General features: G+C 75.4%; 44 protein-coding genes and 1 pseudogene. 30 read left to right on the forward strand and 15 right to left on the reverse strand.

Annotation, left to right across the window (positions count from 1 at the left end; translation table 11 throughout):
* Window positions 1–65 precede the first annotated feature (65 nt).
* From pth to ACFU9A_RS19620, 4 genes are all read left to right on the forward strand, one after another.
* Window positions 66–668 (forward strand): aminoacyl-tRNA hydrolase, encoded by a 603-nt coding sequence (gene pth / locus ACFU9A_RS19605; RefSeq protein ID WP_430576983.1) that lies wholly within the window; start codon window positions 66–68, stop codon window positions 666–668.
* A gap of 114 nt (window positions 669–782) precedes the next feature.
* Complete coding sequence (locus tag ACFU9A_RS19610) at window positions 783–1982, forward strand: glycosyltransferase (protein WP_430576984.1); 1200 nt, start codon at window positions 783–785, stop codon at window positions 1980–1982.
* Window positions 1979–3787: a hypothetical protein gene (locus ACFU9A_RS19615; RefSeq protein ID WP_430576985.1), complete on the forward strand. Its 1809-nt coding sequence runs from the start codon at window positions 1979–1981 to the stop codon at window positions 3785–3787. The genes ACFU9A_RS19610 and ACFU9A_RS19615 overlap by 4 nt, the downstream gene beginning before the upstream one ends.
* Window positions 3784–5004, forward strand: coding sequence for a glycosyltransferase (locus tag ACFU9A_RS19620; RefSeq protein ID WP_430576986.1), 1221 nt, complete (start codon window positions 3784–3786; stop codon window positions 5002–5004). Before ACFU9A_RS19615 ends, ACFU9A_RS19620 begins: the two co-directional genes overlap by 4 nt.
* Here ACFU9A_RS19620 and ACFU9A_RS19625 read toward each other — a convergent pair.
* Genes ACFU9A_RS19625 through ACFU9A_RS19640 form a run of 4 tightly spaced genes read right to left on the reverse strand, consistent with a single transcriptional unit; the run spans window position 4943 to window position 10570 of the window.
* Window positions 4943–6136, reverse strand: a complete 1194-nt coding sequence (locus tag ACFU9A_RS19625; protein ID WP_430576987.1) for a glycosyltransferase — start codon at window positions 6134–6136, stop codon at window positions 4943–4945. The two genes, ACFU9A_RS19620 and ACFU9A_RS19625, sit on opposite strands and share 62 nt — an antisense overlap.
* A complete protein-coding gene (locus ACFU9A_RS19630; RefSeq protein ID WP_430576988.1) occupies window positions 6133–7158 on the reverse strand; it encodes a glycosyltransferase family 4 protein in 1026 nt (341 codons plus the stop codon). The genes ACFU9A_RS19625 and ACFU9A_RS19630 overlap by 4 nt, the downstream gene beginning before the upstream one ends.
* Window positions 7155–8525 (reverse strand): O-antigen ligase family protein, encoded by a 1371-nt coding sequence (locus tag ACFU9A_RS19635; RefSeq protein ID WP_430576989.1) that lies wholly within the window; start codon window positions 8523–8525, stop codon window positions 7155–7157. The genes ACFU9A_RS19630 and ACFU9A_RS19635 overlap by 4 nt, the downstream gene beginning before the upstream one ends.
* On the reverse strand, window positions 8522–10570 hold the full coding sequence (locus ACFU9A_RS19640; RefSeq protein ID WP_430576990.1) for a glycosyltransferase: 2049 nt from the start codon (window positions 10568–10570) through the stop codon (window positions 8522–8524). The genes ACFU9A_RS19635 and ACFU9A_RS19640 overlap by 4 nt, the downstream gene beginning before the upstream one ends.
* A 197-nt stretch (window positions 10571–10767) precedes the next feature.
* On the opposite strand from ACFU9A_RS19640, the gene ACFU9A_RS19645 reads away from it, so the two are divergent.
* The 3 genes from ACFU9A_RS19645 to ACFU9A_RS19655 are packed head-to-tail and all read left to right on the forward strand — an operon-like array spanning window position 10768 to window position 14299.
* Entirely contained in the window at window positions 10768–11802 is a 1035-nt protein-coding gene (locus ACFU9A_RS19645; RefSeq protein ID WP_430576991.1) for an NAD-dependent epimerase/dehydratase family protein, read from the forward strand.
* Window positions 11799–13103 (forward strand): methyltransferase domain-containing protein, encoded by a 1305-nt coding sequence (locus ACFU9A_RS19650; protein WP_430576992.1) that lies wholly within the window; start codon window positions 11799–11801, stop codon window positions 13101–13103. The genes ACFU9A_RS19645 and ACFU9A_RS19650 overlap by 4 nt, the downstream gene beginning before the upstream one ends.
* Entirely contained in the window at window positions 13100–14299 is a 1200-nt protein-coding gene (locus tag ACFU9A_RS19655; protein ID WP_430576993.1) for a class I SAM-dependent methyltransferase, read from the forward strand. Before ACFU9A_RS19650 ends, ACFU9A_RS19655 begins: the two co-directional genes overlap by 4 nt.
* Here the strand turns inward: ACFU9A_RS19655 and ACFU9A_RS19660 are convergent.
* On the reverse strand, window positions 14271–14837 hold the full coding sequence (locus ACFU9A_RS19660) for a dTDP-4-dehydrorhamnose 3,5-epimerase family protein (RefSeq protein ID WP_430576994.1): 567 nt from the start codon (window positions 14835–14837) through the stop codon (window positions 14271–14273). The genes ACFU9A_RS19655 and ACFU9A_RS19660 overlap by 29 nt on opposite strands.
* Before the next feature lie 182 nt (window positions 14838–15019).
* Between ACFU9A_RS19660 and ACFU9A_RS19665 the strand changes: the two genes are divergently transcribed.
* Genes ACFU9A_RS19665 through ACFU9A_RS19690 form a run of 6 tightly spaced genes read left to right on the forward strand, consistent with a single transcriptional unit; the run spans window position 15020 to window position 21492 of the window.
* Window positions 15020–16441 carry a glutamate-1-semialdehyde 2,1-aminomutase gene (locus ACFU9A_RS19665; protein WP_430576995.1) on the forward strand — a complete coding sequence of 474 codons (1422 nt, stop codon included), beginning with the start codon at window positions 15020–15022 and terminating at the stop codon, window positions 16439–16441.
* Window positions 16438–17289: a sugar phosphate nucleotidyltransferase gene (locus ACFU9A_RS19670; RefSeq protein WP_430576996.1), complete on the forward strand. Its 852-nt coding sequence runs from the start codon at window positions 16438–16440 to the stop codon at window positions 17287–17289. Before ACFU9A_RS19665 ends, ACFU9A_RS19670 begins: the two co-directional genes overlap by 4 nt.
* 7 nt (window positions 17290–17296) lie before the next feature.
* Window positions 17297–18508: a polysaccharide pyruvyl transferase family protein gene (locus ACFU9A_RS19675; RefSeq protein WP_430576997.1), complete on the forward strand. Its 1212-nt coding sequence runs from the start codon at window positions 17297–17299 to the stop codon at window positions 18506–18508.
* Window positions 18505–19140, forward strand: a complete 636-nt coding sequence (locus ACFU9A_RS19680; RefSeq protein WP_430576998.1) for a PIG-L deacetylase family protein — start codon at window positions 18505–18507, stop codon at window positions 19138–19140. The genes ACFU9A_RS19675 and ACFU9A_RS19680 overlap by 4 nt, the downstream gene beginning before the upstream one ends.
* An 11-nt stretch (window positions 19141–19151) precedes the next feature.
* A complete protein-coding gene (locus ACFU9A_RS19685) occupies window positions 19152–20057 on the forward strand; it encodes a glycosyltransferase family 2 protein (protein WP_430576999.1) in 906 nt (301 codons plus the stop codon).
* Entirely contained in the window at window positions 20041–21492 is a 1452-nt protein-coding gene (locus tag ACFU9A_RS19690; RefSeq protein ID WP_430577000.1) for a DUF4038 domain-containing protein, read from the forward strand. The genes ACFU9A_RS19685 and ACFU9A_RS19690 overlap by 17 nt, the downstream gene beginning before the upstream one ends.
* A 290-nt stretch (window positions 21493–21782) precedes the next feature.
* On the opposite strand, the pseudogene ACFU9A_RS19695 reads toward ACFU9A_RS19690, so the two are convergent.
* Window positions 21783–22382: pseudogene (locus ACFU9A_RS19695) on the reverse strand (glycosyltransferase family 2 protein); the annotation flags it as partial.
* Complete coding sequence (locus tag ACFU9A_RS19700; protein ID WP_430577001.1) at window positions 22379–23575, reverse strand: glycosyltransferase family 4 protein; 1197 nt, start codon at window positions 23573–23575, stop codon at window positions 22379–22381. The gene ACFU9A_RS19700 and the pseudogene ACFU9A_RS19695, both read right to left, overlap by 4 nt.
* A 115-nt stretch (window positions 23576–23690) precedes the next feature.
* On the opposite strand from ACFU9A_RS19700, the gene ACFU9A_RS19705 reads away from it, so the two are divergent.
* The 3 genes from ACFU9A_RS19705 to ACFU9A_RS19715 are packed head-to-tail and all read left to right on the forward strand — an operon-like array spanning window position 23691 to window position 27453.
* A complete protein-coding gene (locus tag ACFU9A_RS19705) occupies window positions 23691–25325 on the forward strand; it encodes an oligosaccharide flippase family protein (protein ID WP_430577002.1) in 1635 nt (544 codons plus the stop codon).
* 23 nt (window positions 25326–25348) lie between these two features.
* The gene (locus ACFU9A_RS19710) at window positions 25349–26407 is read left to right on the forward strand and encodes a glycoside hydrolase family 99-like domain-containing protein (protein WP_430577003.1); all 1059 of its coding nucleotides are present in this window, start codon (window positions 25349–25351) and stop codon (window positions 26405–26407) included.
* Window positions 26404–27453, forward strand: coding sequence for a glycosyltransferase family 4 protein (locus tag ACFU9A_RS19715; RefSeq protein WP_430577004.1), 1050 nt, complete (start codon window positions 26404–26406; stop codon window positions 27451–27453). Before ACFU9A_RS19710 ends, ACFU9A_RS19715 begins: the two co-directional genes overlap by 4 nt.
* Window positions 27454–27496: 43 nt before the next feature.
* Here the strand turns inward: ACFU9A_RS19715 and ACFU9A_RS19720 are convergent, their stop codons facing one another.
* The gene (locus ACFU9A_RS19720; protein ID WP_430577005.1) at window positions 27497–29344 is read right to left on the reverse strand and encodes a hypothetical protein; all 1848 of its coding nucleotides are present in this window, start codon (window positions 29342–29344) and stop codon (window positions 27497–27499) included.
* A gap of 9 nt (window positions 29345–29353) precedes the next feature.
* On the reverse strand, window positions 29354–30028 hold the full coding sequence (locus ACFU9A_RS19725) for a phosphatase PAP2 family protein (RefSeq protein ID WP_430577006.1): 675 nt from the start codon (window positions 30026–30028) through the stop codon (window positions 29354–29356).
* Window positions 30029–30250: 222 nt separating this feature from the next.
* On the opposite strand from ACFU9A_RS19725, the gene ACFU9A_RS19730 reads away from it, so the two are divergent.
* Both ACFU9A_RS19730 and ACFU9A_RS19735 read left to right on the forward strand, forming a co-directional pair.
* Window positions 30251–31243 (forward strand): GDP-mannose 4,6-dehydratase, encoded by a 993-nt coding sequence (locus ACFU9A_RS19730; RefSeq protein ID WP_430577007.1) that lies wholly within the window; start codon window positions 30251–30253, stop codon window positions 31241–31243.
* Complete coding sequence (locus tag ACFU9A_RS19735) at window positions 31240–32199, forward strand: GDP-mannose 4,6-dehydratase (RefSeq protein WP_430577008.1); 960 nt, start codon at window positions 31240–31242, stop codon at window positions 32197–32199. The genes ACFU9A_RS19730 and ACFU9A_RS19735 overlap by 4 nt, the downstream gene beginning before the upstream one ends.
* Window positions 32200–32218: 19 nt before the next feature.
* Here the strand turns inward: ACFU9A_RS19735 and ACFU9A_RS19740 are convergent, their stop codons facing one another.
* Complete coding sequence (locus tag ACFU9A_RS19740; RefSeq protein WP_430577009.1) at window positions 32219–32476, reverse strand: PqqD family protein; 258 nt, start codon at window positions 32474–32476, stop codon at window positions 32219–32221.
* Window positions 32477–32719: 243 nt separating this feature from the next.
* Here ACFU9A_RS19740 and ACFU9A_RS19745 point away from each other — a divergent pair, with 243 nt between their 5' ends.
* The 4 genes from ACFU9A_RS19745 to ACFU9A_RS19760 all read left to right on the forward strand — a co-directional run bounded on the left by ACFU9A_RS19745 (window position 32720) and on the right by ACFU9A_RS19760 (window position 35490).
* On the forward strand, window positions 32720–32833 hold the full coding sequence (locus ACFU9A_RS19745) for a lasso RiPP family leader peptide-containing protein (RefSeq protein WP_430577010.1): 114 nt from the start codon (window positions 32720–32722) through the stop codon (window positions 32831–32833).
* 83 nt (window positions 32834–32916) lie between these two features.
* A complete protein-coding gene (locus tag ACFU9A_RS19750; protein WP_430577011.1) occupies window positions 32917–34071 on the forward strand; it encodes an asparagine synthase-related protein in 1155 nt (384 codons plus the stop codon).
* The gene (locus ACFU9A_RS19755; RefSeq protein ID WP_430577012.1) at window positions 34068–34508 is read left to right on the forward strand and encodes a lasso peptide biosynthesis B2 protein; all 441 of its coding nucleotides are present in this window, start codon (window positions 34068–34070) and stop codon (window positions 34506–34508) included. Before ACFU9A_RS19750 ends, ACFU9A_RS19755 begins: the two co-directional genes overlap by 4 nt.
* 4 nt (window positions 34509–34512) lie before the next feature.
* Window positions 34513–35490, forward strand: coding sequence for a hypothetical protein (locus tag ACFU9A_RS19760; RefSeq protein WP_430577013.1), 978 nt, complete (start codon window positions 34513–34515; stop codon window positions 35488–35490).
* On the opposite strand, the gene ACFU9A_RS19765 is transcribed toward ACFU9A_RS19760, so the two are convergent.
* Entirely contained in the window at window positions 35421–37310 is a 1890-nt protein-coding gene (locus ACFU9A_RS19765) for an ABC transporter ATP-binding protein (protein WP_430577014.1), read from the reverse strand. The two genes, ACFU9A_RS19760 and ACFU9A_RS19765, sit on opposite strands and share 70 nt — an antisense overlap.
* Before the next feature lie 138 nt (window positions 37311–37448).
* Here ACFU9A_RS19765 and ACFU9A_RS19770 point away from each other — a divergent pair, with 138 nt between their 5' ends.
* Entirely contained in the window at window positions 37449–38597 is a 1149-nt protein-coding gene (locus ACFU9A_RS19770) for a nucleotidyltransferase family protein (protein ID WP_430577015.1), read from the forward strand.
* On the opposite strand, the gene ACFU9A_RS19775 is transcribed toward ACFU9A_RS19770, so the two are convergent.
* Together ACFU9A_RS19775 and lhgO are read right to left on the reverse strand one after the other, a co-directional pair.
* Window positions 38564–39226: a phosphatase PAP2 family protein gene (locus ACFU9A_RS19775; RefSeq protein ID WP_430577016.1), complete on the reverse strand. Its 663-nt coding sequence runs from the start codon at window positions 39224–39226 to the stop codon at window positions 38564–38566. The genes ACFU9A_RS19770 and ACFU9A_RS19775 overlap by 34 nt on opposite strands.
* 28 nt (window positions 39227–39254) lie before the next feature.
* Window positions 39255–40466 (reverse strand): L-2-hydroxyglutarate oxidase, encoded by a 1212-nt coding sequence (gene lhgO / locus ACFU9A_RS19780; protein ID WP_430577017.1) that lies wholly within the window; start codon window positions 40464–40466, stop codon window positions 39255–39257.
* A gap of 246 nt (window positions 40467–40712) precedes the next feature.
* Here lhgO and ACFU9A_RS19785 point away from each other — a divergent pair, with 246 nt between their 5' ends.
* The 3 genes from ACFU9A_RS19785 (at window position 40713) to mfd (ending at window position 46620) form a co-directional block, all read left to right on the forward strand.
* Complete coding sequence (locus ACFU9A_RS19785) at window positions 40713–41354, forward strand: DUF4190 domain-containing protein (protein WP_430577018.1); 642 nt, start codon at window positions 40713–40715, stop codon at window positions 41352–41354.
* A 177-nt stretch (window positions 41355–41531) separates the two neighbouring features.
* Window positions 41532–42650, forward strand: a complete 1119-nt coding sequence (locus ACFU9A_RS19790) for a DUF4190 domain-containing protein (protein WP_430577019.1) — start codon at window positions 41532–41534, stop codon at window positions 42648–42650.
* Between the two features lie 331 nt (window positions 42651–42981).
* The gene (gene mfd, locus ACFU9A_RS19795; protein ID WP_430577020.1) at window positions 42982–46620 is read left to right on the forward strand and encodes a transcription-repair coupling factor; all 3639 of its coding nucleotides are present in this window, start codon (window positions 42982–42984) and stop codon (window positions 46618–46620) included.
* Window positions 46621–46663: 43 nt separating this feature from the next.
* Here mfd and ACFU9A_RS19800 read toward each other — a convergent pair whose 3' ends face one another.
* The gene (locus ACFU9A_RS19800; protein WP_430577021.1) at window positions 46664–47098 is read right to left on the reverse strand and encodes a TIGR03618 family F420-dependent PPOX class oxidoreductase; all 435 of its coding nucleotides are present in this window, start codon (window positions 47096–47098) and stop codon (window positions 46664–46666) included.
* Between the two features lie 174 nt (window positions 47099–47272).
* Between ACFU9A_RS19800 and ACFU9A_RS19805 the strand changes: the two genes are divergently transcribed.
* The 3 genes from ACFU9A_RS19805 (at window position 47273) to ACFU9A_RS19815 (ending at window position 50440) form a co-directional block, all read left to right on the forward strand.
* Window positions 47273–48700 carry a hypothetical protein gene (locus tag ACFU9A_RS19805; protein ID WP_430577022.1) on the forward strand — a complete coding sequence of 476 codons (1428 nt, stop codon included), beginning with the start codon at window positions 47273–47275 and terminating at the stop codon, window positions 48698–48700.
* Between the two features lie 105 nt (window positions 48701–48805).
* Window positions 48806–49714, forward strand: coding sequence for a phosphotransferase (locus tag ACFU9A_RS19810; protein WP_430577023.1), 909 nt, complete (start codon window positions 48806–48808; stop codon window positions 49712–49714).
* Between the two features lie 57 nt (window positions 49715–49771).
* Window positions 49772–50440 carry a DNA alkylation repair protein gene (locus ACFU9A_RS19815; RefSeq protein WP_430577024.1) on the forward strand — a complete coding sequence of 223 codons (669 nt, stop codon included), beginning with the start codon at window positions 49772–49774 and terminating at the stop codon, window positions 50438–50440.
* A 7-nt stretch (window positions 50441–50447) separates the two neighbouring features.
* On the opposite strand, the gene ACFU9A_RS19820 is transcribed toward ACFU9A_RS19815, so the two are convergent.
* A complete protein-coding gene (locus ACFU9A_RS19820; protein ID WP_430577378.1) occupies window positions 50448–51131 on the reverse strand; it encodes a hypothetical protein in 684 nt (227 codons plus the stop codon).
* Window positions 51132–51311: 180 nt separating this feature from the next.
* Here ACFU9A_RS19820 and eno point away from each other — a divergent pair, with 180 nt between their 5' ends.
* Entirely contained in the window at window positions 51312–52595 is a 1284-nt protein-coding gene (eno, locus tag ACFU9A_RS19825; protein WP_430577025.1) for a phosphopyruvate hydratase, read from the forward strand.
* Window positions 52596–52784: the final 189 nt, after the last annotated feature.

Genomic DNA, 52784 nt, shown 5'->3' on the forward strand with positions numbered 1-52784 from the left:
AGCTCGGCGCCGTCCCTCGAGGGACGGCGCCGAGCTCGCGCCCACAGCGCGTTGAGAGGACTGGCATGACCGACACCCCCTGGCTCGTCGTCGGGCTCGGCAACCCCGGCCCGAAGTACGCCGGCAACCGGCACAACGTCGGGCAGATGGTGCTCGACCTGCTCGCCGAGCGCACCGGTGCCCGGTTCTCGCGGCACGCCCGCGCGCAGGCCGTCGTCGCCGAGACCCGCCTCGGCGTGCTGCCCGGCGGGCGCCCCGGCCCGCGCGTCGTGCTCGCCAAGCCCACGACGTACATGAACACGTCCGGCGGCCCCGTCGCCGGGCTGGCCAAGTACTACGGCGTGGACCCCGCGCAGGTGGTCGTCGTGCACGACGAGGTCGACATCCCGTTCGACACCATCAAGCTCAAGTCCGGCGGCGGCGAGGGCGGCCACAACGGGCTGCGCGACATCACCAAGGCGCTCGGCACCAAGGACTACGTGCGCGTGCGCGTCGGCGTCGGCCGCCCCCCGGGCCGCATGGACACCGCCGACCACGTCCTCAAGGACTTCTCCGGCACCGAGCGCAAGGACCTCCCCATCCTCGTCGACGACGCCGCCGACGCCGTGGAGATGGTGCTGGCCGAGGGGCTGCTCGCGGCCCAGGGGAAGTTCCACACGAAGGTCTGAGGGGGTCCTGACCGGCCAGTTCACCCGGGTGGAATGGCCCCGCCCGGGCCCATTCCGTGCTCCGGTCTCCTTACGCTCGACGGGCGGTCTCGACCGTCCGCACGAGGAGGAACCATGGGCCCGACGGTGGCACTGGCGCACGACTACCTGACGCAGCGCGGGGGCGCCGAGCGGGTGGCGCTGACGATGGCCCAGGCCTTCCCGTCGTCGCCGCTCTACACGACGCTGTACCACCCCGACGGGACGTATCCCGAGTTCGCGGACTTGGACGTGCGACCCTCGCGGCTCGACCGGGTCGGGCTGCTGCGGCGCAACCACCGGTTGGCCCTGCCGCTGCTCCGCGGCGCGGTCGAGAGCCAGGCCGTGGACGCCGACGTGCTCCTCGCCAGCTCCAGCGGCTGGGCGCACCGCTACCGCGGCGCCCGCCGCACGGTGGTGTACTGCTATGCCCCCGCCCGCTGGCTCTACCAGCGCGACCGCTACCTCTCCGGGGCCTCCGGCCGTGCCTGGAAGGACCGGTGGCGCACGGGGCTCGCCGGGGCGGCGCTCGACCTCCTCGGCCCCGGGCTGCGGGCCTCGGACACGGCCGCCGCCGCACGGGCCGACGTCTACCTGGCCGTCTCGACGGTCGCCCGGGACGCCGTCCGCGAGGCCTACGGCATCGACGCCGAGGTCGTGCCGCCCCCGCCGGCGATGGAGCCGGAGGGCCCCGCGTCCCCGGTGCCCGGCGTGGCTCCCGGCTACCTGCTCTGCGTCGCCCGGCTGCTGCCGTACAAGAACGTCGACGTCGTCGTCGCGGCCGCACGCCGGCTGCGGCTGCCCCTCGTCGTGGTCGGGGTCGGCCCGGACCGCGAGCGGCTCGAGCGGCTGGCCGGCGACGCCCTCGTCGCGCCCGGGACGCCCGCCGCCGGGCGGGAGGACGGCGTGCGGCTCGTCGGCAAGGTCGACGACGCGCAGCTGCGCTGGCTCTACGGCAACGCCTCGCTGCTGGTGGCCACGTCGTACGAGGACTACGGCCTCACGCCCCTGGAGGCGGCGGCGTTCGGCGTCCCGGCGGTGACGCTCGGCAGGGGCGGCTATCTCGACACGGTGGTCGACGGCGTGACGGGGCTGTACGTGGAGCGCCCGGAGGCCGCGCAGGTCGCCGAGGGGATCGAGGCGGCGCTGAGGCGCTCCTGGGACCAGGAGGCCATCGGAGTTCACGTCAAGGGGTTCTCCCGCGACGCGTTCGTCGCCCGGCTCCAGGCCGTGGTGGCGCAGGAGGTCGCGGTGGCCCGGGCGCCGGGCACGCGCGGAGAGGTCGGGGTCCGATGACCGTCCGGGAGTTCCTGCGGGTGATGTGGGCGGGCAAGTACCTCGTCGTCGCCTCCGTCGTGCTCGCCCTCGCCGCCGCGGTGGTGTACGCCGACCGGAAGCCGGAACTGTACGAGGCGACCGCCTCGGTCCAGATCAACGCGGTCGACCTGGGCGGGGACACCGCCTCCACCGCCACCACCACCACGGTCGACACCGACCCCCGGCTGGTCGAGGCGCCGGGCGTCCTCAGGTCGGTCGCCAAGGCGGTGGGTGGCGGCGCCGACCCCAAGGCCCTCGCGGGACAGGTGTCCGGCCAGTACGACGCGGGCAGCCAGATCATGACCGTCACCACCACGGCCAGCACGCCGGAGAGCGCGGTCGAGCTGGCGAACGCGGTCGCCTCCGCGTACGTCGGGAGCCTGCCGGGCGTCATCGACGACCAGATCGCGGAGCTCGACGCCCGGCGCGACGCGCTGCGCGACCAGCTCGGCGCCGTCGACAAGCAGGTGGCGGACTCGCCGAAGGACCCCCTGGCCGGTGCGGAGCGCTCCACGATCATCGACCAGTACCAGACGCTCTCCGCGAGCCGGAGCACGCTCGAGTCGATCGTGACGCCCGCGCAGGTGCTGACGCCCGCGACCGGGTCGTCGGCGGTGGTCGTCGGGCTGCCGCGGGCGAGCATCGTCCTCCTGGGGGCGCTCGCGGGGCTCGCGGTCGGCGTGGGCCTCGCCCTGGCGCGGCGTGCCCTCGACTCGCGGGTCCGGGCCCGGCCCGACGCTGCGGCGGCGGCCGGGGTCCCGGTGATCGCGGAGCTGTACGGGGTGACGCGCGCCGCCAAGTCCTACCGGCGCACGCCCGTCCTGCCGATCTCGAGCAGGGTCGCGTCCCCGTTCACCGAGTCGATCCGGGAGCTGCGCACCGCGCTGCACGTGGCGATGCAGGACGTGGAGCACGCCGTCGTCGTGGTGACGGCCACGGACCCGCACGCCCCCCGCTCGTTCATCGCGGCGAACCTCGCGGCGTCCTGGGCCATGAGCGGGCGCAGCACGGTCGCGGTGTCGGGCGACCTGCGCAGGCCGGACATGGAGAACCTGCTGCCGCGGCCGAACGGGCCGGGCACCGACCCCGACGGGATGCGACCCACCCAGGTGCCGAACCTCCGGTTCCTCGCGCTCCACGACCCGACGATGGACCCCGCCGACTTCCTGGCGACCGACCGGGTCCGGGCGACGATCGAGGCGGCGCGCGACGCCGGCGAGGTGCTCGTCATCGACGCGCCGCCCGTGCTGGCCGCCGCCGACGCGACGATCCTCGGTGCCTTCGCGGACTGCGTCGTGCTCGTCGCGACGGCGGGCCGCACCGCCCGGAGCGTCCTGGCCGAGGCCGCCGAGCGCCTGCGGATCAACGGGGTGCCGCTGACCGGCGTCGCGCTCGCCGGGGTGAAGGGCGACAGCAGGATGGTCTACGCCTCGACGTACGGCGACCCCGTCGACGCGGAGGCTGCCGCCGTGGCGCCCGAGCCCGAGGAGACGTCGTCCGATCAGTCGTCGCCGACGGGCGCGCCGCCCGTACAGGCGCCCGTACAGGCGCCCGATGACGACGCAGCGGCGCCGGAGGCGGGCGGGCCGCCCCGACCAGCCGCGACGCACCGGCCGGCCGGGCACGGGGGGCACGCGGGACACTCCCGCCGGCCCCCGACCTTCCCGCCCACCGGCGCCGGCCCGGGCAAGACGACGGCGGACGCGGACACCGGGTCCGACCCGACGCCGGCGGACGTGGCCCCCACGATCGGTCGGCTCCTGCGGACCGCGCGCCGGTCGTGACCGGCCGTCGCCGCCGCGGCGCACGACCCGGGCCGCTGCGGGTGGTGGTCGTCGACCACACGGCGTCGCTGGGCGGCGGCGAGCTGGCCCTGCTGCGGCTCGCGACGGAGCTCGACCCGGGGCGCGTGGAGCTCCGGGCGGTCCTGCTCGACGACGGCCCGCTCGTGGCCCGGCTGCGGGCGGCCGGCGTGCCGACCGTGGTCGTGCCGGCCGGCCCTCGCACCCGGGGGATGGACCGGCACGCGCTCGCGGGCTCGTGGCGCGCGCTCCTCGCGGCGGGCGACGCCGCCCGCCTCGTGGTCCGGGTGGCGGGCCTGCTCCGAGGGTCCGGCGCGGACGTGGTGCACACCAACTCGCTGCGGGCCGACGTCGTCGGGCTGCTGGCCGCGCGGTGGTGCCGGGTCCCGGTGGTGTGGAGCGTGCACGACCGGATCGCCACGGACTACCTGCCCGCGGCGGCCGTCCGCGTGCTGCGCGCGCTCGCGCGGCGCGGCCCGCGGGCGGTGGTCGCGAACTCGCGCGCCACGGCACGGACGCTCCCCGGGGTGCGGGACCTCACCGTGGTGCACCCCGGATTCGCACCGGACCAGGCGCTGCCGTCCTTCGAGGCACGCGTCGTCCCCGACCGCAAGGTCGTCGGGCTGGTGGGCCGGCTCAGCCCCACCAAGGGCCAGCTGGAGCTGGTCCGGGCCGCGCCGGCGGTGCTGGACCGGCATCCCGACGCCCGCTTCCGCCTCGTCGGGGGCGCCCTCTTCGGCGCCGACGGCTACGCGGACGCCGTCGCGAACGAGATCGGCCGCCTCGGGCTGCGCGGCGTCGTGGAGGTCGTCGGGTTCAGCGACGCCCCGGCCGCGGAGATCGACCGCCTCTCCGTGTGCGTCCACGCCTCGCCCGTCCCCGAGCCGTTCGGCCAGGTGGTCGTGGAGGCGGCGGTGCGCGGCGTCCCCGTGGTGGCGACGGACGCGGGCGGCGTCCCGGAGATCCTGCGCCCGCAGGGCCGGGACCTGGGCGTGCTCGTCGCGCCGGGCGACGCGGCCGCGCTCGCGGCGGGGGTCCTGGCCGTGCTCGACGACCCGGGTGCCGCCCAGCAGCGGGCGCGGGCGGCGTACGACGACACGACCCGACGATTCCCGGCGCGCGAGACCGCCCGCGCGGTCACGGCGGTGTGGGAGCGGGCCGCCGCCCCGCGCCGACGGCGTCGACCACGTCCCGCATGAGCGCGACCTGACGCTCCCAGGTGGGGATCGGCTCGGCCGGCCCGTCGGGCGCGGTGGGCGCGTCGGACTCGGCGGAGCGCGACAGGACGGCGTCACGCACGGCGCCGGCGAACCGCTCCGCCGGCGCGACCACGACGTGCGGGTCGGCCGTGTCGCGGAAGCCTGCGACGGGGGTCGAGACGACCGGCCGCCCCACCGCGCGGTACTCGTACAGCTTGAGCGGGTCGAGGCTGTCCGTGAACTCGTCGACGACGTGGGGCACGACGAGGGCGTCCGCGTGCCGCAGGTAGGCCGGCACGGTGTCGAAGGCCCGGGCGCCGAGGAGCACGACGCCCGCGCGGCGGAGGCGGTCGGCGGCGGGCCGCTCGAGCGCGACGGGGCCGACCAGCACCAGGGTGCCGTCGCCGCCGAGCGCGCGGGCGGTGGCCTCGCACAGCGCGACGTCGAGGCGGTCGGTGTGCAGCGTGCCGACGTAGACCGCCGTCGGGCCGTCCGGGAGGTCGTGCGGCCGGGCCGCGGGGCGCCGGTAGCGCTCGAGGTCGACGCCGTTGGTGACGAGCACCAGCGAGCGGGCGTCGGCCTTGCGCGCGGCGAGGGCGGGCGAGCAGACGGTGACGGCCGCGGCGTGCTCCACGAGGTAGCGGTCGCCGTCGGCGACCCGGCGCGACTCCGCGGCGCCGCGGGTCGCGGCCGTCCAGTCGTCGGTCACGTCGTAGAGGGCGGGCCAGCGGCTGCGTCGGGCGAGGGTGGCGCCGTAGGGGTCGTTGACCCACAGCACCGGGCGGGCGAGTCCCAGGCGGCGGGCGGCGCGGACGACGCCGGCGGCCCGCCGGGCGTCGCCGCCCCCGTCGACGCGGCGCGGCAGGAGCTTGGTGGGCTGGAGCAGCCACAGCCGCCGCGGCCCGACGCCGTCCACCGGCGGCGCGGGCCGCAGCCCGCGGCCGCGCCGCGGCCACCCGCCCCGCGAGAGGGCGTGCAGCGGGTCGCTCACCGGTTCGACGAAGAGGACGCGCAGGGTGGGCCGCTCCCGCAGGAGCCCGGCGACGAGGTGCTGGTTGCGGCGCCAGACCTCGTCCCACGGCTCCAGCGACATGACGACCAGGTCGGGCCCGTCGCCCGGCGCGGGGCTCATGACAGCACGCTCCGGTACACCCGCTCGGTGGCCTCGGCCTGGTGCGCGAGGGAGAACTCCGCCTGCTGCCGGGACTGCAGCGCGGCGCCGTACCGGTCGCGCAGGCGAGGGTCGGCGGCGAGACGCGCGAGGCGCTCCCCGGCGTCGACGACGTCGCCGGTGGCGTACAGGCCCGGCCCGCCCGCGGGCCCCAGGGACTCGACGTGGCCGCCCGACCCGTCGGCGACGACCGGGGTGCCGCTCGCCATCGCCTCCAGCACGCTGAGCCCGAAGCCGTCCCCCGGTGTGGGGGCCAGGAAGACCGAGGCGTCGGCGAGGAGCGCCGGGACGTCGTCGCGGTGCCCGAGGAGGTCCACGGCGCCGTCCAGCCCGAGCTCCCCGACGAGCTCCTTGGTCGCGACCTCGAGGGAGCCACCGCCCGCGACCTGCAGACGCCAGCCGCGGCCCGCGAGGCCCGAGGCGGCGAAGGCACGCACACCGGCGTCCACGTGCTTCTCCGGCTCCAGCCGCGACGCGACGAGCACCACGGGCGACCGCAGCGCCGCGCCGCGCGGCGGCGGCCGCCGGTCCACGCCGGCGACGACGACCTCGCTCGGCCCGTCGATCCGGTCCTGCACGTAGCGGCTGATCGCGATCTGGGCCGCCACGGTGCGCCGGACGAGGTGCGCGGCGGCCCGGCCGCCCAGGCTGCGCCCGCGCGCCAGGGCGAAGTGCCGGGTCACGACCAGCGGGACCCGGCGCGTGAGCACCCGGGCGTCGAGGCAGGCGGCGACCTCGGCCGCCGTCATGTGCGCGTGGACGACGTCGGGGCGGGGGACGGCGCCGACGGACCGGCGGGCCCGGGCCACGGTCGACCCGGGCAGCAGCCGGACCGCGTCGCCGACGACGGCGCGCATCGGGCCGGCGGCGCCGCCCACCACGGTGACGTCGTGGCCCGCCCGGGCCTGCGCGAGCGCGAGGCGCGCGACGTGCGCCTCGACCCCGGCGTACGCGTCGGTGACGACGACGTGGGCGATCCTCACGGCGTCCCCACCGGGGCCGGGGTGCGCGGCTCCGTGCCGCGGCCGGACGCACGGGCGGCACGGCGCAGCGCCGTGGGCGGCGGCGCGCCCGGAGCCTTGTCGAACCCCTCCGCGCCCAGGCAGACGCCGACGAGCACGAACGGCAGCGACACGATGATCGCCACCCAGAACTGGTCGAACTGGCTGGCCACGAGGCGGGACGCGAGCAGGGCCACGGCGAGGGTCCCGTACCGCCGGTCCATCCGCCAGGCCACCCCGAGGGTGCCGAGCATGAGGACGGCGAACCCTGCCAGCCCGACGACCCCGACGGACGAGAGCACCTCGGCCACCGCGTTCGGCGGCTGGAAGCCGGGCTCGGGGCCCACCGTCCACCAGCGCAGGCCGGCCCCGAACCACGGGTGCTCCCGCCAGACGGCGAAGCCGCCCTCGATGCCCGCGGCGCGGAACGCGGTCGAGTTGAACGGGTCGGTGCCGGAGAGGTCGTCCTGGACGCGCCCGGCCACGAAGACTGCGGCGGGGACCATCGTCAGCAGCATGAGGACCGGTGCGATCCTGCGGCCGTGGCCCGGGCGCAGGGCGAGCACGATGAGCCCGACGCCGAGGCCGACGATCGCCTGCCGGGACTGGACGGCCATCATGCCGAGGACCAGCACGTAGAACGCGGGGATGCGGAACCACGCGGGCCAGTGCAGCCACGGCTGGCGGACGAAGGCGAGCAGAGCGACGGACATGAACAGCGGCCCGGCGAGGTTCTTGTGCAGCGCGAAGGGCCAGCTCGGGTAGACGGGGGACAGGTTGCCCTGCGCGAGCTGGACCGCCCCGACGGCGCACGCGTTCAGCGCGATGACGAGCACCAGGAGCGTGAGGAGCGTCAGCCCGAGCGTCGCCCGACCGGACCGGCCCACCGCCCAGCCGACCACCAGGGCACCGCCCACGAGGAGCCACGCGTGGAACCACTCCACGCCGTTCTGCAGGAACGGCGTCGCGACCACGGCGAAGAGCGTGGCGAGCTGGTAGACGGCCGAGAGCCACAGCATGGAGCGCAGCGCCGGTGTGAAGGGGCGCGGGGAGAACAGGACGGCGACCCAGAACGTGGCGAACAGCGTCACGTCGCCCAGCGACATGTTGAGGGCGTCGCCGCCCACCCGTGCGGCGACCACGAAGGTCGGCATCGCGACGACCGGGACCAGCGACGGGTCGTAGACGGTCACGCCCACGACGAGCACGACGGCGGCCGCGGCCGCGCCGAGGGTGACGTCGTGCGCGATGACGTAGGTGACGGCCAGGACGGCGACGGCGGCGACGGCCGTCCAGGTGACCGAGCCTGTCGCCGCGCGCAGGTCGACGCGGGGGCCGACGCCGCTCACGGGGCCGTCACCTCGGCGTCCTCCAGCAGGGCGGGGCCGGCGAGATAGGCGCGCAGCCGGCGCTGCGCACCCGCGCGGCGGGTGCCGCGCAGCGCCGCCGACCGCACCGCGGCTCCGGCGACGAGCGCGGCGCGGGCGGCCGCCCAGCCGGCGGTGCCGTAGTGCTTGCGGAGGTAGCGCTCCTGCGAGGCGTGGAAGTGCAGCTCGCGGACCCGGTCGTCGCCCCCGGTCCCCGCGCCCTCGTGGACGACCTCCGCCGTCGGGACGACGGCGTGCCGCCATCCCTGCCGGTCCGCGCGGTACGCCCAGTCGGTCTCCTCGGCGTAGAGGAAGAAGCGCTCGTCGAGCACGCCCACGCTGCGCAGCGCCGACGCCCGCACCAGCAGGGCCGAGCCGATGACGAAGGTGCGCTCCCGCGGGAGTCGGAGCCGCCCGAGCCCCGCGGCCTCCAGCCACGCCCGGGCGGGGGAGGGGAACGGCCACGCGACGCGGCCGGGGGTCCCGGCGGAGTCGACCTGCGCCGGGCCGACACTCGCCAGGCCCGGGTCCGCGTGCAGGGCGGTGTGGAGCGCGGTCACGGTGTCCGGGCCGACGACGGCGTCCGGGTTGAGCAGGAACAGGTCGGCGCCCGGGTCCTGGCGGTGCGCGAGGGCGAGGTTGACGGCGGCCGCGAACCCGAGGTTCCGCCCCGGGTCGTGGTACGCGCCCTCGCAGGCCTCGGTGATCGCGCGGTGCCGCGGGTCGGACGAGTTGTCCACGACCGTCAGGGGGTAGGCCCCGGCCAGGGGCTCGAGCGCGGTCCGCAGCAGCTCCGGCCGGCCGTAGGCGACCACGACCACCTCGACCCGGGGCCGGTGGGTCGTCCCCCCGGACGCGACCGGCGCGACCGGCGCGGCCGGGACGACCGCCGCGGCCGCGGCGGGCTCGCCGCGCACCGCTTCGTAGACCGCGCGGTACTGCCGGGCGACCTCCGGCCACGAGCACTCGCGGGCGCGGTCGAGCCCCGCCTGGCGGAGCACGCGCGCCGTTCCCGGCCGCGTCGCCTGGTGGATGCCGTCCCGCAGCGCGTCCGGGTCGCCGGGCGCCACGAGCACACCGGCACCCGCGACGAGGTCGGGGACCGAGCCGACCCGGGTCGCCACGACCGGGGTGCCGCACGCCATCGCCTCGACGACGACCCGCCCGAACTGCTCGGCGAGCCCGGGGGTGTCCCGCGACGGCACGACGAGGACGTCGAGCCCGCGGTAGAACGCCGGCAGCTCCTCGGTGTCGAGCGGGCCGAGGAAGACGGCGCGGCCGGCGAGCGGCGCGCCCAGGCGCCGCAGGCGGGCCTCCTCCGGCCCCGCCCCGGCGACGACCAGCTCCAGGCCGGGGTCGTCCGCCACGGCGGCCAGCAGGACGTCGACCCCCTTCTGCGCGGTCAGCCGCCCGGCGTACCCGACGCGCACCCGGCCGCCGGGACGTCGCTCGGCGGGGGCGGCCGACGGGCTGAAGAGCCGGGTGTCCACCCCCAGCGGGATCCGGGTGACGAGGCCCTGCGCGCCCTTGTAGCGCACGATGCGCGCGGCGTCGTGGTTGCACGTGACCACCGCGGCCGCGCGGCGGAGGGCGGCGCTCTCGAGGGCCCGGAACGGCAGGGGGTAGCGCTTGAGCAGGTTCTGCGCCGAGTAGAGCAGGAAGGGCGCGAGGCGGCCCGGGCGGCGGCCGCGGAGCGTGTCGACGAGGCGGCGCACGGCACGGACCGCCAGGACCTCCGCGGTGGCGAGGGCGACGGGCTCCTCGTGGATGTCGAGCACGTCCCACCGCTCGCCGAACAGCCGCCACAGCACGCGCGGGTCGTAGAGGAACAGGGCGGGGTGGCGGCCCAGCGTGGCCGCGGTCTCGAGCTCCTCGCCCGCCCGCGGCGCGGGCCGGACGTCGCGCCCGCCCTCGTCCCACACGGCCGCGGTGAGCACCCGGACGGTGTCGCCGCTGCGGCGCAGCTCGCGCTCCCGCTCGCGCCAGGCGTCCACGACGGCGCTGTGGGAGACACGCAGGACCTTCATGGCTCCCGATCCTCGCCGCCGGACCACGAGCGCGGAACGCCAGGGGCCCGGAATCACCCGGGTCACGGGCCATTTCACCCCGGGCAACCCTCACGCGGGACGCGCGGTGCTGGTTAGCGTCGAGGCGGCTGAGATGCCACCGGTCCGGGGCCACCCTGCCCCGACGACCGGCCGGACGACGACGACGGGGGACGACGATGCGAGTGCTCGTCGATGGTGACCGGGGCTATGTCGGTGCGGTCCTCGTGCCGTTCCTGCAGGCGGCGGGCCACGAGGTGGTCGGGCTCGACGCCGGCTGGTACGACGGCTGCGACTTCGGCCCACCCGTGACGGGGTACGAGCAGCGCACCGGGGACGTCCGCGACGCGCGGCCCGAGGACCTCGTCGGCTTCGACGCCGTCGTCCACCTCGCCGCCATCTCCAACGACCCGCTCGGGCACCTCAACCCGCAGGCCACGTTCTCCGTCAACACCGACGGGGCCGTGCGCATGGCGCGGGCGGCGCGCGCGGCGGGCGTGCCGCGGTTCCTGTTCTCCTCCTCGTGCTCCCTGTACGGGGCGGCGGGCGACGCACCCGTCGACGAGGGCGCCGAGTTCCACCCGGTGACGCCCTACGGGGAGTCGAAGATCCAGGCCGAGCGCGCCCTCTCGGGCCTCGCGGACGACGACTTCTCGCCCACGTTCCTGCGGAACGCGACCGCGTACGGCTCGTCGCCCCGGCTGCGCGCCGACATCGTCGTCAACAACCTCACCGGCACCGCGTACACCCGCGGCGAGGTGCGGCTCGCGTCCGACGGGACGCCGTGGCGGCCCCTCGTGCACGTCGAGGACATCGCGCGGGCCTTCCTCGCCGCGATGGAGGCGCCCCGCGAGGTCGTGCACGACCGGGCCTTCAACGTCGGCCGGGACGAGGACGTCGTCCAGATCCGGACCGTCGCCGAGCAGGTCAGTGAGATCACCGGGGCGCCCGTGACCTTCGCCGCCGGCGCGGGCGCCGACGCCCGCAACTACAAGGTGGACTTCACCCGCATCCGCACCGAGCTGCCCGCCGCCGCGCCCCGCTGGACGGTGCCCGACGGGATCCGGCAGATCTGGGAGGACGCGCACCGGTTCGGCCTCACGGCCGACGACTTCGAGGGCCCGCGCTTCGTCCGCCTGCACCGGGTGAGCGAGCTCGCCGCCAGCGGCGCCCTCGACCTCGAGAACCTGCGGACCACGGCGGTGCCGGCATGACCGCCGTGTCGGCGGCGCGGCACGCCGCCCCGGCGCCGGACGGGTCCACCCCGCCCGCGCCGTCGTGCCGCCTGTGCGGCGCGCCCCTGACGCGCACGTTCGTGGACCTCGGGATGTCCCCGCCGTGCGAGAGCTACCCGACCGCCGAGCAGGTCGACGGGCCCGAGGTGTTCTACCCCCTGCACGTGCGGGTCTGCGAGCAGTGCCTGCTGGTCCAGCTGCCCGCCTACGTGCCGGCCGAGGACATCTTCGACGACTACGCCTACTTCTCCTCCTACTCCGCGTCGTGGGTGGAGCACGCACGCCGCTACGTCGACGGCGCCGTCGAACGGCTCGGGCTCACCCCCGACCGGTCGTTCGTCGTCGAGGTCGCGAGCAACGACGGCTACCTGCTGCAGCACGTCGTCGACCGCGGGATCCGCTGCCTCGGGATCGAACCGTCGGGCAACGTGGCCGCCGCCGCCGTCGAGCGCGGCGTCCCCACCGTGGTCGAGTTCCTCGGCGACGAGACCGGGCGCCGCGTGCGCGACGAGCACGGCCCCGCCGACCTCGTCGTCGCCAACAACGTGTTCGCGCACGTGCCCGACATCCTCGACTTCTCCCGCGGGCTGCGGCAGCTCGTCGCCGACGACGGCCTGGTGAGCATCGAGATCCCGCACCTGCTCCGGCTGGTCGAGGGCAACGAGTACGACACCATCTACCACGAGCACTACAGCTACCTGTCGCTGCTGACCACGCAGCGCGTCCTCGCCGCCGCGGGGCTCACCGTGGTGGACGTCGACGAGCTGCCCAGCCACGGCGGGTCGCTGCGCACGTGGTCGACGCCGACGCCCGCAGGGGCGCCTCCGGAGCCGTCGGACGCCGTCGCACGCGTGCTCGCCGCCGAGGCCGCGGCGGGGCTGCACACCGTGGACGGGCACGCCGGGTTCGCCGAGCAGGTCGCCGCCGTCCGCGACGACGTGCTGCGCTTCCTGCTCACCGCGCGCCGTGAGGGCAAGCGGGTGGTCGCGTACGGGGCGCCCGGCAAGGGGAACACGCTGCTCAACCACTGCGGTATCCGGTCGGACCTCGTCGAGTTCGCCGTCGACCGCAACCCGTACAAGCACGGGCGGTTCACACCGGGCATGCACATCCCCATCCACGCGCCCGAGGCGCTCGACGCCGCCCGCCCGGACTACGTCGTCGTCATGCCGTGGAACCTGCGCCGGGAGATCTCCGCCCAGCTCGCCCACGTCGCCGACTGGGGCGGCAGGCTGGTGACGTTCCTGCCGCGCCTCGAGGTCTTCGAGCCGGGCACGTGAGCACCGTCGTGCCCGAGTGGCGCTGCCGGTGGTGCCGGTCCGACCGCGCCACGGTCGTGCTCGACCTGGGCGCCCAGCCGGCAGCCGACCTGTTCCCGGAGCCCGAGGACCCGTCGCCCGACCCGGTGCACCCGCTGCGCATGGTGATGTGCGACCGGTGCCGGCTCGCCCAGCTCGAGCACGACCCGACCGGACCCGAGGAGCCGCGGGGCGTGGAGCCCGCCGCGCTGGTCGCGCAGGCACGCTCGGGCGTCGCGGACCTCCTCGCCGCCGGCCTGCTCCACCCCGGCGCGTGGGTGGGCGAGATGCGCAGCCCGCACGGCGGCTCGTGGCTGGAGCACCTGCCGGAGATCGTGCCCGACGCCGTCCTGCTGGACGGGCCCGGCACGGTGCCGGGGATCGCCGCCGACCTCGTCATCGACTCGCTGGGCCTCATGCACGAGCCCGACCAGCGCGCCGCGTGGGACCTGCGGGTCGACGCGCTCGCCCCCGACGGAGTGCTGGCGCTGCACGTGCACCCGCTGTCGGTCATCGTGCGCGACGGCATGTGGAACGCCCTGCGCCACGGCCACTTCGCCTACTACTCCCTGACCGTCCTCGTGGAGGCGGCTCGCGCCGTGGGCCTCGTCCCCGTGGGGCTCTGGCGGTACCCGCTGTACGGCGGCACCCGGCTGGTCGCGCTGGCGCGCGAGGGGTCGCGCCCGGCGCTCGCGGGGGCGGAGTCGGCCGCCGGGCTCGTCGCCGCGGAGCTGGTCGTGGAGGCCGCCGCCGGCACCACCGAGCCGTCCTCGGTGCAGGAGCTCCAGCGCCAGGTGGCCCGCTCGGCGTCCGAGCTGCGGCACTGGCTCGACGTGCGCACCGGGAGCGTCGTGGCGTACGGCGCGGCGTCGCGCGCCGTCGCGCTGTTCGCGCTCGCGGGCGTGACCGCCGACGACGTGCTGGCGGTCGTGGACGCGTCGCCGGCGAAGCAGGGCCGGGCGATGCCGGGCGGTCCCGGCCCGCGCGTGCCGGTGCTCGGGCCGGACCTCTTCGCCGAGGTCCGGCCGGACCGGGTGCTGCTGCTGGTGCCGGACCTCCTCGACGAGGTCCGCTCGGCGCACCCGGAGGTGGAGGCGTTCGGCGGGCGCTGGGTCGTCGCCGAGCCGGAGCTCGTCGAGGTCGAGCCGCTCAGCCGGGACGGTGGTCGCCTGCGGTGAGCCGCGCAACGAGCGCGGTCCAGGACCCGGCGGCGGCGTCGCGGTCGCTGACGAGGGTGACGGGCACGGGCCACTCGACGCCGAGGGCGGGGTCGAGGTGGTGCACGGCGACGTCCTCGGAGGGGTCGTGCTCGGCGTCGATGCGGTAGCAGACGTCGGCGGTCTCGGTGAGGGTCTGGTGGCCGTGCAGGCACCCGCGGGGCACGAACAGGACCCGGAAGTCGACGTCGTCGAGGAGGAAGGCCTCGGACCGCCCGAAGGTGGGAGAGCCCGGCCGCGCGTCGACGACCACGTCGTGCACGGCACCGTGCGCCACCCGGACCAGCTTGGCCTCGCCGCCCCCGACGCGGCCGTGCAGCCCGCGCACGACGCCGCGTCGCGACCGCGACTGGCTGTCCTGCACGAACGCCGCCGGGTCGAGGCCCGCCCGGGCGGCGACGTCGGCGTCGAAGGTCCGGGTGAACAGGCCGCGGTCGTCCCGGTGCGGGGTGGGCGCGAGCAGCAGCACGCCGTCGAGAGTGGTGGTCAGCACCTGCATGGCACCACCGTACGAATCGGGCGCCCGGCAGGTCGGGTGAACTCGGTACGGGCACCGGATGAAAAGGCCCGCGGCCCCTTCAACCGTCTGGTACGGCGCCGCAGACTGGCGGCGGGGCCGGCCCCTGCCGGCCCCACCAGGCTCCACGACCCACCGCCCGATCCGCCTCGCTGGGGGACACCATGACGCAGCTGGCGCAGCACACGCCGCGGCCTCGCGGCGCGGCCGTCGCGGGCCCGTCGTTCGACCGCTCGACGGCGGCCCAGGCGCGCCTGCACCGGCTGGTGCCCGGCGGCGCGCACACGTACGCGCGCGGCGCGGACCAGTACCCGGAGGGCATGGCGCCCGTGCTGGCGCGGGGTGCGGGCGCGCACGTCTGGGACGTGGACGGGAACGAGTACGTCGAGTACGGCATGGGGCTGCGCTCCGTCACCCTCGGCCACGGGTTCCGGCCGGTGGTCGACGCCGTCGCGGGGGCGATCGCGGACGGCGTGAGCTTCTCGCGGCCCAGCACGTGGGAGCTCGACGCCGCCGAGGCGTTCTGCGCCCAGGTGTCCGGCGCCGACATGGTGAAGTTCGCGAAGAACGGCTCCGACGTCACCACCGCGGCGGTGCGGCTGGCCCGCGCGGCCACGGGCCGCGACCTGGTGGCCGTGTGCGCCGACCACCCCTTCTTCTCCACGGACGACTGGTTCATCGGCACGACGCCGATGGACGCGGGCATCCCGACGGCCGTCGCCGACCTCACCGTGAGCTTCCCGTACGGGGACCTGGCCGCGGCCGAGGCGCTGCTGGCCCTGCACCCGGGCCGCGTGGCCGCGCTCGTGCTGGAGGCCGCCACCGCGCACGCGAGCCCGCCGCCCGGCTACCTGGAGGGGCTGCGCGCCCTGTGCGACCGCGAGGGCGTGCTGCTGGTCTTCGACGAGATCATCACCGGGATGCGCTGGTCGGCCGGCGGTGCGCAGTCGGTGTTCGGCGTGGTGCCGGACCTGTCGACGTGGGGCAAGGCGCTCGGCAACGGGTTCGCCGTCTCGGCGCTCGCGGGCCGGCGCGAGCTCATGGAGCTCGGCGGCCTCGCGACCGACCAGCGCCGCGTCTTCCTGCTGTCCACGACCCACGGCGCGGAGACGGCGGGGCTGGCCGCGTGGCTGGCCGTGCACCAGGAGTACGCCGCGCGGGACGTCCCCGCCGTCCTCGCCACGCAGGGCGAGCGGCTGCGCGCGGGCGTGCAGGAGGTGGTCGACGCCGCGGGGCTCACGGGCCAGGTCACGGTCTCGGGCCACCCGGCGTGCCTGGTCTTCGGCACGCGCGACCCCGGCGGGAGGCCGTCGCAGGCGTACCGCACGCTGTTCCTCGCCGAGCTGCTGCGCCGCGGCGTGCTCGCGCAGTCGTTCGTCATCTCCGCCGCGCACACCGACGTGGACGTCGACCGCACGGTCGAGGCGGTCGCGGGGGCGCTGCCGGTCTACGCCGCCGCGCTCGACGCGGGCTCCACGGACGGGTTCGTCGCCGGGCGCCCGGTGGCGCCCGCGCTGCGGGACAGGGCCGCGCCGCGCCGGGTGCGCCACGAGGACGAAGGTTCGACGCCGGGAGGTGCGTCATGAAGGTCGTGCTGTTCTGCGGCGGGCTGGGGATGCGGATGCGCTCCGGCCCGGACTCGCTGCCCAAGCCGATGATGCCGATCGGGTCGCGGCCCGTCCTGTGGCACATCATGAAGTACTACGCGCACTTCGGGCACACGGAGTTCGTCCTCGCTCTCGGGTACGGCGCGAACGCCGTGAAGGACTACTTCCTGACCTACCAGGAGACGCACTCCAACGACTTCGTCCTCACCAAGGGCGGCGAGCAGGTCGAGCTGCTGAGCAGCGACATCAGCGAGTGGCGCATCACCTTCGTCGACACCGGCATGGACACCGCGATCGGCGAGCGCCTGCGCCGGGTGCGCCGCTACCTCGACGACGACGAGGTCTTCCTCGCCAACTACGGGGACGTGCTCACCGACGCGCCGATGGACAGGATCGTCGACGACTTCCTGGCCACGGACGCCGTCGGCTCGCTGATGGCCGTGCCGCCGCAGGACTCGTTCCACGTGGTGCGCTACGACCCGGACGGCACCATGCGCGACCTGGAGCCCGTGGCCGACATGACCATGTGCATCAACGGCGGCTACTTCGTGCTGCGCCAGGGCATCTTCGACTACCTGAACGAGGGCGAGGACCTCGTCATGGACGCCTGCGTCCGCGCCGCCCGCGACGGCCGGTTCCGCGTGCACCCGCACACCGGGTTCTGGGCCCCGATGGACACGCTCAAGGAGCGGTCCGCGCTGGAGGAGATGAACCGCGTGGGCGACCGGCCGTGGGCGGTGTGGGACCGCGCCGGCCGTCCCGGCGTGCGTCGCGTGCCGGAGGTCGAGGTTGGCGACGTGGTGGGGCGGGCCCGTGCGACGGCGTGAGAGCGCAGTGCGCGTCGGCCTGGTCGGGCAGTTCGGCTACCGGAACTTCGGCAACGAGGCGTCGCTGGACGCCGCGCTCAGCCTCCTTCGTGACCACGGCGGCACTGACCCCGTCGTCCTCACCGATGCGCCCGACGTCGCCCGGAGGGAGCGCGGTCTCCCGGCGTGGCCGCTGTCGTCACCGTCCGCGCCCCGCGGCGGCTGGCGCGGCGCCCTCGGCAAGTTCGCCGACCTGCGCCAGGCGTGGCGGGTCGTGGGGCGCCTCGACGCCGTCCTGGTTCCTGGTACCGGGATCCTGGAGGGGCACGCGGTGCACCCGTGGGGGCCGCCATTCACGCTCGCCTGCTACGGGATCGTGGCCCGCCTCCGACGGCGACCCTTCGTGCTGCTGTCCGTGGGCGCCGACGGGCTGGGCGGGCCGGTCACGCGGGCCCTGCTCCGGGTCGTGCTCCGGACCGCGACATCGGTGACGACCCGCGACGAGGGGTCGGCGGACGTCGTCGCCGACAGCGGTGCGCCGCGACCCCGGGTCGTGCCGGACCTCGCGTTCGCGTTGCCTCTACCCTCGCCGGACGAGGCTGTCTCCGAGCGGCCGCGCGTGGCCGTGGGAGTCGTGCGTTTCGACTGGTGCGCCCCCGCCGAGGGCCAGGACGAGTACCTGTCCCGGACGGCGCGGCTGGTCCGTTCCGTCGTCGCCCAGGGGATGGACGTCGTGCTTGTCGGTGGGGACGCCGCCGACGCGCCGACGGCGCGAGCGGTCGAGGAGGTCGTCGCCGACCCCACTCACGTTGTGCTCGCCTCGGCGGAGTCCTTCGCCGGCCTGGAGCGGGTGCTACGGGGAAGCCGGGCCATGGTCGCGGTGCGCTATCACAACCTGGTGGCCGCGGTCCGCTGCGGGATCCCGGCGGTGTCCCTCGGTTACGGACCCAAGCAGCGATGGCTGCTGCAGCGGTTCGGGGATCCTCTCCGTGCACACGCCGTCGACGACTTCGACCCGGAGCTCGTCGCTCGTCAGGTGGTCGCTGCGGCGGCCGCGACCGACGCTCCCGACGAAAGCTCGGGTCGTGCGCTTCAGGAGGCACGGTCCGAGCTCGCCACCCAGGCACGCCAGGTGGCACGACTGCTGGGGCTGAGCCCTGTCCTTCCGGCGACGACGGCGCATTCGGCGACGACAGCGGAGCCGCTGGGTGGGCGTGTCCTGGGGGAGGTCGTCCCATGATGCCGTTGCTGGCCGGCGACGACGAGCTGCGCGTGGTCGCCCTGGCCGCGCATCCCGACGACGTCGAGATCGCCTGCGGGGGGACGCTGCTCGCCCTCGACGCGCGCGGTGGGGCCAAGGTCTCGTTCCTCACGCTCACGGGGGACGACGAGCGCGAGGCGGAGGCGGTGAGGTCGGCCGAGGCCTTCGTCCCCGGGGTCTCCTCGGAATTCGCACGGCTGCCCGACGGCCGGCTGCCGGAGCACTGGGGCGCCGTGAAGCGTGCACTCCACGAGCACGCCGAGCGCCTGCCGGACCCCCACGTGGTGATGGCGCCGCGCCCCGACGACGCCCACCAGGACCACCGGCTGGTCGGAGAGCTCGCTCCGACCGTGTGGCGCGACGCCCTCGTCCTCCACTACGAGATCCCGAAGTGGGACGGGGACATGGGACGGCCCACGACGTACGTCCCCGTCCCCGAGGCGGACGCCCGCCGCAAGGTCGAGCTGCTCCACCGGCACTACGCGTCCCAGCGCGGCCACGACTGGTGGGACGACGAGGTGTTCCTCGGGCTGATGCGGCTGCGCGGTATGGAGTGCCGGGAGCGATACGCCGAGGCGTTCGTCGTGCGGAAGGCGGTGGTGCGCTGGTGAGCGGCCCTCGGGTGACGATCGGGGTGCCGGTGCGCAACGGGGAAGCCTTCCTCGAGCGCACCCTCCGAGCGCTGCAGGAGCAGGATCTGGACGACGTGGAGGTCCTCGTCGCCGACAACGCGTCGGCGGACGGTACGCGGGCGATCGCCGAGCGCTTCACGGCCGACGACCCGCGTTTCACCTACCTGGGCGCGACCACGAACCGGGGTATCCCGTGGAACTGGAACCGTCTCCTCGACCGGGCCCGTGCGCCGTACTTCATGTGGAATTCGGCGGACGACGTGGTCCGCCCGAACCATCTGGTCGCGTGCGTGGAGGCTCTCGATTCCCACCCCGAGGCCACGATCGCCTTCTCCCGGGTGGAGCTCTCCGACCCGGACGACCGCGTCGTCGGGACGCTGGACGACGAGGGCCTCGACTTCCTCTCACCGGGACCGGCGGACCGGGTGAGCCTCTTCTTCGAGCGACAGGTGTGGCAGGCGATCGGCTTCGGTGGTGTCTTCCGGACCACCGCACTGCGCGACCGCGGTGGCCTCCCGGATTTCTGGGGCGGCGACTTCGCCCTTGCAGTGGCGATGGCCATGCGGTCCCCGTGGGTCCAGGTGCCCGACGTCGGTTTCGTGGCGCGGCGGCACCCGGGACAGATGTCGAACCTGCAGACCTCGGACCCGGTGCTCCAGACGCAGACCTATCGTCCGGACTTCCGCCGTCCGCTGGCGTTCCCCCAGTGGTACCTGCACGGCCGGGTCCTCGCGGAGGCCCTGCTCGCCCCGGTCCCGGTGGCCGAGCGGGTGCGGGCCGTGGGGGCGGTAGCCCGCCGGTGGACCGCGCCAGGCCTGCGCTCGCTGGGGTACGACGTGAAGCGGAACCTGCTCCGTGCCGCACCGGCCAGGGACGCCGATGCGTCGCGCACCTGAGTCGCGGCGGCGTGGCCGTGCGCGCGTGCTCGGGGTCGTCGGTGGCGTGCTGGTGCTCGTGCTGGGCGCGATGGCTGCCCTCCGCGTGCTCGACCTCGGGCCGTTCTCGTCCCCGGACTGGCACGAGCAGCCCCCGGCGGCGGACGCGCCTGTGCGTGCTGTGACGCCCTCGTCGCGGGAGCCGGCCCTCGACGGCGACCCCCGGTGGATCACCGGGATCTCCGCCGACGGGCGCACCTTCGTGGACCAGGACGGCGCGCCCGTGCTGGTGCGGGGCGACGCACCGTGGTCGCTGCTCACGGACCTGCGACCCCCGGAGGCGGAGGAATACCTGACCGCCCGCTCGGAGCAGGGCTTCAACGCCGTCCTGGTGTCTCTCGTCGGGGCGGTCGCCAACGGGGCGCCGTCCGACGACGGGACGACGGTCGACGGGCTGCGACCCTTCGTCGGCGGCGACGTGCTGCGGTGGGACGACGCGTACTTCGACCGCGCGCACGAGGTGCTGCGCCGCGCCGGGGAGCTGGGCATCACCACGCTGCTGTACCCGGTGGACTCGTGGACGCTGGAGCACGAGTTCGCCGGGGTGCCGCCGGCGACGTGCCGCGCCTTCGGTGCGCGGGTCGCGCGGTGGGCGAAGGACCTGCCGGTGCTGTGGATGTCGGGCGGCGACTACTCTCCCTCCGCCGCGACCGACGCCTGCCTCGGGGCGCTCCGGGACGGCATCCGCTCGACCGGCGACGGTCGGCCGTTCTCCGTGCAGCTCTGGTCGGCACCGTCGGCCGCCGACGACCAGCGCTGGAAGGGCGAGGTCGACTGGAACTTCGTCTACACCTACGGGCCGACGTCGCTCGCGGTGCGCGCCGCCTACGACACGCGCCCGCACCGTCCGGCGCTGCTGGGCGAGGCGAACTACGAGGGGGAGAACAACACGGGCGGTCCGACGACCACGACCGAGACGCTCCGCCGCCAGGTCCTCTGGGCGATCACGTCCGGGTCTCCCGGCGAGGTCTTCGGCACGGACGACTGGGAGTTCCTGCCCGGGTGGCAGACTCGCCTGCGCTCCGAGGGGGCCACGCAGGTCTCCCGGATCCGGGACGTGATCGCCTCGCTGCGGTGGTGGACGCTGGCGCCGAGCGACGGCTTCCTCACCGACGGCGTCGGGTCCGCGATCGACGGGCAGGACGTGCTCGGCGCCGACCTGGCCACGGCGTCGGTCGCCCCGGACGGGAGCCTGGCGCTGGTCTACGTGCCGTCCGGGCGCGCCGTCTCGCTCGACCTGTCGAGGGTGGACCCGGCGGCGTCCGCCGTGTGGGTGGATCCATCGACGGGGACGGCGATGCCGGTCCCGCTGACCCGCGAGCTGCGCACCCCGGGCGCGAACGCGGCCGGCGCGGGCGACTGGCTGCTCGTGGTCGGCACCGACCTGCCCTTCTGAGGCACGGCCCGGCGGAGCACGCTCACGGGGGCGAGCGGGGCGAACCGTGCCGCCCACAGCAGCTCCGACGCCGCGTCGCCGTACGCCCTGTCCCGGGCCAGCGACCGTGCCGCCCGCACCGCGCTCCACGCCGCGAACCGGTCGTTCGAGGCGAGGCCTTCCCGGAGCGCGGAGGCGAGGCGGGTGTCACCGCGCTCCACGGCGGCCCTCCGGTGGGACCGCAGCACGTGCCGGATGCTGTCCGCCAGGACCCGGTGCCTGCGCGTCGCGTTGTGGCCGTGGGTGCGGTAGGAGACGAGGCTCCGGTCGCCCACCATGATGGTGCGGCCCCGCAGGGCGAGCTTCAGCACGAGGTCGAGGTCCTCGGCGCACCGGAGCGTGGGGTCGAAGCCGCCGACCGCGCGGAACGCGTCGGCACGCACGACGAGGTTCCCCAGCAAGATGCCGGTGACCCGCCGGTAGACGTCCTCGACGTCCCGTACGGGCACCTGGTCGGCGGGGGCGACGAGGGCCCCGTCCGCGTCGATGCTGTCCATCCCCGAGTAGGTGATCGCCACGCCGGGGTCCGTCATGGCCGCGGCGTGGGTGGCGAGCCTCGCCGGGTCCCACACGTCGTCGTCGTCGAGGAAGGCGAGGAGGTCGCCGGAGGTCGCTGCGGCGCCGGTGTTGCGCGCCACCGACGGCCCCGAGGGGCGCGACCGGACGATGCGCGTCGGCGGGAGGCCCACGGGGAGGTCGTCGACGTCGAGGGGGACCGGGCTGCCGTCGTCGACCACGACGAACTCCACCGGGCGCAGCGTCTGGGCGGCGAGCGACTGGAGGGCCTCGGCGAGGAACGGGTTGTCGGCCCCACGGTTGGTGGCCAGGACGACGGAGACGCTCGGGGTCATCGGCTCACGCCCCGGTGCGCCGCGCCGACGTCACGCGCGGTGATCCCGAGCCGCGCGAGCTCGGCGTCGAACCTGCGTCGTGAGACGGCCCAGTCGTGGGCGACGGCGTGCTCGCGTGCGGCAGCACGGCGGGCGGCGAGCAGTCCGCGGTCGTCGGCGAGCGCTCCGAGCGCGTCCGCGAACGACGGCGCGGTCGGGGGAACGAGGAGCCCCGCGTCTCCCGCGGCCTCGGGGATCCCGCCGACGTCGGCGGCGACCACCGCGGCGCCGGACGCCATCCCTTCGAGCACGGTGAGGGCGAAGGGCTCGTCCCATCGCGACGGGACCACCACGACGTCGGCCGCCCGCAGGATCGCGGCCACCTGCTCCCGTGGCCTGAAGGGGAGCCAGGTGACGCGGTCGCCCAGCGGCGCCGCGAGCCGACGGAGCCCCTGCTCGTAGGGCGACAGGGGAGCGTCGGGGGCGAAGTGCGGCGTCCCGACGAGGGTAGCCCGGAGGTCGGCCCGGTCCAGCCGGGCGAGCGCGTCCAGGAGGAGATCGGGCCCCTTCTCGCGCACCATCCGGCCTACGAACACGACACTGAGGACCTCCCCGGGCTCGTGCCCGTCCGGGCTGAAGGACGTCGTGTCGACGCCGTTGGGCACGGTCGTCAGCCGGCCGTGCAGCGTGACCGGGAGGCGCGCGGCAGTGCGCTCCGCGAGGAAGTCGCTCACGCACACGAGGGCGGCCGCGGGGGCGAGGGTGTTCCCCGCCGCGCGGGACGAGTACGTGCGCAGCAGCTCGTTGTGGAACCACACCACCGGGGCGTGGCGCCGGGTGTCGACCAGCCTCGCCAGCTGCGGCGCGTTGTGCGCGACCACCACCGACGGCGCCCACGACCCCTGGTCGCGGACGGTGGGACGCAGGGACCGGCGCGCCCCGGGCCGCGGGAGGCCAAGGACGGCGGCAGCGCCATCGAGGAGCCTGTCCCCGGGCCGGCCGGGCGCCGCGTCGTAGCCGACCACGTCCGCGGAGGGATAGTGATCCGGGTAGGTCCCGTGCGCGACCGCGACGCGGGTCCGCGGGTGCCCCGGCGGGGTAGCGGCCGCGAGGCCGTGCACGACCGTCGGAACGGCGCTGCCCGTGCCGGGCGAGAAGTGGTCGCCGGGCGTGATCACGTGCAGATGACTGCCCGCCGCGACCGGAACGCTCATGCTGTCGAGACTACGGAGCCGGCCACGGGGCAGGGGGGTGAAACCGGAGGGAGCACCGGCTGAATTCGGCCCCCGGCCCTCGGAAACGACGGGTCCGCGAGGGAACGATGTCCCTGTGACGACAGAGAAGGCGCCGCCGGGCGCTGCCGACCGGCCGACCACGGTCGCGAGCGCGCCCCCGGGGGCGGGCGCGACGGCGGTGCCCGCGCTGGACGACCCGCGGGCCCTGTCGCGCGGGGAGCTGCAGGACCGGGCCATCCGGGGAGCGATGTGGACGCTCGTCCACGTCGTGGTCTCCCTGCCGCTGGCCTTCGTCGTCAACATCGTCATCGCCCGGGTGCTGGGCGTCGTGGACTATGGGCGGCTCGCGTACCTGTCGACGGTCCTCGCGCTCGTCGGGTCGGCGGTCGAGTTCGGCGTGGGCACGGGTGTGGTCCAGTTCGGGTCGAAGGCGCACGCCGCCGGGCGGTACGACGAGGTGAAGCGCATGCTCACCGCCGCCCAGGGGTACCGGGTGCTGGTGGGCATCCCTGTGTTGTCGCTCGCCGTGCTGTTGCTCGTCGATGTCGACCCGGTCCTCCTGGCGATCGCGCTCGTGTTCGGCGTCGTGATCCCGTGCGCCTCGGGAGGCCCGTCGGACGCGCTCGCCATCGAGAACAAGACGGCGCAGAGCGCGCAGGCCACCATGATCGTCAACCTGGTCACCCAGGTCATGGTGGTGATCGTCGCGGCCACCGTCGGCACCGCGGACTCGATCTGGGCGGTGCGTCTCGTCGCCGTGGGCCTCGGCGCGATCGCGTACATGTGCTTCGTGGCGCCGATGTACCGCCGTGCGCTGCTGCGCCCCCGCTTCCGCCGGTTCCCCCCGGGCTTCTGGAAGTTTGCCGTGCCCGCCGGCGCCGCCGGGATGCTGGAGGCTTTCGTCTCCTCGCGCAGCGAGGTGTTGGTGCTGACCTGGATGTCGGAGCCCGCCGCGGCGGGTGTCTTCGCCCTCGCCTTCGGCCTCGGCGTCCACCTCTTCGCGCCGGCGCAGTCGCTGCTGGGCCCGCTGGTCCCGGCGATCTCCGGGCTCCGCGAGGTCGACGTCGAGGCGGTGGGCCGCGCGCTGGGCCGGACGCTGCGCGCGTCGTCGACCGCCACGGCCGCGGTCGTCGCCGCCGCGACGCCAGCGTTCGCGCTGCTGGTGCCCACGATCTACGGTCCCGAGTTCGCGTCGGTGCCGCCCGTGCTCGTCGTCCTGAGCATCGCCGGGGGGCTCCTGGTGATGGCGGGCCCGCTGAAGGCGTTCCTCATGGCACGTCTCAAGGGCACCTGGCTGCTGTGGATGAACCTGGCGTGCCTGGTCGTCGACGTCGGGCTCACGGTGGCTCTGGTCCGTCCGCTCGGGGTGTGGGCCGCCGTGCTCGGGAACGCGACGGCGGCCGTGGTCCTGTTCGCCGGCCTGCTCACCCTCGAGGTGCGGTCGCTGGGGCTGTCGGCGGGGCGCACCCTCGGCACGGTGCTGCCGTTCCTGCTGGGCGCCGCGGTGTCGGTGGTGACCTGGTGGGGGATCGACCGCATCGGGGCGCCGCCGGTGCCGTCGGCGGTGCTCGCCGGCGTGCTCGGGCTCGGGCTCTTCGTGGGGGCGGTGCGGCTCGCCCGGACCGGGCTCACCCCCGCGGACGCCGAGGCCGTCACCCGGTCCGTGCCGGCACGGCTGCGGCGGGTCGCCGCACCGATGCTCCGGGTCGTCTCCGCGAGCCGGGCATGAGCTCGAACGAGAGGGGCGAGGGGATGGAAGCCAGAGCTGTCGCGTTCTACCTGCCGCAGTTCCACCCGATCCCGGAGAACGACGCATGGTGGGGTCCGGGGTTCACCGAGTGGACCAACGTGGCACGCGCCCGGCGCCTCTACCCGGGGCACCGCCAGCCGTTGGTGCCCGCGGACCTCGGGTTCTACGACCTGCGGCTGCCCGAGGCGCGGGCGGCGCAGTCGGAGCTGGCCGCGCAGTACGGGGTGGAGGCGTTCGCGTACTGGCACTACTGGTTCGGCAACGGGCGGCGGATCCTGGAGCGCCCGTTCGCGGAGGTGCTCGCGTCCGGGGCGCCCGACGTGTCGTTCTGCCTGGCGTGGGCCAACCAGACCTGGAGCGGCATCTGGCACGGCGAAGCCGACCGCATCCTCGTCCAGCAGCACTACCCGGGCGTCGAGGACTACACCGCCCACTTCGAGGCCGTCCTGCCGGCGTTCCGCGACCCCCGCTACCTGCGCGTCGGCGGGCGGCCCGTCTTCTACGTCTTCCGCCCGGAGGAGCTGCCCGACGCCGCCGTCTTCGTCGACCTCTGGCAGGGGCTCGCCCGCAGGGCGGGTCTGGAGGGCCTGTACCTCGTGGCCGAGATGAGCGACCTCCTCGGCGGCGGACCGCGCTACGACCGGGTCAAGGAGGACGGGTTCGACACCGGCGTGTACATGCGGATGCCGGCCGGGACGTCCCGCGCGGAGATGCTGCGGATGCGCGCCCTGCGCCGGCTGGCCGGCGGGCCCGAGGTCTTCCCCTACTCCACGGACTGGGCGGGGCAGAACCGCACCGGCGACCTGGTCCAGCCGTGCGTGTACCCCAACTGGGACAACACGCCGCGCTCCGGACGCGGGGGCGTGGTGCTGCACGGCGCGACCCCGGAGAAGTTCGGCGAGAACGTGCGGCAGGCGGTCGCCTCCGTCGCGCACCGCCCGGCCGACGAGCGCCTGCTGTGGGTCAAGTCGTGGAACGAGTGGGCGGAGGGCAACCACCTCGAGCCCGACCTGCGGCACGGCCGCGGTTGGCTCGAGGCCCTCCGGGACGGCCTGCGATGACGTCCGCCGCCGTACGGCCGCTGCGGATCGCGATCATCTCGTACTACCTGCCGAGCACCAGCAAGCAGGGCATCGGCTACCAGGTGCACGAGCTCGCCACCGAGCTCGCGCGCCGGGGCCACGACGTCACCGTCCTCAGCGACTGCCCGCCGGTGGCGGGGGCGGTGTACGGCCACCGGCACGTGCGCATGACGGGCTCGCTCCGCACCTTCCGGTTCGCGCTCGCGCTGCGCCGCGTGGACCTCTCCTCCTTCGACGTGCTGCACGCGTGGGGCGACGACTACTGGCTGTGGCGCCGGCGCGTGCCCCGGCACGTGCGGACCCTCGCCGGGTCGTGCTTCGAGGAGGCGCGCACCATCAAGGGCGTCAAGGAGAAGGCACGGATGGTGCTCCTCGGCCTGTCCGAGGTGCTCGCGTCGCTGGTCGCCGACCACACCGTCGTCATCTCGCCCGAGACGCGCCGCTGGTACCCGTGGGTGCGTGACGTCGTCCCCTGCGGCACCGACGTGCGGCGCTTCCGCCCCGACCCGTCGCGCCGCGCCGACCATCCGGTGGTGCTCTTCGTCGGGTACTGGCGCGGCCGCAAGCGCGGCGCGGAGCTGGCGCGCCAGTTCCAGGAGACCGTGCTGCCGAAGCACCCCGACGCGGAGCTGTGGATGGTCAGCCGGGACGTGCCCGACGACGCCGGCCCCGGGGTCCGCGAGCTGGGCAGGCTGTCGGACGACGAGCTGGCGCTCGCGTTCCAGCAGGCGTGGGCGTTCTGCCTGCCGAGCGACTACGAGGGCTTCGGCATCCCGTACGTCGAGGCGATGGCGTCCGGGCTCCCCGTGGTCGCGACGCCCAACCCCGGGGCGATGTACGTGACCGACGGCGGCCGCACCGCGGTCGTGACCCCGCTGGAGGGTGTCGGGACGGCCCTGGCCGAGCTGCTCGCCGACGACCCCCGCCGGGACGCGCTCGCCCGGTCGGCCCTCGAGCGGGTCCAGGAGTTCACGCTGGACGCGGTCGTCGACCGCTACGAGGCGCTGTACCGCGGCGAGGCCTGACCCCACACCGGGGTCGGAGGCGTCGTCCGACCGGTCGCCCTCGTCACGGCAGGGGCTGCGGGGTGCAGCCGGTCAGCGCGACCTTGAACGACGTCGGCGTGTCCGGCGTCTCGATCATGGCGCCGTCCTCGTCGCCCACCAGCTCGATCGTGTAGACGTCGCCGGGGGAGAGGTACGTGGGCCGCCAGGTGTCGGTGCCGCGCTCCCACTCGATGACGAGCACGTCCCCTTCGAGGACGTAGATCTGGCAGCCGTTCGCCCAGGCCCCCATGTACGGGTGGATCGTGCCGCCGTCGAGATCGCGGACCGTGCGCGAGTTCGAGCCCTCGCGTGCGTTCGTGGAGTAGGCCACCTCCTCGGGCCACGCGAGGGCCCCGCCTACCCAGGGCGTCCAGCCGTCGTCGGCGCACGTCTCGTACGCGTCGCAGTGCCAGAGCGCCAGGGTCGACTCCATGACGACCGCGTCGCCCGGCAGCGTGGGCGTCGGTGTGGGCGTAGGCGTGGGCTCGGGGTCGGGCGTGGTGGCGTCGCCTGGGGTGTGGAGGTAGGTGAAGGAGGCGTCGTCGTTCTGGACGGAGAGGACCTCTCCGGACACGAGGCCGGTGACGGTGTGCTGTTCGCCGGCGGACAGTCGGGCGAGGGCGCGGTGGGACCCGGTGGGGGTGCCGGCGTAGAGGGTCGCGGAGCCGGTGACGACGGCGATGGTGTCGCCGTTGGCCGCGGCGGCGGGCAGGTAGACGGCCTCGGTGGTGGTGTACCCGTGGCGCTGGGTGAGGGCGCCGGAGGTCTCGGGCCAGGCGACGGCGTTGCCCGACGTCGACTGCCCCCACGGGCACGGGTCGCCGGTGCAGTTCCACGTGACGGTGCGCGACGCGGCGCCGGCGTCGCCGGTGGGCGTCGGCGTGGGCGTCGGTGTGGGCGTCGGTGTGGGCGTCGGTGTGGGGGTGGGCGTGGGCTCGGGGTCGGGCGTGGTGGCGTCGCCGGGGGTGTGGAGGTAGGTGAAGGAGGCGTCGTCGTTCTGGACGGAGAGGACCTCTCCGGACGCGAGGCCGGTGACGGTGTGCTGTTCGCCGGCGGACAGTCGGGCGAGGGCGCGGTGGGACCCGGTGGGGGTGCCGGCGTAGAGGGTCGCGGAGCCGGTGACGACGGCGATGGTGTCGCCGTTGGCCGCGGCGGCGGGCAGGTAGACGGCCTCGGTGGTGGTGTACCCGTGGCGCTGGGTGAGGGCGCCGGAGGTCTCGGGCCAGGCGACGGCGTTGCCCGACGTCGACTGCCCCCACGGGCACGGGTCGCCGGTGCAGTTCCACGTGACGGTGCGCGACGCGGCGCCGGCGTCGCCGGTGGGCGTCGGTGTGGGCGTCGGCGTCGGTGTGGGCGTCGGTGTGGGTGTGGGCGTCGGCGTCGGGGTCGGCGTCGGTTCCGGCGCCGTCTCGTCGGCCGGGTCGAAGGTGTACGCGAACCCGCCGTCGTCGTTCTGGAGGGAGAGCACCTCACCGGCGGCCAGGTCGCCCACCGTGAACGAGTCGCCGGCGGACAGCGAGCGGAGGGACCGGTGCGGGCTGTCGAGCGGGCCGGCCCAGACACCCGCGGAGCCCTCGAGCACGGTGATCGTCGCGCCCTCGGCGGCGTCGCCGGGCAGATAGATGGCCCCCGACGTCGTGTACCCGTACCGCTCCGACAGCGCGCCGGAGCCCTCCGGCCACACCGCGGCGTTGCCCGACGTGGAGCCGCCCCACGGGCACGGCTCTCCGGTGCAGGTCCAGGTGACGGCATGCGACGACGTGCGCGAGGCGGGTTCCGCGGCGTCGGCGGCCGCCGGCGCGATCGAGCCCGCGGTCAGCGCGAGAGCGGGGGCCAGGAGCCGTGCGGCACGGCGTCGTCGTGTCGTCATACGGCGACGCTATGCCGCACGTGGCGCGGGCAGGGGCGTGACCTGGGTGAACTTGCCGGGGGGCAGGGGTGAAACGCCGGCCGGGTGGATCGTGCCGGCCACGGACGCCAGGCACCCGGCGAGGAGGAGCGCACCGAGCACGTCCGCGGGGCGGTGGGCGAACGTCACGACGTTGACCAGGCACGCGAGGACGACGGCGACGAGCACGGCCTCCCGCACCACGACCCGCGCATACCCGTCGCGGGAGGGCCACAGGGCCACGACGGCCAGCCCGAGCGTCGTCGTCACGGTCACGTGCGTGCTCGGGAACGTGTTGTAGGCGTAGCCGAAGACCTCGTCGTGGACCGGCCGGGTCAGCACCATGTCGCGCAGGACGGAGCTGAGCGTCACCGAGGCGACGACGACCGCTGCCCACGCGACCACCGCGCCGCGGCGGCGCCCGCGCAGGGCGAGCAGCCCGACCACGGCCGCGGTGGTGCCGAGCACGACCACCAGGCCCTCGCGCAGGACGCCGGCGACCCCGCGCACGCCCGCGCCCGCACCGGTCAGCAGGCTGAACAGCACGGCGTCGGCCCACTGACCCCACGGGGCGACCACCCCGCCGACGTAGAGGACGGCGAAGCACAGGGCGAGGACGGAGGCCCGCACGGCGTGGTCGCGCCGTCCGCGATCCGGGCGTGACATGCCTTCGATGGTTCGCTCCGGCGGGCCGCCCGGTCGAGTCCGAGGGCGGATGAAGTTCGGCGACCGGAGGCGGCACCGTCGCAGATTCACCCCGGCCTGGGCCCTGTTCACCCGTTGCCGACGGCCGGATCGCGCCGCTTCGTGTCTAGCGTGGTGACGTCCCAGAAGGGGAGTGCCGCCGGGGGACGGCGCTGGCTCAGCGCTCACAGAACGGTTAACGACATGCCTCGAGCACTCATCACCGGAATCACCGGCCAGGACGGCCTCTACCTGTCCGAGCTGCTCCTCTCGAAGGGGTACGAGGTCTGGGGGCTGATCCGCGGGCAGAACAACCCGAAGCTCGACCTGGTGCGGCGCACCGTGCCGGACGTGCGCCTCGTCGCGGGCGACCTGACCGACCTCTCGTCCCTCCTGCGGGCCCTCGCGGCGTCGCAGCCCGACGAGGTGTACAACCTCGGCGCGATCTCGTACGTCGCGTACTCGTGGGAGAACGCGACGCTCACCAGCGAGGTGACCGGCAAGGGCGTCCTGAACATGCTCGAGGCGGTGCGCCTGCACGCCGGGGACGATCCCCGCAGCGTGCGGTTCTACCAGGCGTCGAGCTCGGAGATGTTCGGCAAGGTGCAGGAGGTGCCGCAGCGCGAGTCCACGCTGCTGTGGCCGCGGTCGCCGTACGGCGTCGCGAAGGTCTTCGGGCACTACATGACGATCAACTACCGCGAGTCGTACGGGATGCACGCGTCGAGCGGCATCCTGTTCAACCACGAGTCGCCGCGGCGCGGGCCGGAGTTCGTCACCCGCAAGGTGTCGCAGGCGGTGGCGCGGATCAAACTCGGCCTGCAGGACTCGCTCACGCTGGGCAACCTGGACGCCCGTCGCGACTGGGGGTTCGCCGGCGACTACGTCGAGGCGATGTGGCGGATGCTCCAGCAGCCGGAGCCGGGCGACTACGTGGTCGCGACCGGGCAGACGCACTCCATCCGGGACCTGCTCGACGTCGCGTTCGGGTGCGTCGGCGTCGAGGACTGGTCGGGGTACGTGGAGCAGGACCCGCGCTTCATGCGCCCGGCCGAGGTCGACCTCCTCATCGGCGACCCGTCGAGGGCGAGGGACGTGCTGGGGTGGGTCCCGCAGGTCGGCTTCGAGCGTCTCGTCGCGATGATGGTCGAGAACGACCTCGAGGAGCAGGCGGAGCTCGCCGGGATGCGCCGGTGACGGTCGCGCTCGTCACGGGGGTCGCGGGCCAAGACGGCTCGTACCTCGCGGAGCGGCTCCTCGGCGAAGGGGTCCAGGTGCACGGCCTGGTGCGCACCCCCGACCGGCTGGACGTCCTGCCCGCGGGGCTCCACCTGCACGCGGGCGACCTCGCCGACACGGTCGCCGTCGCCGAGCTCGTCCGCGAGACCCGGCCGGACGAGATCTACAACCTGGGTGGGATCAGCTCCGTCGCGGCGTCCTGGGAGCGTCCCGTGGAGACGGGCGCGGTGTCGGGCCTGGGGGCCGTGGGTCTCTACGACGCGGCCTGGCGGCTCCAGGAGGAGACCGGCAGGCCCGTCCGGGTGCTCCAGGCCTCCAGCGCGGAGATCTACGGCAGTCCCGACCGCAGCCCGCAGGACGAGGGCACGGCCCTGCGCCCGACGTCGCCCTACGGCGTCGCGAAGGCGTACGCGCACCAGATGGCCGCGGTGTACCGGGCGCGCGGGCTGGGCGTCTCCGCCTGCGTCCTGTACAACCACGAGTCGCCCCGCCGCCCCGAGACCTTCGTGACCCGCAAGATCTCCGTGGCCGCGGCCCGGATCGCGCGCGACGGCGCGGGCACGCTCGCGCTCGGCAACCTCGACGCCCGCCGCGACTGGGGGTGGGCCCCGGACTACGTGGACGCGATGGTGCGTGCCGCCCGCCACCCGGAGTCGGGCGACTTCGTGGTCGCGTCCGGGCGGACCCGCTCGGTCGCGGAGTTCGTCGCCGCGGCGTTCGCCGCCGCCGGGATCGACGACTGGGCGGCCCACGTCGAGGTCGACCCGCGGTTCGTGCGCCCCGTCGACCCCGCCGAGCAGGTCGGCGACCCGCGCAGGGCGCGCGACGTGCTCGGCTGGGGCGGCACCCTCCCGTTCGAGGAGATCGTGGGCCGCATGGTGCGGCACGACCTGGCGGTCCTCGGGGCGGCCTGAGCCGCGCCCGGCGCCGGTCTCAGTCCTCGACCAGCAGGCCCCGCTCCCGGAGTGCCTCCACGAACGCCTCGGCGTCGTGCTGCGCGAGGTCGGCGGAGATCCCGTACTCGGCGACGAGGGCGCCGGCGAGGTCGTCGGTGGTGCGGTCCTCCTGCAGCAGCTTCGCCGCGAAGGCCCCGGAGCCGTTGGTCGTGAGGTAGGTGGACGAGGAGAGGTCCAGGATCACCAGCTCGCCGTCGATCTCCTGCCAGGTGACGCCGTCCTCACGAAGCCTCATCGCCGTGCCTCTCGTCGTGCCCGTCGTCGTGCCCTCGCCGGCCTCGGGGCGGCCGGTGACCGGGCGTACCGCCCCGAGAATAGGCCGTTCCCGGGCTCCTGGCGGGGCACGGGGCAGGTTTCACCCGACGCAGGGTGAAAGGCGTCCCGGGGCGGGGTGACATCGTCCGGAAGTCCTTGACCGGGGCAGCCCACGGCGCGACGTTGGGCGCGTCCAGCAGGAACGAGGAGAGGGGAGACTCCCATGTACGAGTCACCGCGCATCACCGAGGTGGGCTCGGTCAAGGACGTCACGCTCGAGCAGCAGTTCGCCTTCGACTACGACGGCGACCTGTTCCACAAGGGCAAGGCGTCCTGACCTCCACCCCAGGCCGGGTGCCGTCCGCTCCGACGCCGGAGCGGACGGCACCCGGTCGTCCTCCTCGCAGCGCAGGATCGACGATGACGCCCTACTACCGCCCCACGGCGTTCGAGACGGCCGCCTGCTGGCTGCCCGGGCTCGTCGACGCGGGCGCGCCTTCCCACGCGGTGTCGGACCCGCTCGACGCGATCAAGCGCGCGGTCCGCCGCGCCACGGCCGGCCGCCCCGTCGCCGTCACCTTCTCGGGCGGCCGCGACTCGTCCGCGGTGCTCGCCGTCGCGACCGCCGTCGCCCGCGAGGACGGTGTCCCGGACCCCGTGCCCGTGACGTTCCGTTACCCCGGCCTCGCGGAGGCCGACGAGTCCGCCTGGCAGGAGTCCGTGGTCGCCCACCTCGGCCTGGCGACCTGGTGGCGGATCACCGTCGACGACGAGAACGACCTCCTCGGTGCCGGTGCCCGCGACAGCCTCCGTCGCCGGGGCCTGCTCTTCCCGGCGACGATGCACGTGAAGGACGCGATGCTGCGCGAGCTGCGGGGGCGCGCCGTGCTCACGGGCGAGGGCGGCGACGAGGTCTTCGGCGACCGCAGGTCCCGCGCCCTCCTGCAGGTCGCGCGCGGGCGCGGGCGCACGGGCACCCCGCGCCGGGCGGCGCTCGCGTCGCTGCTGCCCCGACCCGTGCGCCGCCGCCGGGAACGCGCGGGGTCGGCGCGCAGCACGCAGGCCCTGGCGTGGCTGACCGACGAGGCCCGGGCCCGGCTCGCGGACGCGGTCGCGCGGGACGGCGCGAGCGAGCCGCTCGGCTACGCCCGAGGGCTCCTGTGGCTGCGGCGTCGCCGGGCGAGCCGCGTCTTCCTCGACACCTATGGTCTGGTGGCCGCCGAGCACGACGTAGCGCTCGCCCACCCGCTGCTGGACGACGGGTTCCTGCGGTCGCTCGGCGCCCGGTACCCCGGGGGCTTCGCCGACCGGACCGCGGGGATGCGGGCCGTCTTCGGCTCCCTGCTCCCCGGCGCGGTGTGCGCCCGGTCGAGCAAGGCGTCCTTCAACCGCGCGTACCTGGGCTCCGCGACGCGTGACTTCGCCGCCCGGTGGGACGGCACCGGCGTGGACCCCGAGCTGGTCGACGTGGACCGCCTGCGCACGGCCTGGCTCTCGGGCTACCCGCCCGGCCCGACCAGCCTCCTGCTGCAGCAGGCCTGGCTCGCGTCCGCGGGCGCCGAGGTGGTCCGATGACCGTCGCGTCGTCCGTGCGCCGGCTCCGTGCGGTCCCCCGCGCGGTGCGGTTCGTCGGAGCGCTCCTCCTGCTCGAGGGCCGGCTGCGGCGCTGGGGCCTGCCGAGGCTCGCCGACCGCTACGGTCTCGCGCTGCTCTCCTCGCCGGCCCCTGCCGCCGGGAACCTCGACCTCGCCGCGCTGGACGACCGGGAGGTACAGGACCTGCGCGTGCTGCGACGGGTGCTGCGGCTCTCCGGCGTCAACGGGACCTGCCTGCGCTCGTCGGTCCTCGCGGGCCAGGTGCTGCGCCGCCATCGACCCGCCCTCGTGCTCGGGGTGGCCAAGTCCGACGGCGTCGTGCGCGCGCACGCCTGGCTGCGGATCGACGACCGGGACCTCGACCTGGACCGGGGAGCGGGATTCCGGCCGCTCGTCGTCCGTACCCAAGGAGCGTGAGAGCGTGGACCGCCAGCTGCTGTACGGCCTCGTCGTCGAGGCGCCGTTCGACCTGCACCAGGACCGGGCGCACGACGACCGCGGCCCGGCCGACGTCACGGTCGTCACCGGGCCGGGCACGGCACAGCGGACGGAGCCGGGCGGGCGACCGGTCCTCCGCCACGCGGTCGCCGGGGACCCCTGGTACTCGGCCTGGGACCTCGGCGCGGAGGGCTTCCTCCTGCGTTTCCACGACGCGTGCGACTTCGAGGTCTCGGCCGACCTGCGGCACGTCGTGCTGCGGGAGGCCGACGGCGTCGACCCGGGTCTCAGCCGGGTGCTCACCACCGGCGGGATGCTCGCGTTCCAGCTCTACCTGAGGGGCGAGGCGGTCCTGCATGCGAGCGCGGTCGAGGACGACGACGGCGTGATCGCGTTCGTCGGGTACTCGGGGATGGGCAAGTCGACGATGGCCACCCTGATGTGCGCGGAGGGGGCCGCGCTCGTGACGGACGACGTGCTGCGCCTGGACCGCACCGACGACGGCTTCGCGGCACGGCTGGGCGCCACCGAGGTGCGGCTGCGCAAGGGGGCCGACACCCTGGTCGACCGGTTCGCCGGGCGGGCGCCCGGGCGGCGCGTGAGCGCCGACGCCCGCCACGTGCTGCAGCTCGGGGCGGGAGCTCGGGACCGGCGCCCGCTCCGGGCGGTCGTGGTGCCGCAGCCGGACCGCGAGGGCGGCGAGCTGGTGGTGCGCCGGCGCACGGGCACGGCGGCCCTCTTCGAGCTCCTGCACTACCCGCGCCTGCACGGCTGGGTGGACGAGCGTGTGCAGGGCGTCCACCTGCGCCACCTCGCCGAGATCGCGCGGTCGGTGCCGGTGCTGGTCGCCGACGTGCCGTGGGGGCCGCCGTTCCACCCGTCCCTCGGCGCTCAGATCGGACGGTCGGTCGCCGCCGCCTCGGAGCGCCCGTTGGTCGGCGCGGAGGCGCCGTCCAGGTAGGACCGGGCCTGGACCGTGAACATCTCCGCGTAGGCGCCGTCGAGCTCCATCAGCTCGTCGTGCGAGCCCTCCTCGACGACCGCGCCGTCGTCGAGGACGACGATGCGGTCCGCCGACCGGACCGTGGAGAAGCGGTGCGACACGAAGAGCGCCGTCCGGCCGTCGAGGGTGGCGCGCAACGACGCGAACAGGTCGTGCTCCGCCAGCGGGTCCATCGCGGCGGTCGGCTCGTCCAGGATGACGAGCGCCGCGTCCCGGTAGAACGCGCGAGCGATCGCGACCCGTTGCCACTGGCCACCCGACAGCTCGGTGCCGCCGGGGAACATCCGCGACAGCCGGGACTCGTAGCCGTCGGGCAGCCCGGAGAGCGCCGCGTCGACGCCCGCGACCCGGGCGGAGCGCCGGACGCGCTCGTGGTCGACGGGGGCCTCCGGGCGCCCCAGCGCGATGTTCCACGAGGCCGTGTAGGCGTAGTGGACGAAGTCCTGGAAGATCACGGCGACCTGCGTCCGCACCGCGGAGGCGCGCAACGAGGCAAGCGGCCGATCGCCCCACAGCACCTCGCCCGACGTCGGCGCGTAGAGGCCGGCGAGCAGCTTGGCCAGGGTCGTCTTGCCGGAGCCGTTCGTCCCGACGAGGGCGACGACCTCCCCGGGGCGCAGCGCGAGGTCGACGTGGCGCAGCGCGGGCCGCTCGGAGCCGGGGTAGGTGAACGAGACGTCGCGGGCGAAGACCCCGGGGAACCCGTCGGGCGGGTCCTCGGCGCCGTCGGCGGCGGCCGCCGCGGCCCGCCCCTCCTCGAGGAACGTGTGCACGTCGTCGAGGAACAGGCCGGACTCGAAGATCTGCTGGACGCCGCCGAAGATGCCCTGGATCTGACCCTGCAGCATCCGGACGGCGACGACGGCCGCACCCGCCTCGGAGAACGAGACGGCGCCGCGGGTGATGAGCAGCGCGAGCACCAGGAGCACGGCCGCGAGCACCACGGCGGCCGCGAGGTTGCCCACGCCGTTCGTCAGCGCCCGGCGCCGGACGTGGCGGGCGAGGTCGGCGAGGTAGGTCCGGTACAGCTCGCGGTAGCGCGCCTGGAGCCACCCGGCCGACTGGAACGCCCGGATCTCCTTGGCCTCGTCGCGGCTGCTCTGCACGTAGTTGGTGTAGATGCGCTCGCGCTCGTTGGTCGTCTGCGCCACCTTGAACGCGAACTCCAGCCTGCCCTCGCGGCGGCCCGTGACCAACAGGGGGAGCCCACCGACCGCGAGCAGCGGGAGCAGCACCGGGTGCAGGGCCATGAGCGCGGCCCCGACGCCCACGGTCGCGATCGACGACCCGACCAGGTCGAACATCCCCTGGGTGACCTGGAACGGGCGCGACAGCGCGTTGACCCGGACCCGCTGGAGGCGGTCGTAGAACGCGGCGGACTCGAAGTGCTCGAGCGGCACGCTCGTCGAGACGGCCTGCACCTCCTCGGCCATCAGGCGCGCGACGTGCTCGCCGAGCACCCGGCGGACGGACCCCTGGAGCCCGCCGGCCACGGTCGCGAGGGCTGTGAGCCCGGCGAGGGCGAGCACCGGTCCCGTGACGGACACGAGCGCCGCCGACCCGTCGGTGAGCCCGAGGAGGGAGTCGAGCAGAGCGGCGACCACCAGCACCTGTCCCGCCAACGCGGCCGCGACGAGGACCTGCAGCACCAGCATGGCGACGAAAAGCGGGCGGCTCGCCTGCCACGAGACGCGCAGCGACCCGCCGAGCAGGCGCAGCAGGCGGCGACCCCGCCGCTCGTCGTGCTCGGGCGCTCCGCCCGTCGCGATGTCCGCCACCGACCGCTCCGTCCTCTGCCGGGGCCCGGCCCGGCCCCACACACGCTAGCCGTGCGAGGGGTGCTGGGGGCCGGTCCCGGCGAGAATTCGCCCGCTGCCGCGCAGCCGCGGTCGCCGTTCCGTACCTATCCTGCCGGGATGGGGGCACGGACGACGGCGCGCCGGCCGGTGGCGCAGCTGCTGATCGACTCCGTGACGCCCGCCGGACAGGCCCCGCCCACCCCGCTCGACGGCGTCTCGCTGGAGCTGCTGGCCGACGCCGCGCAGGACCACCGCGTGCTGCCGGCGGTCGCGAAGCGGGTCGCGGACAGGCCGGACTGTCCCGAACCCTGGCGCGCGCCGCTGCGTCGCGCCCGTGACGAGCAGGTCGTGCGGCACCTGGGGGCGCTCGCGGAGCTCACCTCGCTGGGTGCCGCGCTCGACCGCGCCGGGGTGCCGTGGGCGGTCGCCAAGGGCCCTGCGGCTGCTGCGCTCTGGGCGGCGCCGGACATGCGCGAGTACTACGACCTCGACCTGTACGTCCCGCGGGCGGCGTTCCGTCAGGCGGTCGAGGCGCTGGAGGACGCCGGGTGCTCGGGCGTCGACCGCAACTGGCCGCTCATGGCGTCGGACCGCCGGGCGGAGTACGCGATGCGGGGACCGCTGGGCGTCCATGTCGACCTCCACTGGGACATCGCGGTCCCGCACGACGTCCGACGCAGCTTCCGGACGGACCCCGCCGGGATGATCGGGCGGCGTCGGACCGTGGCGGCGGGCGGCGGCCGTGCCGTCCCCACCTTCGACGCCGTCGACACGGTGCTGGTCCTGGCCTTCCACGCCGCGCAGGCCGGGGCGGGCCGCCTCATGTGGCTGGTGGACGTGGCCCAGGCCGTCGCGGCGTGCGACGGGACGCGCGACGAGATCGGGTCGCGGGCCCGCAGCATGCGCCTCGAGGCGCCCGTCGGGCTCGTCGTCGACCGGGCGGCGCGCGTCCTCGGCGACCTCGGCGGGACCGGGCTGCGGGCGCCGCGTGCCTGGCGGAGCTCGGCGGCCGCGCTGGACCGGCGCCACGGCTTCCCGGACCTGCCGGGGGACCCGCACCGCGGCGGGCGCCTCTACGCGAGCGCGCGACCGGGCGGTTGGGGCACGGTGACGGCCTTCGTGGGGGGCGTCCTCGCCCACCGCCGCATCGAGCGCGCGCTCCGTCGGGGTGACACGGACGCCGGCGAGAAGGCGCTGCGCCTCGACGTCCCCGACGCGCGCGCCCGGGACGACTACTTCCGGTTCGTGGACTCCGGGAGGGGCTGAGGGGAGGCCGGCGGGAGACGGTGGGCGAGCAGGACCACCCACGGCGCGAGCACGCCCGCGAGGAGGATCCCGCCCAGGACGTCGGACGGCCGGTGGGCGGACGACGCGACGTTCGCCCACGCGGTGAGCAGGACGCAGGAGGCGAGCGCCGCCGTCTGCCAGGGGCGGGCGCGGTCCCGCAGCAGGATCGCGACCGCGACGCACGCGGCCGCGAGGGTGGCCGTGTGGGCGCTCGGGAACGTGTTCTCCAGGTATCCGTTGGCCCCGAGGTAGGGCCGGGTCAGGACGAGGTCCCGCAGCGCGGTCGCCAGCGCCAGGGCGACGAGCGGCAGGCTCGCGGCGGCGGCCAGCACCGGACGGGGTTCCCGCCGCGCGGCGGACACGAGCGCCCCCACCAGGCCGCAGGCCACGAGCCCCGGCAGGAGCGCCCGCACGAGCCGGGCGACGCCCGCGGCCGCCGGCTCGGGCGCGGCGAGCAGGGCGAGGCCGGCGACGTCAACCTGCTGCCCCGGCGCGGTGAGCACCGCCGTCACGAAGAGCGCGGCGCACAGGGCGGCCGACACGGCGGAGGCCGCCAGCGCGGCGCCGAGTGTGAACCGCCGCAGGGGAACCCGGGACCGTCGAGCCACGGTCACGGTCCGTGCTGCCCGGCACCGCTCACGAGGCGTTCGCCATCGTCCGGTCCAGCTCGGCCTCCACGTGCCGCGCGATCTCCAGCGACGCGGTGGCGGCGGGCGACGGAGCGTTGATGACGTGCACCTGCCGCGGGGCGGTGCGGATCAGGAAGTCGTCGACGAGGGATCCGTCGCGGTGCAGGGCCTGGGCGCGCACGCCGGCGGGGGCGGAGTGCAGGTCGTCGGCGGTGGTACCGGGAAGCAGCCGCGCCACGGACGCGGCGAACAGCGTGCGGGACATCGAGCGGGCCACCTCGGCGGCGCCGGGCACGAGGTTGCGCCCCGCCAGCCGCCACAGCCCGGGCCAGGACGCCGCGTCGGCGACGTCGCGCCACGCGACGTCGCGGCGCCGGTAGCCCTCGCGCGCGAGGGCGAGGACGGCGTTGGGGCCGGCGTGCACGTCGCCGTGCACGCCGCGCGTGAGGTGCACGCCGAGGAACGGGAACCGGGGGTCGGGCACCGGGTAGACGAGGCCGCGCACGCGGTCGGCCGCCCGGGGGGCGAGGTCGAAGTACTCGCCGCGGAACGGCACGATGCGCGCGCCGGGGTCGACGCCGCACGCCAGGGCCAGCCGGTCGGCGTGCAGGCCGCCGCACACGACGAGGGCGTCGGCGGCGAGTTCGTGCCGCTGGTGGCTGCGGACCACGTCGACGTCGAGGCGCACGTGCGTGCCCACCACCTCGGCCGCGTGCAGCGCGCGGCCGAGCAGCACGGTGCCGCCGGCGTCGCGCACCTGCCGGGCGAGGACGGCGCAGACCTCGCGGTAGTCGACGACGCCGGTCGTCTCCACGCGCAGGGCGCCGACGCAGGCGATGTCGGGCTCGTGCTCGCGCGCCTCGACGGGGTCGAGCTCGCGGACCGGGACCCCGTTGGCCGCGCCGCGCTCGGCCAGCGCGTGCAGCCGGTCGCGCTCGCCGGCGTCGGTGGCGACGACGAGCTTGCCCGTGGTGGCCACGGGCACGCCGTGCTCGGCGGCGAAGCGCGTCATGGAGGCGGCGCCGGCGACGCCGAGCCGGGCCTTGAGGCTGCCGGGCGCGTAGTAGAGGCCGGAGTGGATGACGCCGGAGTTGCGGCCGGTCTGGTGGCAGGCGAGCTCGTGCTCCTTCTCCAGCACCGTGACCTCGTCGCCGCGGCCGGCGAGGCGTGCCGCCGTCGCGAGCCCGATGATCCCGCCCCCGACGACGATGACGCGCACGTGGCCTCCCCGGTCCGGCAGACGGTGGCGGGCCGGGTCCCTGGCTCGGCCCGCCGCGTCCCAGCATGGCAGCCGGAGCGGCGCGTGAGGAGCGCCGCCGGGGTGAACGACGGGGTGAACCGTGGCGCAGGTCGCGCCACGACCTGCCGCGACGTGCGGCGCGAGGCGTGCGCCCTCCTGCATAGTGGGAGGAGCAGGACGCGGTCGGGCGCGCCCGTCGCGCGGCGTCGACGAGGAGGAACGGTCATGAGCCAGGACGACGGCAACCAGCCAGACCCGTACGCACCGCGGCCGGAGCAGCCGGCGGAGCCCCAGCCGCCGCAGCCGGGGGCGCCGCAGCCGGACGCGGCCCACGAGTACCCGTCCGCGCAGCACCCGGACCAGGGCGCGCCCCCGCCGGACCCCTACCAGCAGCCGCCGGGCTACCCGCAGCCGGGCGCGGGCCAGCAGCCGGGACCGGAGCCGCAGCCGGGCGGCGTGCCGGCGTACGGCGACCCGTCGCAGCAGTACGCGCAGCAGCCCTACGGCCAGCAGCAGCCGTACGGCCAGCAGCCGCCCGGGTACCCGCAGCAGCCGTACGCCCAGCCGTACGGGCAGCAGCCCTACGCGCCGTCGGCGGGCACGGACGGGTGGTCGATCGCGGCGCTGGTCACGGGCATCCTCGGCCTGGCGGTCGTGCCGGTGGTGCTGGGCATCATCAGCCTCTCGCGGATCTCGCGCACGGGGCAGCAGGGCAAGGGGATGGCGATCGCCGGCATCGTGCTGGGCGCGATCGGGATCGTCGCGTGGATCCTGTTCATCGTGTTCGCGGTGGCGTTCGTGTCCAACATCGACCCGGAGGACTTCAGGACGTCGTTCGACTCGTCCGCGCTCCTGCTGGTGCGGTAGCGCGCCCCGGCGGTTGCGAAGGTCCTGCGTGGAGTCCCGTCGGGCCTGCCGCCGGGGGCCGTCGGGTGGGTAGCATCGCGGGTCGGACGGCGCCCGGCGCGACGACGCACCACCGTGCGCGACGGCGTGGGCACCGGCCGTCCGGAACCGGCCGACGCCGCACCGACCTGGAGGACCATGAGCCACCCGCGCGGGTACGACGCCCACGACACCCCGCCCACCCGGGCGATCCCGCCGCGCGAGGACGGCACCCAGGTCGTGCCGGTCCCGGCGCCGCCGCCCGAGGGCGCCGGCACCCAGGTGCTCCCGCCGTACGGCGCGGACCGGACGGAGGTCTTCGCGGCGCAGGGCGCCGAGAGGACGCAGGTCTTCGCGGCCCAGGTCCTCGGGGCGCAGGGCGCCGACGCGACGCAGGTCTTCGCGGCGCAGGGCGCCGACGCGACGCAGGTCCTCGGGGCGCAGGGCGCCGACGCGACGCAGGCGCTGGCCCCGCAGGCCGCGGACCGGACCGAGGTGTTCGCGGCGCAGCCGCTCGACCGGACGCAGATGCTGGCCCCGCAGACGGCGGGCACGACCCCGCTGCCGGCTCCGCCGCTGCGGACTGCGTCGTCCCGGCCGGTGGGCTCGCGCCCGGCCCCCGGGGCCGCCCCCCAGGCGGCGGCCCCCGCTCCCGCACCGGCTCCGGCGCAGCGCCCGGCGCCGTCGGCCGCGCCGCCCTCGCCGTGGGCCGCGGCGCCGGCTCCCGCTCCGGCCGCCCCCGCGCACGCGGCCCGGCCCCCGCAGCGGCGCGGCACGGAGCCGTCGGCGGTGGCGGCCCTGGTCACCGGGATCTTCGGGTTCGTGGTGCCGCTGCTGGGCGTGGTCGCGATCGTGCTGGGCGGCGTGGGCCTGGACCGCACGCGCCGGCGCGGCACGGGCGGCCGCGGCATGGCGGCCACGGGGCTGACGTTCGGCTCGATCCAGGTGGTGTTCACGGCGATCGTCGTGATCGCGGGCCTGATGCTGTGGAACACGTACGGCGACGACATCGAGCAGGCCCTGGCGCAGGCCGAGGACCTCACGCAGACCGACCTGTCCGTCCCCGACCTGCTGCTGGGCGGCCTCTCGAGCGGCATGTCCTTCGACGACCTCCGGGACCTCGCCGGGACCCTCGGCGACGCCGACCGCCTGCAGGAGCTGGGCGGCCAGTGCCAGGCGGGCGACCCCACCTCCTGCGAGGACCTCCTGGGCAGCCTCCCGGACGGCATCCGCGACCAGCTCCCCGAGGACCTGAGCGGCCAGCTCCCGGGCCGCTGACCCCCCGCCGTCCGGCCCGTCGCCGACCAGGCGGTTGCGCACCTTCCGAGGCCTCGGAAGGTGCGCAACCGCCTGTTCGGCGTCCCGGGAGGGCGGCGTCGGAGGCGCGGCGTAGGCTGGTTCGGCACGCCCGGCACCCCGCCGATCGCACGGTTCCACGGCCCGACGACGGAGACGCCCCACGCCTCCGCCGTCCCCGGGAACCCCGTGCGTCCCGGGGAGAGCTGGGCCTGTCGTCGTGCCCGCATCGAGCTCCGACACACCAGCGCTCCGACACCTCAGCGCCCCGACCGACCAGCGCCCCGACCGCGTCGCACCAGAAGGACCTCGCATGAACCTCACCGGCATCGTCCCCGCCCTCCTCGCCGACCCCGGCGCCGCCGCCGCGCTGGAGCACGTCCGGGCGCGGGGCTTCGCCGACGTCGTGGGGCCGGTGGGCGTGCGCGCGCCGCTGCTGGCCGCGGCGGCCGAGCGGCGCCCGCTGGTGGTCGTCACGGCGACGGGCCGCGAGGCCGACGAGCTCGCCGCGTCCGTGCGCGCGTACCTGCCGGACGAGCGGGCGGACGAGGTCGCCGTCCTGCCCGCCTGGGAGACGCTGCCGCACGAGCGGCTCTCGCCCCGCGCGGACACGGTCGCGAAGCGGCTCGCGGTGTTCCGCCGGCTGGCGCACCCGGCGCCGGAGACCGGCCCGACCGGGCCGATCCGGCTGCTCGTCATGCCGGCCCGGGCGCTGCTGCAGCCGGTGGTCGAGGGCCTCGGCGAGCTGGAGCCGGTCGAGCTGCACACGGGGACGACGGCGGACCTCACGGACGTGTCGGACCGCCTCGTCGGCGCGGCCTACTCCCGCGTGGACATGGTGGAGCGCCGCGGCGAGTTCGCGGTGCGCGGCGGCATCCTCGACGTCTTCCCGCCCACCGAGGACCACCCGCTGCGCATCGAGTTCTGGGGCGACGAGGTGACGGAGATCCGCTGGTTCGCCGTCGCCGACCAGCGCTCGCTCGAGATCGCGGAGCAGGGCCTGTGGGCGCCGCCGTGCCGCGAGATCCTGCTGACCGACGTGGTGCGGCAGCGCGCGGCGGGCCTGGTCGAGCGCCTGCCCGGCGCGATCGAGATGCTCGACAAGCTCGCGGCCGGCGTCGCCGTCGAGGGCATGGAGTCCCTCGCTCCCGTGCTCGTGGACCGCATGGTGCCCGTGCTCGAGCTGGTGCCCGACGACGCGCTGCTCGTCATCGACGAGCCCGAGCGCGTGCGCAGGCGCGCCCATGATCTGGTCGCGACGACCGAGGAGTTCCTCGCCGCGGCCTGGACGGGGGCCGTCGCCGGGGGAGCGGCGCCCATCGACCTGTCGGCGGCGTCGTTCGAGACGTTCACCGAGGTGCGGGACGTCGCGGCCCGTCGCGGCCTGGGCTGGTGGACGCTGTCGTCGTTCGGCCTCGACGCGCCCACCACGGACGGGTCCGACGGGACCGAGGACGAGCTCGCGGGCAGCGCCGTCGCGCCGACGTCCGAGGTGGACGGCGTCACGACCTTCACCGTGGCCGCGCGCGACGTCGAGTCCTACCGCGGCGACCTGCAGCGCGCGCTCGACGACGTGCAGACGCTGCAGCGCGCGGGCTGGCGGCTGCTGCTCACCACGGAGGGCCACGGCCCCGCGAAGCGCATGGTCGAGCAGCTCTCCGCGGCGGACACGGCGGCGCGGCTCGTCACGGCGCTGGGGGAGGAGCCCGAGGGCGGGGTCGTGCTCGTCGCGCCCGCGCTGGTCGGCAAGGGCTTCGTGGCCACGGACCTGAGGCTCGCGGTGTTCAGCGAGTCCGACCTCACCGGTCGCCAGGGCTCCACGACGCGCGACATGCGCAGGATGCCGAGCCGGCGGCGCAACGTCGTCGACCCGCTGCAGCTGCGCGCCGGCGACTTCGTGGTGCACGAGCAGCACGGCGTGGGCCGGTTCGTCGAGATGGTGCAGCGCACGCTCGGCGCGGGGGCCAACGCGGCGACGCGCGAGTACCTCGTCATCGAGTACGCGTCGTCCAAGCGGGGCCAGCCGGGGGACCGCCTGTTCGTGCCGATGGACCAGCTCGACCAGGTCACCAAGTACACGGGCGGCGAGTCGCCGTCGCTGTCGAAGATGGGCGGCGCGGACTGGAAGAACACCAAGGCGCGCGCCCGCAAGCACGTGCGCGAGATCGCGGGCGAGCTCATCCGCCTCTACTCGGCCCGCATGGCCACGCAGGGCCACGCGTTCGGCCCGGACACGCCGTGGCAGCGCGAGCTCGAGGACGCGTTCGCCTACGTCGAGACGCCCGACCAGCTCGTGACCATCGACGAGGTCAAGGCCGACATGGAGAAGGCGGTGCCGATGGACCGCCTGATCTGCGGCGACGTCGGCTACGGCAAGACGGAGATCGCCATCCGCGCCGCGTTCAAGGCGGTGCAGGACGGCAAGCAGGTGGCCGTCCTCGTCCCGACGACGCTGCTGGTGCAGCAGCACTTCGACACGTTCTCCGAGCGGTACGCCGGGTTCCCCGTGACGGTGCGCGCGCTGTCCCGCTTCCAGTCGGACAAGGAGTCGGCGGAGACGGTCGAGGGGCTCGGCAAGGGCACCGTCGACATCGTCATCGGCACCCACCGCCTGCTCACCGGCTCGGTGCGGTTCAAGGACCTCGGGCTGGTGATCGTCGACGAGGAGCAGCGGTTCGGCGTCGAGCACAAGGAGACGCTCAAGCAGCTGCGCACCAACGTGGACGTGCTGGCCATGTCCGCGACGCCGATCCCGCGCACGCTGGAGATGGCCGTGACGGGCATCCGCGAGATGTCGACGCTCGCCACCCCGCCCGAGGAGCGCCACCCCGTGCTCACCTACGTGGGCGCCTACGAGGAGAAGCAGATCGCGGCGGCGACCCGGCGCGAGCTGCTGCGCGAGGGCCAGGTCTTCTACGTGCACAACAAGGTGGAGACCATCCAGAAGACGGCGTCGCGCCTCGCGGAGCTCGTGCCCGAGGCCCGGATCGGCGTGGCGCACGGCAAGATGAGCGAGCACCAGCTGGACCAGGTGATCCGCGCCTTCTGGGAGAAGGAGCTGGACGTGCTGGTCTGCACCACGATCATCGAGACCGGCCTGGACATCTCCAACGCCAACACCCTGATCCTGGAGCGGGCGGACGTGCTCGGGCTGTCGCAGCTGCACCAGCTGCGCGGCCGCGTGGGCCGTGGCCGCGAGCGCGCGTACGCCTACTTCCTGTACCCGCCGGAGCGGCCGCTGACGGACACCGCGCACGACCGGCTGTCGACCATGGCGGCGCACACCGACCTCGGCGCGGGCATGCAGATCGCGATGAAGGACCTGGAGATCCGCGGCGCCGGCAACCTGCTGGGCGGCGAGCAGTCGGGCCACATCGCGGGCGTGGGCTTCGACCTGTACGTGCGGATGGTGGGCGAGGCCGTGGCCGCCTTCCGCGGCGACGGGGAGGAGGAGCAGCCCGACGTCACCATCGAGCTGCCCGTGGACGCGCACCTGCCCGAGTCGTACATCGCCACGGAGCGGCTGCGCCTCGAGGCGTACCGGAAGATCGCCGCCGCGCAGGACGGGCCCGCCCTCGCCGAGGTGCGCGCCGAGCTCGTGGACCGCTACGGCACCCTGCCCGAGGTCGCCTCCGCCCTGTTCGACGTGGCGGACTTCCGCAACCACGCGCGCCGCGCCGGGCTCACCGACGTCACCGCGCAGGGCAAGTTCATCCGGTTCGCGCCGGTGGAGCTCGCGGAGTCCGCGCAGCTGCGCCTCAAGCGGCTGTACCCGGGCACGATCCTCAAGCCGGCCATCCGCGCGGTCCTCGTGCCCTTCCCGACGACGGCGCGCATCGGCGGCCGGCCCCTGCGCGGCGCGGAGGTGCTCGCGTGGGCGCGCCAGCTCATCGACGCCGTGGTCCTCGGGGAGGTCTCCGCCGCCGCGAGCGTGGGCACGGCCGCGCGCTGACGGGCGGGCCGGCGGGAGGAACGACAGGGGCCGACGGCGGGGGTCAGCCGAACGACTGCGCGGTCGCCCGGTCGACGTCGACCAGGTAGACGATCCGCTCCTCGCCGCGCGGGTAGTCGGCGCCGGTGTACGCGCGGGCGAGGCGGTCCACGGCCGCCCAGCCCGCGTCGCCGAGCAGCACCCGGACCACGTGGCCGCGCAGCATCGCCATCTCCCACGACCGCTCGGTGTGCGTGACGGAGACCGCGACGCGCGGGTCGCGGTCCACGTTGCGACCCTTCTGCGACCGGGGCCCGGTGAGGAAGGCCAGCCGGTCGCCCTCCCACCCCACCCACAGGGGCACGCTGTGCGGCGACCCGTCCGGCAGCAGCGTCGCGAGGTGCGCGACGTGCGGCTCGGCGACGAGCGTGCGGGCGAGGTCGGGCAGGTGCGCGGGGCCGGGCAGCGGTGCCGGGCCGGCCGCCGGAGCGGTGGTCATGCAGGGGACGACCGGCGCACCGCGCGGAACTGAGCGCCCGCCCCGCTTTCACCTCGTTTCGGCAGGTGGGAACGGCCACGCGTCCCTAGCATGAGCCGGAGGGGGCGCCGTGCGGGGCCCGCCCGCGCCGTCCCGGCGCGGGGCCCCGGCGACGGGCGACGGACGGAGGCCACCATGAGCGGGACGACCGACGGGACGGGCGCCGGGCTGCCGGAGGACCAGGCGGCGCGCCTGGCCGCGCTCGAACGGGAGAACGCCGAGCTGCGCGCGCGGCTGGCCGCCGGCGGCCCGCCGGTCGTCGTGGCCGCGCCCCCGCCCGCCCGGCGGGAGCCGCGCCACCGGGGTCGTGCGGCGGCCGCCGTCGTGCTGGTCGTCCTCGGCGCGCTGCTCGCGCCCGTCGCGGTGGTGGCCGCGTGGGCGGAGCGCACGCTCACCGACACGGACCGGTACGTCGCCACGGTGGGCCCGCTCGCGTCGGACCCCGCGATCCAGGGCGCCGTCGCCGGGCGGCTCACCGACGTGGTGATGCAGCAGATCGACGTCCAGGCCATCCTCGGCACCGTGGTCGACGGGCTGGAGCAGCAGGGCGTCGGGCCGCGCGCCACGGACGCGCTCACCCAGCTCGAGGGGCCGCTCACCAGCGGCGTCGAGTCGTTCGTGCGCCGCGCGGCCGACGGCGTCGTGACCAGCGACGCGTTCCAGGACGCCTGGGTGCAGGCCAACCGGGTGGCGCACCAGCAGCTCGTCGCGACGATGAAGGGCGAGGGCGGCGAGCTGCTGCAGATCGGTCAGGACGGCCAGCTCACCATCCAGCTCTCCGGCATGATCGACCTGCTCAAGCAGCGCCTGGTGGACCGGGGGCTCGGGATCGCGGCGAGGATCCCGGAGGTGAACGCCACGTTCACCCTCATGCAGACGTCGCAGCTGGTGCAGGTGCAGAACCGGTACGCCCAGCTCGTGGCGCTGGGCACGTGGCTGCCGTGGATCTCGCTCGCCCTGCTGGCGGCCGGCGTGCTCGTCGCGCGGCACAAGTCGCGCACCCTCGTGGTGGCCGGGCTGTCGCTCGCGGCCGCGATGGTGCTGCTCGCCGTCGGGCTCGCGATCGCGCGGGGGCTGTACATCGACGCGCTCAAGGACGTGGTGCTGCGGCTGGACGCCGCCGAGGTGCTGTTCGACCAGGTCGTGTCGTTCCTGCGCGTCGCGCTGCGCACGGTGGGCGTGCTCGGCCTGGTGGTCGCGCTCGTCGCCTACCTGGGCGGGAGCAGCGCGTCGGCCCGCTCCCTGCGCGCGGGCGCCGGGCGCGGGTTCGCGTGGGTGCGGGACTACGGCGAGGGGCGCGGCGTGTCGACCGGGCCGGTGGGCACGTGGCTGGGCCGGTACCGCACCCTGGTCCGCGTGGTGATCATCGTCGTCGCCGCGCTGGTGCTGCTGCTCGCGGGCAGCCCCACGCCGGGGCTCATCATCGGCACGGCCCTGGTGGCCGGCGTCCTCATCGCCCTGCTGGAGCTGGTGGCGCGGCCGCCCCTCCCCGAGGACGAGGCCCCCGCGGACGACGGCTCCGGGCCGCCCGACCTGCCGGCCGCGGCGCAGCCCGGGCACTGACCGACCCTACGAGCACGGGTAGCGCGTGCCGACGTCGTGCCGGTGCGGTGAACGTGCGGGCGCGGAAGGCCCGGCGCGCGGGGCGCCCCGCTAGCGTGGCGCGTCGTGACCACCACCGACGTCGAGATCACCGCCGACCTCGTCCGCGACCTGCTGCGCGAGCAGCACCCGGACCTCGCCGACCTCCCGCTGCGCCTCGGCGCCCGCGGGTGGGACAACCAGCTCTGGCGCCTGGGCGACGACCTCGCCGTCCGGCTCCCGTGGGCGACGGACAGCGCCGACGCGCTGCTGCGCAAGGAGCACGCCTGGCTGCCCGGCCTCGCGCCGCTCCTGCCGCTGCCGGTCCCCGTGCCGCAGCGGCTCGGCGAGCCCGGCGCGCTGTTCGGACGGCCGTGGATCGTCACGACGTGGGTGCCCGGCGAGCCCGCCGACCGCGCACCCCTCACCGCCCCGGAGGCGGCCGGCGACCTGGCCGGGTTCCTGTCCGCGCTGCACCGGCCCGCCCCCGACGGCGCGCCCGCGGGCCGCGGCCGCGGCGGCCCCCTGGCGGAGCACACCGACGGGTTCGAGCAGGGGCTCGCGGAGACGGTCGAGCGCGGGCTGGTCACCGACCCGGAGGCCGTGCGCGCCGTCTGGCAGGACGCGCTCGCCGCTCCGGCGTGGGACGGCCCGCCGGTGTGGCTGCACGCCGACCTGCACCCGGCCAACGTCGTCACCGCGGACGGCGGCCTGTGCGGCGTCGTCGACTTCGGCGACCTCTGCGCGGGCGACCCGGCCTACGACCTCTCCGCCGTGTGGCGGCTGCTGCCCGCCGGCACGGAGGGCGCGTTCTACGCCGCCTACCGGCCCGGAGCCGACGAGGCCACCCGTCGCCGCGCCCGCGGGTGGGCGGCGGCCGCCGCGCTGGGCGGCCTGCTCGTCGGCGAGGCGGGCGTGCACGGCCGTCCGGGCGGCAAGGCCACCTGGGGCCCGCCGGCCCGCGCCTGCCTGGCCCGCCTCGTCGCGACGGTGTGACCCGAGGGCGCCCGGCCGCGGACGCCGACCCGTCCGGCCGCGCGTAGCGTGGACGTCGTGGAGCTCACCGCGGACGCCGTCGTCGCGGACCTGCGCGCGGTCGCGGACCCGGCGGCGCACCCGAACCGGCACTACGCGGGGCCGGGCGAGGTGCTGGGCGTGCGGATGGGCACGCTCTTCGACGTGGCGAAGCGGTACGCCGCGATGCCGCTCGACGAGGTGCACCGGCTGCTCGACGAGCCCGCGTACGAGCCGCGGCTCGCCGCCTTCTGCGTGCTGGACTTCGCGGTGCGGCGGCGGGTCACGGACGCCGAGCGGGAGCCGCGCTACCGCGTCTACCTCGACCGCCACGACCGCATCGACACGTGGGACATGGTGGACCGGGCGGCGCCGCGGGTCGTCGGGGTCTACCTGCGGGACCGCTCGCGGGAGCCGCTGTTCGAGCTGGCGCGCTCGGACGACCCGCTGCGCCGCCGCACGGCGCTCACCGCGCCGCTGGCGTTCACCCGGCCGCCGCACCCGGACGGCATCGCGGACCTGCTCCGCCTCGTCGAGCTCCTGCACACCGACCCGGACCCGGTGGTCCGCCGGCCCGTCGGCATCGCGCTCAAGCACGCCGGCGCCGCCGACCCTGCGGCCGTGCGCGCGTTCCTCGACCGGATGGGCGACGCGCTCCCGGCACCGGTGCGTCGCGAGGCGCGGCTGAAGCTGCCCGCCGACCCGTGACCCCGGGTCAGGCGGGACCGCCGTCGCCCGTGGCCCGGCCGAGCTGGCCGGCGATGCGTCGTTCGAGGGCGTCGGTGGCCGCGTCCGGCAGGGCGAGGATGCCCTCGAGCTCCTTCGTCGCGCGCCGGTAGGCCGACTGCCGCTCCGCCTGCGAGGAGCCCTCGTCGTCGGCCAGCGCGAGGAGCTTCTTGGCGCGGTCGAGGGCCTGGCGCTCCGCCGGCGAGAAGTCCGACGCCCGTCGGCGTCGTGCCTCCCGCTCGGCGATGTCGAACCGCACCTGCATCTCGCGCACCGCGTCGCGGTACCGGTCCAGGCGGCGCCGGTCGCGCAGCGCGTCCAGGTTCTCGGGACGCAGGTCCTCCGCCTCCCGCCGCGCGCGGTGGAAGTCCACGGTGACCTGCTCGCGCATGTCGGACATCAGCGGGTACTCGACGGCCTTCACGGCGTCGAGCTCGTACTCCAGCCAGCGGTGCTGGGTCTCGTCGTGCGCGGCCACGGTGCGCTCGATCTCGCGGGAGAGCGCCTCGTCGTCGGCCTGCGCGGCCTGCTCGCCGGCGTGCTTGAGGCGGTACATCTCGATCTTGTCGCGCCGTCGCCGCTCGTCCCACACCTGGGCACCGCGGATCCACCCGCCGACGATGCCGCTCAACGGGAAGACCAGCCACCAGTAGGAACCGAGGAAGTCCCACATGCCGTGCACCCTCCCACGCTAGCGGGGGTGACCGCTCCGTGGTCGGGGGCGCCCGGGGTGGAGGGCCGGTCTAGGCTGGGGGCGTCAACCCAGCACCGTCGCGGGCGTCAGCGGCCCCGGGCACCTTCGCCTGGGCCTTGCCGCGCGGTCGCCTGCGAGCCCCGTCTGAAGGAGCAGCCCGTGGCAAGCATCGAAGCCGTTGGAGCACGCGAGATCCTCGACTCGCGCGGCAACCCCACCGTCGAGGTGGAGATCGCGCTGGACGACGGCACGTTCGCCCGTGCGGCCGTCCCGTCGGGCGCCTCGACCGGCGCCTTCGAGGCCGTCGAGCGTCGTGACGGCGACAAGGGGCGCTACCTGGGCAAGGGTGTCGAGGGTGCGGTCAACGCCGTCATCGACGACATCGCCCCCGAGCTCATCGGCTACGACGCCGAGGAGCAGCGCATCATCGACCAGACCCTGATCGAGCTGGACGGCACCCCGAACAAGGGCAAGCTGGGCGCCAACGCGATCCTCGGCGTCTCGCTCGCGGTCACGAAGGCGGCCGCGAAGTCGGCCGGCCTCGACCTGTTCCGCTACGTCGGCGGTCCCAACGCGCACGTCCTGCCGGTGCCGATGATGAACATCGTCAACGGCGGGTCGCACGCCGACTCGACCGTGGACTTCCAGGAGTTCATGATCGCGCCGATCGGCGCGCCGACCTTCAAGGAGGCCCTGCGCACCGGCGCCGAGGTCTACCACGCGCTCAAGAGCGTGCTGAAGGGCAAGGGCTTCTCCACGGGCCTCGGCGACGAGGGCGGCTTCGCCCCCGACCTGCCGTCGAACGTCGCCGCCCTGGACCTCATCGTCGAGGCGATCGAGAAGGCCGGCTTCGCGCCGGGCTCCGACGTCGCGATCGCGATGGACGTCGCCGCCACCGAGTTCTTCAAGGACGGCGCGTACCACTTCAAGAACGGCGAGGTGCACTCGACCGAGGACATGATCAAGCTCTACGAGAGCATGGTCGCGAACTACCCGATCGTCTCCATCGAGGACCCGCTGTCCGAGGACGAGTGGGGCGCCTGGACCCAGTTCGTGGCCGAGGTCGGCGACAAGGTGCAGGTCGTCGGCGACGACCTGTTCGTCACCAACCCGGAGCGCCTCGCCCGCGGCATCGAGGAGAAGGCCGCCAACTCGCTGCTGGTCAAGCTCAACCAGATCGGCACGCTCACCGAGACGCTCGACGCCGTCACGCTCGCGCAGCGCAACGGCTTCACCACGATGACCTCGCACCGCTCCGGCGAGACCGAGGACACCACGATCGCGGACCTGTCCGTGGCCACCAACGCCGGCCAGATCAAGACCGGTGCCCCGGCCCGCGGCGAGCGCATCAACAAGTACAACCAGCTCCTGCGCATCGAGGAGGCGCTGGACGACGCCGGTCGTTACGCCGGCCGTTCCGCCTTCCCGCGCTTCCAGGGCTGACACCCCGGAGGCTCGCAGGACCTGACCGTCGGCCGGTCGCCCCCACGGGGCGGCCGGCCGTCGTCGTCCCGCCGTCCGCATCGAGCGTGCTGACTTGATCCTCAAGCGAGCCCGTCGAGGATAAAATCAGCAACCGCGAGACCGGCCCGGGCGGGCGCGCCCCCCCCGGGCCCCGGGCGCGCCGCGGCG

The organism is Isoptericola sp. NPDC057653 (genome assembly GCF_042799955.1).
In the GTDB taxonomy this organism is placed as follows: Bacteria; Actinomycetota; Actinomycetes; order Actinomycetales; family Cellulomonadaceae; genus Isoptericola.

What these genes read in the sequence shown, in the direction of transcription:
- ACFU9A_RS19710 (WP_430577003.1), top strand. Translation starts at nt 25,349, where the DNA reads ATGGAAGCCAGAGCTGTCGCGTTCTACCTGCCGCAGTTCCACCCGATC.
- ACFU9A_RS19615 (WP_430576985.1), top strand. Translation starts at nt 1,979, where the DNA reads ATGACCGTCCGGGAGTTCCTGCGGGTGATGTGGGCGGGCAAGTACCTC.
- ACFU9A_RS19725 (WP_430577006.1), bottom strand. Translation starts at nt 30,028, where the DNA reads ATGTCACGCCCGGATCGCGGACGGCGCGACCACGCCGTGCGGGCCTCC.
- ACFU9A_RS19660 (WP_430576994.1), bottom strand. Translation starts at nt 14,837, where the DNA reads ATGCAGGTGCTGACCACCACTCTCGACGGCGTGCTGCTGCTCGCGCCC.
- ACFU9A_RS19720 (WP_430577005.1), bottom strand. Translation starts at nt 29,344, where the DNA reads ATGACGACACGACGACGCCGTGCCGCACGGCTCCTGGCCCCCGCTCTC.
- pth (WP_430576983.1), top strand. Translation starts at nt 66, where the DNA reads ATGACCGACACCCCCTGGCTCGTCGTCGGGCTCGGCAACCCCGGCCCG.
- ACFU9A_RS19700 (WP_430577001.1), bottom strand. Translation starts at nt 23,575, where the DNA reads ATGAGCGTTCCGGTCGCGGCGGGCAGTCATCTGCACGTGATCACGCCC.
- ACFU9A_RS19690 (WP_430577000.1), top strand. Translation starts at nt 20,041, where the DNA reads ATGCGTCGCGCACCTGAGTCGCGGCGGCGTGGCCGTGCGCGCGTGCTC.
- ACFU9A_RS19805 (WP_430577022.1), top strand. Translation starts at nt 47,273, where the DNA reads ATGAGCGGGACGACCGACGGGACGGGCGCCGGGCTGCCGGAGGACCAG.
- mfd (WP_430577020.1), top strand. Translation starts at nt 42,982, where the DNA reads ATGAACCTCACCGGCATCGTCCCCGCCCTCCTCGCCGACCCCGGCGCC.
- ACFU9A_RS19785 (WP_430577018.1), top strand. Translation starts at nt 40,713, where the DNA reads ATGAGCCAGGACGACGGCAACCAGCCAGACCCGTACGCACCGCGGCCG.
- ACFU9A_RS19645 (WP_430576991.1), top strand. Translation starts at nt 10,768, where the DNA reads ATGCGAGTGCTCGTCGATGGTGACCGGGGCTATGTCGGTGCGGTCCTC.
- ACFU9A_RS19715 (WP_430577004.1), top strand. Translation starts at nt 26,404, where the DNA reads ATGACGTCCGCCGCCGTACGGCCGCTGCGGATCGCGATCATCTCGTAC.
- ACFU9A_RS19650 (WP_430576992.1), top strand. Translation starts at nt 11,799, where the DNA reads ATGACCGCCGTGTCGGCGGCGCGGCACGCCGCCCCGGCGCCGGACGGG.
- ACFU9A_RS19800 (WP_430577021.1), bottom strand. Translation starts at nt 47,098, where the DNA reads ATGACCACCGCTCCGGCGGCCGGCCCGGCACCGCTGCCCGGCCCCGCG.
- ACFU9A_RS19820 (WP_430577378.1), bottom strand. Translation starts at nt 51,131, where the DNA reads ATGTGGGACTTCCTCGGTTCCTACTGGTGGCTGGTCTTCCCGTTGAGC.
- ACFU9A_RS19680 (WP_430576998.1), top strand. Translation starts at nt 18,505, where the DNA reads ATGATGCCGTTGCTGGCCGGCGACGACGAGCTGCGCGTGGTCGCCCTG.
- ACFU9A_RS19665 (WP_430576995.1), top strand. Translation starts at nt 15,020, where the DNA reads ATGACGCAGCTGGCGCAGCACACGCCGCGGCCTCGCGGCGCGGCCGTC.
- ACFU9A_RS19730 (WP_430577007.1), top strand. Translation starts at nt 30,251, where the DNA reads ATGCCTCGAGCACTCATCACCGGAATCACCGGCCAGGACGGCCTCTAC.
- ACFU9A_RS19750 (WP_430577011.1), top strand. Translation starts at nt 32,917, where the DNA reads ATGACGCCCTACTACCGCCCCACGGCGTTCGAGACGGCCGCCTGCTGG.
- ACFU9A_RS19740 (WP_430577009.1), bottom strand. Translation starts at nt 32,476, where the DNA reads ATGAGGCTTCGTGAGGACGGCGTCACCTGGCAGGAGATCGACGGCGAG.
- ACFU9A_RS19610 (WP_430576984.1), top strand. Translation starts at nt 783, where the DNA reads ATGGGCCCGACGGTGGCACTGGCGCACGACTACCTGACGCAGCGCGGG.
- ACFU9A_RS19790 (WP_430577019.1), top strand. Translation starts at nt 41,532, where the DNA reads ATGAGCCACCCGCGCGGGTACGACGCCCACGACACCCCGCCCACCCGG.
- ACFU9A_RS19745 (WP_430577010.1), top strand. Translation starts at nt 32,720, where the DNA reads ATGTACGAGTCACCGCGCATCACCGAGGTGGGCTCGGTCAAGGACGTC.
- ACFU9A_RS19670 (WP_430576996.1), top strand. Translation starts at nt 16,438, where the DNA reads ATGAAGGTCGTGCTGTTCTGCGGCGGGCTGGGGATGCGGATGCGCTCC.
- ACFU9A_RS19625 (WP_430576987.1), bottom strand. Translation starts at nt 6,136, where the DNA reads ATGAGCCCCGCGCCGGGCGACGGGCCCGACCTGGTCGTCATGTCGCTG.
- ACFU9A_RS19755 (WP_430577012.1), top strand. Translation starts at nt 34,068, where the DNA reads ATGACCGTCGCGTCGTCCGTGCGCCGGCTCCGTGCGGTCCCCCGCGCG.
- ACFU9A_RS19640 (WP_430576990.1), bottom strand. Translation starts at nt 10,570, where the DNA reads ATGAAGGTCCTGCGTGTCTCCCACAGCGCCGTCGTGGACGCCTGGCGC.
- ACFU9A_RS19770 (WP_430577015.1), top strand. Translation starts at nt 37,449, where the DNA reads ATGGGGGCACGGACGACGGCGCGCCGGCCGGTGGCGCAGCTGCTGATC.